Genomic DNA, 57,671 nt, shown 5'->3' with positions numbered 1-57,671 from the left:
TAGACTCACAATTCAGTTTGTTGAAGTTTTCGGGAGTTGATCGCCAAAGAAGTAGTGTACCAATGTAATAATCAGCAAATATTGATTGTAACAATGCTTGTATATCCCAAGGTCCCCATTCAAATTCTCTTTGAAAGTCTGGAATTACATAAAATCCAGAATCAATTGCAGTTAGTATTTTACTAAGATTGTCTTTTGACGGAGTCTCTAGGTCTCGCATTGTAATTCCTCGCTAAAATTACTTTTATAAGGATATCAGAAATGGCTGTATTTGAACAGAAATACTACTGACTCTAAACGGGACTAGCACTCCTATTTGAGGTTTGCTAAAATAATTAATAACTTTTCAATTTACATTTATGTCTAAAACACAATCACACATAAGAGCCCAGTCTAAGGCTGCAGGTAAAGAGGGAAAACAGGAGGTCTCCTTATCTCGAAATAGACGACTAGATGCTGTTACAAAGTCTGGATCTCGAGCAACAGAAATTGAGAGAAGTGGAAATCCAAAACTTCTTGAGAAAGCGGCTCAGAGATTAGGAGATAGACGCTCAAGTCAGAAGGTCTTGCAAGTTCCTCAGTCGGATATGGGATTAGCAGCCGCAGCCATGCGTAAAAAAGAAGTTCACGGAACAGTTAAAAATATGTCGGGCTCAAAGAGAAGATCTGTATAAAGTTGGAGTCCTCTCTTCCTTCTAAGTGTTAGAGCTTATAATCGAGCTTTACATAAGGCTTGGACTTATTTTCAGCTATGATCAAATTCATCTCTTCCTGAACCTTTTTAACTTGCTGGAATAGCGGTATTAGTATCTCTTCAACAAATTGGAGAAGTTTGAAATCTTCCACCCCAACTTGGATTTTCCTATAGAGCAATCGCTCATATACTATCTAAATCCTTAGGAAATTAGATCAGTAAATTCATTAATCTCAACCCAATTAATGAGTTTTGTATTAGAAATCTTATCATTCTCACCATTGTAAACGATATGACTTAAACTCTTTTCTTGGTGTAAACTATCCCATACCTTTATCCCCTTGAGGTAGTCGCTGTTAAATGAGCTCCCAGCTTTTATCTCAATTGGATATAATATATCTGCATTTTTGATCAATAAATCTATTTCGTTTTTTTCACTATCTCTCCAAAAATATAGTTTTGAACTAGAGCGTGTATTGAAAAGCTGTTTTTTGAAATCTGTAACTATTAAGTTCTCATAAATTGCACCAATAGCTGAATGAGTGCTTAACTCTTTCACACTATCAATCCCCAATAAATAGCAAAGTAACCCAGTATCATAAAAGTAAACCTTTGGAGACTTAATAATCCTTTTTCCAAAGTTCTTATAGTATGGTTGCAATCGGAATGCAATATATGTTGCTTCTAAAAGTGAAATCCATGACTCAATAGTTTTGTATGTAACCCCTACATCACTTGCAAGGCTTGATAGATTTAATAGTTGCCCTGTCCTTCCGGCTAATAGTTGAAGGAATCTTTGGAAGTTTGTTAGGTCACCAATATTTTTGACTTGCCTTACGTCACGCTCAATATATGTTGTCACATAATCTGGATATAAATCACTTGGCTGAAGATTCTGAGAATAAATACGAGGATAAAATCCAAAAAGAATTTGTTCAAGATAATTCTCTTTAAGGTAATTTGAGTTTATTAATTCATTTATACTTAATGGTAGTAATTGAAAGATGGATGTCCTTCCAGCAAGACTCTGGGATATTTTCTCTGAGAGAAGTAGGTTTTCAGATCCTGTTAGAATAAAACGAGCAGGCATGAAGTCTTCATCAATTTTTATCTGAATATATGATAATAAACCAGGATATTTTTGTACCTCATCAAGGATAATACCCGATTCATGGTTATCTAGAAATTGTTTTGGATCTTGTGATATTCTATCTCGTAGTCGAATGTCTTCCAAATTATAGTACTTATGGTCTGGAAATAATTCCTTAGCAATTGTTGTTTTACCGGACTGTCTTGGCCCTACTATTGTAATCACACCAATCTTTTTAGAAGCTTTTTTTATTTGACTTTCGATGTCTCTTTTTATATTCATGTTTTGATTATACACTACTAGTCCACAATATAGTAGTGCGAATCCTAATTTACAGGAATTGCTCTTCTAATCTAATCCCTCAAACCTCATCGTTGGATTAGACAACCAATTCCAAGTGGTTTTAAAATCATCGATATACTTGAAGATTTGTTCAATTACGGTTTTACTACCTACCCCAAGTCTCGAATTATCCTCTCTTGGTAGTATTTATCCGTATAGAGGGTGTTTAGACACTATCCCACAAAATCCAAATTTATTGAGTCGACGCGAATACCCCAAGTCTTTTAAGAATGGGGATGAAGCGAACTGATCCACAACAAGGCGTAGCATTGTTGTGGGCGTCTGAGCGAAGTGTCATAATTAGGATGTGAAGAAATATTGGAGCGGAGCTCACACAAAACACAGACTTCGGTATCATGTAGTCTGGATACCCAAAAGGAGAAAGAACATCCTTCGTAAGGATATATCAACACGCATAACAGAGATATTGTATGAAGGTTGTAAACTAAATAAATGGTGGATAGAGGAATTAGCAATCAAGACTGATCATGTTCATATGTTAATCCAAATTAAACCACGAGAGAGTTTATCATCGGTAATGCATAAGATTAAAGGTGTGAGTAGTCGATTATTAAAACAAGAGTATCCAGACCTAGATGAGTTTCTATGGGGGGATAGCTTTTGGTGTGACGGCTATTTTGCAGTAACAGTAGGTGAGATAGAAGAGGGGGTGGTAAAAAGGTACATTTCTTCACAATCCTAAAATGACACCCCTAGCCGGAATCCCCGGCATTCATGCCGAGGGAGTCGGCTCAATTAACGTCATCCCTCTCAACGCGTTTCCAGCGGAAGACCCCTCAACAATTACACCTCCAAAGTTATGCCTCTACCCAAATACTCTACCTGGTTATCTCATATGTATCATTGTTAAGAAACATTCAATAAAATATAATTCCCTATATATTGCTGACTTATTTCACTTTATGAGCAATCTACAAAGAAATATCCTTACTTATAAGATCGATTCTGTGTTCAATTGGTTCTTTCTTCCAATTGGGACATACGTTCTTATCTGGAATACCGATCTTAAGCTTGATTTCGCCCAAATAAACAGTGCAATTGCTGCAGGGTTGCTCTTGAGTGTTATCTTGGAGCTTCCATCAGGTGCATTAGCGGATATTATTGGCAGGAAAAGAACAGTTGTTATTGGGCGTATAGCACTCTTTTGTGCTTATCTGTTTTTCTATATACAACATAATTTCCTTGGAGTAATAGTATTCCAGTTACTCTATTATGTAGACAACTCATTTACTTCTGGAGCTCAATCGGCTTTGTTATATGATTCGCTAAAAGAAGAGGGGTTAGAGAAAAAGCTTTATAAAAAAATAGAAGCTGATACATTTTTGTTTTGTACATTGGGGATGGCAATAGCGAGTATATCAAGTGGATATCTATACAAAATAGATCCGTTTTTACCTTTTGGAGTGATGATTCCCATAACATTTATCGGTCTTCTGGCGAGCCTTTTCTATATTGAACCGAAAATTGATTCGGAGAAATACCACATTAAAGATTATCTGAAGCAAAATATCGATGGAGTACGGCACATTTTCAGAAATAGTAAGGTCCGTTGGGTTTCGTTGTTCTCCATTATCACTATGATCATTACTTATGTTTCGGTGTGGTATCTATATGAGCCTCGGATCACTAAACCTTTTGACGACCCCACTCTGATCGCATGGTTGATAGGTGGAACATATCTGATGCGGGCAATAGGTACTCGATTTGTTGATAGGTTTGAAAGGATCTTCAGGTCAAAGTATTCTTCGATCGCTTTAATCCTCAGTATGAGCGTTGGTTCGTTATTCTCATTTGTCAGAGGTGGGTTTGGTGCTGTTTCCTCAGTATATTTACGGAAGTTTGTGGATGGCTATCGGTTGCCGATAATTAATAACATGCAGAATGAGCATATAGAATCAAAGTATCGAGCAACATCTCTTTCTGCAGTAAGTCTTCTCGTGAATTTGGTACTTGTTCCGCTAGGTCTTCTAGTAGGAAATTCGATAGATAAATTAGGAGTTGAGAATACTCTTGGCTTGGTTGGGATTTTTGGTTTGTTAATCGGTGTTCCTGTTAGTATAAATATGTCTAGAGTTTTACAAGAGGATTCTTGATGATCCAAATTATGACATCAGCATTGTTGATCTGTAAATTACACCCAGTTTTGGGAAATATTTAGAATTAGAAGATTATTGGAAAAATATTCAACGTATCAAATCACAGGATAATTGTTTGTACTTCGTGCAAAGTTCTAGCAAAGCGACATCCTTGAAGAAGTATCTTGGAGAGTGTATTTGGATGGCCATCTCTCTTTATCCCCTGTCATTCTTTGCTGTTGTGTAATGGGGTCACCACTTTTCAGGATGAATCCTGAAAATGCTTCATCCACAACCTTGTATGTGAATTGTTCTCTGTAAGCTTAACAATTACAATTGATATTAGGTATTTTCTTGTTTTTTCTCCGAATATAACTGATTAAATAATTCGCGGAGTGCATCAATTATAGGCCTGTGCTGGTCTACTAATCTTAGGAATTGAGGGTCATTAAGAATATCCGACTGGTTTAATGCATCAGGATGAAGTGCAGCAGTTAGTGTTCTAAAACGTTGCTTCATCTTCGATACTTGTGCTAATGTCATTTCTGATAGACCTCCCTCAGAAATCTGGAGTCCCAATGCAGGTGCTGCTTTTGCAATCTCGCTGAGTGTGATGGACATTCGTTCAAGAAGTTTTCTCGACAATCCATCTTGTCCCAAGTCTCTCAATCTTATAATAGGTGCGTAATTTAAAGCATTTACCCAGTTTTCATTCACTGCATTATTGAGTTGTTGGATTATGCTAGTGACAGCTTCATTATCAACTTCACCTTCCTGATCTATTGTCTCGGGTATAAGGCTTACAGTATCTAGTTCCGATAAAACAGTTGCTAATTCAACTATACCTTCAGGTTTTGTAAGGAGATCATTTGCACCCTGAAAAATTTGCAATGCTGTACTTAATTCAACTGAGCTAGTAGGTCGTGCTGTATCGACACCGGTTGGATTTTCAGCAGATCTACCTCCCTCGATAAAAGTAGTCCACTTTCTTAAAGCATTCAGAGCAGCCTCTACACGTTGTAGTCGTTCCAGATCTTTTGGATCAGTTGAATTTTTAAACTCATGAGAAAGCTTAAGGAGTTCTGCTCCTAGAGTTTGATCTGGAGCTAATTGTAGGTTTTCGTAATTGTACGTGCTCGGATTGGCTCCGCGATCTTGAATGACTTCAAGAACTTTGGGCTTAAGATAGCGCCATAACACCTGCATAAGCCCATGGGTAGACTCATTGAGCATGTAATTTTTCTTATCTGTTGGGTCTGTAATATATTCTGGTGGTGGAGTGATTAGATTGTGTTCAAAAAAGTGATCAATCATCCTTCCTTCTGATAGTGCAACCATCAGGGCGTAAATGATATCACTATACCATTCAACACCGCTTATAAAACCATCCTCAGGTCCCTCTGGATAAAAATATCTTATTTGATCCCATTTGTCAGAGACTTGCGTGCTGCCTGTGAGTCTAGACTGTAAACGCGTTATTTTAGGTTGTTGTACTCCAGCAACTATTGTACGACCAACCATTATATCTGATGGTTTTAATCCTTTCCTTCTTGCTCCTTGTATAATATCTTCTGCTCTGAGTTGTCTATCGTGATAGCGTTGTTCATCCTCACTTATACCATCAGCATTCCAAACACTATTTCCACATTCTATGAGTGTTGCACAAATACGGCGATATCTTTCAGATAATATGCCTAATATGGGGTCGTTCTCATGGAGTATGTGAAGAATTTGCCAGCTCATGCCACCATCAATATTGACATTTAGTCCTTGTAAAAGTGCGGTAATCGTAGGTTCATTTCGAAGATTATTGATGACTTGAGCTTCAGTAGGGACCATGTTCATTACCTCCTCGTAACTGTCAGAGTAAGCGGCTTGTTCTAATCTATTTGCAAGGTCTGGGTCTTGAAAAGATGCGGTACCATCTGCACCAATTACTATAAAATAATCGAAAGGCTTCATGTTTTCTGGCGATGTATGCTTATCAAGCTTCTGTTGAATATCGGGAGGTAATGTTTTGCGAATACGTACTGGTCTTGTATCTACTCTAAATTCTGGATTTGTGATGACGTCGGACATTGATAGATGATTTGAAATGTTAATAATTCATTATATGACAAAATTTGAGAATTTGGTAGAAATTTTCACTCCGATCGTCTGAATGTTGTGATGTCTGATTGTGGTTCTATTCTAAACGCTTCATCAACAAATGCATTACACATTAACTGCTCTTGTACAGTAGACTTGGAGTTATCTATGGTTGTGAAAATAAATATATCCATCAACTTGGCTTAGAAGATTGCTGCAAATGCTCAGAATTGTTTTACCAGCATTAGGTAGAGCATAAATATCATTTGTATACTCGGTGATAATATGCATTTCTCAATGGAAATACAGAACCCTTAATGTTTGAGATAAGTCTAAATATGAAGCGGAATTATCAACTTATAGTATATACATAGAAAATTTAGAACTTCGCAAAAGAAATACATAAAACATATATTTCTCAGAGTAAAAAATCTGTAGTACTAAACCCCTCTGTGATAACTGATCGTTCTACTAGCCCGAGTTTCAAAAATTAGATATATTGAAATGTAGGGAAATAATAAACTATAACGAACATTCATTATGCCAATAAATCTAAAAAATACGAGTCCCCTACTACTTCTTGCATGGATCATGGCACTTTTCGCTACTCTTGCTAGTATCTACTTTATCGAGATCGTAGGAAATACAGCTGCACCACTATGCTGGTTTGAGAGAATGTTGATATTTTCGGTACTTTTGACATTATCTGTAGGGATAGTTCGGAATGATAGAAATGTAAGATACTATGCGCTACCCGCTGTGATCCTCGGTTCATTATCAGCATCATATCAACAGCTTGTTCATTGGGGCATTTTCAGCTCTGGTTCAGGAACCTGCTCAACGAGTTTTGTTTGTTCAACGAAATTTTTCGAGGTATTCGGATTTGTGACGCAAGCTACACTGTGCCTAACAGCATTTATTGTCGTAGCGGTCTGTTTGTTCAGGTTGAGGGAGAGGTCAGCCTGATGGAGTGGATATTTAGATACTAGAATTTTTCAATGACACTAAACACTATCGCTACTGATGCTAGATCTGAGTTGGTTGAAAGGCCTACGGCTCTTTCCAGGCTTATTGAATTAGGAATAGAAAAAGAGCTAGACATTCCTGATGCTGCAGTAGTAGAAAGACCAGACGGTCGATACGTGTCCTTGAGAGAGATAGTTGGGATGATGCTATCTGCAGAAGGGGGCAGACATAAGGATGTCGTAAGGAGTGCAAAGGAAACCCTAAGAATGACTCATGGACTCTCAGAGACCGCTGCCAGAGGGACCGTTAATTTGAGTCTAGCTATTCTTGTTGATTTAGATCTGTTGGGAGAATGTCAGCCTATCGGTTTGGATCAGGCGAGGATGAAGCGGAAGGAGATGATCCTAGAGGATATCGAGCTATTACAGAAGTTGGATGAGATCGCTGGATCGGATAGCTTCGAGGCGGTCAGACCAGTTCTCTCTTCTATAAATGTCTCCATCAGCAGAGGGGATACTTCAGCAAATCATCTTGGTCTGCTTGAGTTCATATCTCTGGCGTATGGTTGGAGAACCCCTAAGTTCTCATCTCAGAAACTAGGAGAGATGATCAACAGGGATCCACGTAGGGTAGCTGCATTGGCCAAAGCCTCTCTATGGCTAATGGATGATATATTGGGCACGGATCTTATCTCCAATGAGAACAGATCAGGTGAGGCAGGACGTTTCCATCCTGCGTTGTCATCTGAGTTCGACAGGACCTCTCAGGCGTATTTCTATCTGATAGACCATGAGTACGAGCTATTGGAGGTGGAGAAAAAGGTGTTAGGCATGGCGATATTCGGATTGAGAGAGGATGAGATCCATAAGGAGCTTGAGCAGATGCAAAGAGATGCTCCTCCAGGACTACTTGTAGCTACACCAGGATCGGCGAGACGATTCCTTAGTATGGTATATGGTAAGAACATTCCAACCAACCCATTCATGAGGGTAAGAGCAGCTAAGATCGCAGATGATCTGTTAGAAAAAACCTCAGACCTCACTGCGATAGAACGTGAGATCCTCCAGTACGTCCGTGCCGGTGCCAGCTTGAAGGAGATCGCTAGGAAACTAAGTCCCCCGGGTACTACATACACAGTAGCCCAGATCCAGGAGGTTACTAAGAAATTGGGGATAGATTACCTTCCAGTGAATTATAACGACAGAGAACAGGTCGCGAGAGAGAGAAGAGAGTTATTCGATGAGATGAGAGGTCTTCAGGTTGTGTATCCACAAAGAGAGCAAGATATACAGATCCTAAGTCAACTAGCAAGTAACCCCCACATAACCTATGAGATGGTAGCTGATCTTATGGGTTTATCTTACGCTCAAGTTAAATATGCAGTCTCTAGATCCAAAGCTATCGTTTTGAGCCAGAAGTATCGAGGGAGAAGTAGGCACGTAGGGTGAGGCATTATTATCTATATTATCGCTATGATAAGATGGTGCTAAGATCCTCTGGCATCGCTTGAGCAGTAATATGCCATTTGATAATTTATTTGATCAGTAGAATACTTGTAATGTTTCATACAGGTAACCAGGAACCTTTTGTACCACAAACGCCCGTGGGCGATGCCCCAAAAACTGTTGTGGCTACAGATACCCAATAAAATCAGGAAACTGATACAGAGACCGCAGAATTACACTACAAAACGAGAAAAATCCCGCCTAATCACTTTATCGGAACATTGATCGATGAAGAAGCTACAGCTTTAGCAGTTGACCCTAGAGCACGATTTATTCAATGGATGGGTTTGCTTGGTTTCTTCAACAGATCGTACGCAGGAAACAAGCCACCATATGACGAGATGAGAGAGGAATATGCTAGGCGTGGCGAAACAGAACGTATTGCATGTTTGGATTTCTTACGTACATATGGATGTGAGCATCAGATATTTGCATCTAACCAAAACATGGGTGACGGTGTGTATGCACCAAATATCCCTTCCTAATGAACTCAAAGAGGATATGCAATTGGTCCAGTATGCGAGGGCGATACAGGCTTGGAGAGCCGTTGAAGCTATCAAGGAGGGAAATGATCGTGGACCTTTTCTCACATATCTAAAAGGACGGCTAGCTGATATCGAATATGTAGAGAAAGCAAGGGGATCAGTTATTGATGAGGTTAGAAGGATTCTTGGAGAGGAAGATGGACAGATGGTCATACCTAGCATTTATCGCAACAATGTTAGCGGGGATAATACAGATCTGAAAATGAGAGGTATGTCAGATATGGAAATAGGCGATCATCTGTTACAGGAGTTGATGCGTGTGAATGTTGAAAGATCTGAGAACAAGTATATTTCTGGTAGCAGTTGGTTGGAGAATCTACTGGTCATTAGGCAACGTATGATGGAGTTCAAGGTACAAGTAGAGAATTTGCTCAAACGATATGGAGGGCTTGAAAACGCTGTTGAAGAGGAAGTATTTCTTTAGCGTGAAAGGTGTACGTTCATATTATTCAGATATGGATATGTTATATGTTGCTCTCAATAAACTGTTGCCAGTTAGCTTCTTTTGATGTAAGGAATACCTTCTGAGACTTGATCAAGTACTGGACTACAACTGTACTTATTGAAGAGTACTTCTGTTCAGTATCATTTTCGAGGATGCGAATATAATATGCAGCCGCTTGATTTGGATCATACTGTCTCAGATTCTTGTAGGACAGTTTTGGATTCCTAATGAAGCTGAACTTTAACTCTACTTTATTAGACTATATGTCTTGCAAAATAATGTACTCATTATTGGTCTGTATATGAATCTTTAAACACCACACTATATATCTATAAGGATGTAGTTTCTGTTTGGAATCCTGTATTAGCTCAGCAGTAAAACAAAATATCCGCAACTCAGAAAACCCAAGAAATAAATTCTAATACTGTATCAACTTTTTTAGGAGTGGAAATGTTTTATATGGTTGATCCAATTTGATCGAACCAAAATGTCCCTGATCGTGCATTATGATTTGTGTCCCTCCTAATTTTTGAAAGATCTCACGTCCTTTGTTTTGATCTGCACCTATTTCGTCAGTATCCGAGTTGATGATATACAGCTCCCTAATATTTCTACGGATCTTATCCCAATTATAATCATCTTTTAATACTGGATGTGTATTCTCTTCTCTAAGTGGGGAGATAAACCCAGCTACAAGTATTACTTTATCAACGAAATGATTGAGAGATTCAACCACCTCCAATATAGCTGCGCATGATGATGATACTCCGATCAATATTGAATCTTCCTGAAAATCGAATGTCCTCTTGATGAATGGAACCCAAATCTCTCTATCTGCAGATCTGTATTCTGGAAGAAGTGGTACTGAGGTTTGATACCCGAGCTTTTCCAATTCATTCCGAATATACGGATACCAAAACATCTCTGGTGTACAATTTCTCCCATGAAGTACCAACGCGTTTTTCATATAAAAAAGCAATAACAACTGATGTTGAGTAGAGTATAGTAAAATAACTGTTGGTTTACTAATAGGCTGTAGCACATAGTATCATGAAAACGAGTTATTTCCATGTTTCCGATTTGCATTAGCTTCATGAGAGATCTTGTTTCACTATGCATCCAACTGCAAACAAACATAACGTTTATGATATATTGAACATATTTATTTATCACTTAACTAATGAAAAACGTAATACTATTCGATCTTGATGATACTCTGATCGATACCCATGCTGTATTTAGAAAGTACATAGATGCTCTGAAAATATTTTTGGCTAAGGAAACACAGAGAGAATTTGATGAAATAACAAAAGTATTTATCACCATTCACAATGAGAAATTCGATGAATTTCATGTTGATTTTGATAGATTGTGGCCTTCTATTAGTAAGAAATTAATTGAAGAATTAGGTCTTAATGACCATCTCTCCGTTGAGATCCAAAGTTATTTAGACAGTATCCTACATGAGGTGCCAAAGCTAAAAGATGGAGTTGTAGAAACCCTTGAAGAATTGCGGATCAGAGAATATTCACTAGGATTAGTCACTCACGCTCTTAAAGATTGGACCGATTTTAAACTGGATTCGTTAGCACTCAGAAACTACTTTACTCACATCGAAATTGCAGATGCGAGTGGAGTTAAAAGTAGTAGTTGCTGGTTACATGCACTATCACAATTTAATATCAAACCAGAGGATGGGATCGTCGTAGGAGATAACATTAACGGTGATATAATTGCTGCTCATAGTATAGGTGTAAGACGTCTGTTTTGGGTAGATCAGAAAAATGGTTGGAGTGTATATAGAACTGGAGAACTCCCAGAGTCTACTATAACCCTGAGAGAAATATCAGAGCTGATTGATTACCTTGAGTAGTTATGAGATAGTATCTGCTAGATCTGACAGATCAGACCTGCTTCTTTTGAAGTCTACTCATTAATGTCCCATACTTTATTTAATGCACTGGATCGTGAAATCGATACGTTCTCGATCGAGCTAGAGTCATAGAAAGCATAACTACTATCCATTAGATCCATACGTAGTTCTTTTGCCACAATGATACTTGCGCCAGCGTTATCATATCCCTCATACGTTATAGACGACTCGTAGCTTGAATTAAGACCATCATACCCAACAACAAGCTCACTACTATCATAACCTTTTGCTGTGACACTGGCATAATCCCCTGCAAGATGTAAATCACTGCTTCCAATTAGATCAACATTTAGGTTTCCTACTGAGATCGCAAGGAAGTTCAATGGAGTGATGGATCTACTATTGATCAATAGATCTAGGTCCTGGTAGTTTTGCGCTATCACTTCTAATGGTTGAGGTGTCGTAGAAAATAACGGATTAATAGGTTTAAGTACATATTTGATAGTTACTCTTACTTCGTCTGAAGTGAAAATGTAAAGTTCAATATTTCCTGAAAAGCAATTCACTCTACATCTTTTTCGGATATCTATCATGTTGAGGTTGAAGTTAAGATTCTCACCATCTATAAATAGGATATTTTCTTCTTCTCCGTTGAACAAGGGTGGAGATGTAAAGTATGCTCCGCGTTTATCCATTGAATGTATCAAATAGATCGAAGGAATATCAGAAGAACGATCTACCCTGATCTGTAGATTCACCTCTGAAATAGTGTCATCGATAGATACATCAGTTAGACCGAAGTAATTGCTCTCTGTAGCATCTTTTATCAATTGCGTGTAAACGATAGGGATTGTTTTGATCGTTTCTGCCTCGAAAATAAGCAGATAAACTGATGAAACCATAGCTAATAGTAGTATCAGCAGATTTACCCCATTTTGGGGGATGATACTTCTTATGAATTGAATTACTGTAAGGGATACCATAGCTATGAACGAGATCAGATAAATGACCAGTATTCTAGCGTAATGAGAATCATACATGATCTGTGAAGCATAATATCTCAAGTCCTCCTTATTGATCGCGATAATCTTCATGTATAGATACAATGTGAATATTACAAATAGCATTGTTATGATCCTAGAAAAGAGGGTTAGAAGATATGTGTCTTTATTGAGAAAGGAACGTATCAGGAGATATATCTTTAGTAATGGTCTTGTGTTGAGTATATTGGTGATGTTTGTTTCTATTGATCCGACTATCTCTTCAGGCCTCCCTATCTTCTTTAGGATAAGATCCATTTCTTTTGGTGTTAGTTTCTTCAACACCTCATTCTCATAGGTAGAGAACTTATCTATAAGTAATTGTGTAATATCGTGATAAATTGAGTCTCCATCCTCAACTAGAGAAGTATACAAACGTAACTCTTTTAGATAACTTTTAACCACTCTACCAGTGTCTAACTGTAATACAAACCTTTTATCGCCAATCAAAAATGAATGCCTGAAAATGTTACGATCCTTTGACATAATTTGTTTGGATATAACTTATATTCTGAATCATCGAATCCCAAGCCTTTTTATATGCTTTTAGGAATTCATGACCATATTGAGATAAAGTGTAGTACTTTCGAGGGGGCCCATTAGGTGACTCTTCCCATCTGTACTCAACTTTTCCTTCTCGTGTTAATTTGCTCAATAACGGATAAACTGTACCCTCAACGGTTATAAGACTTGCCTCGTTCAAAATGTTGATAATGTCTGAAGCATACACATCTCCTGATGATATGATCAGAAGCACAATATACTCCAGCACCCCTTTTTTAATTTTTGTGTCTATTAGTTGTTCCATACTGTTGCTAGGTATATTGTATTACAATGTAGTGTATATATGCAAGTATGTTCAACTCATCAAACTTGTATCTATGTGAAAAGCCCTATCTAATAGGATCTATGAATTACGAAGATCATGAATTCAACTGTCAAAGTTAACAAGTATTAGGTGTTTTGATGTACTCTGTCTCTCTCAGTCGAAAAGGAGTCCCTTATAGTATCTAAGCTCTGCAATCGAGATACGAATATCATCGAGAGCTCTGTGAGAAACATCAGGTTTTATATACTTCTTATCTGGCTTATAAAAATTCGTTAATTGCTTGAACGAAGATACATCTATAGTCCTATGATGGAAGAAGGAATTTAATGTTCTTGCTTGGGTCAAGAGAAAGGCTCTGTCTGTGGTTACACCATCTCCACACAACGGTGATTTGCCGTCTTCTACATAATTTGAAAGATAGTTGACGGCTTGCTCTTGTACTTGGTCCAAACTCTCGGTTGACCTTAACGACTCTTCAAGAAGACCATTTTGAGTGTGCATCTCAATAACTTTGGTTTCCATCCTGGGGATATACTCCTTATCTACGGTTATGACCTTTTCAAAGCCTTTCTCATCAATGATGTTCAGGTCAAGATCGGTTACTAACAAAGCGATCTCAATGATTCGATCAACCAATGGATCAACTCCAGTCATCTCTAGATCTAACCAGATTAATCTCAGATCATTATCCACTATTTTCTACTTACTAAGATTATCTCATAAGATTCTATTTAATTATCAGAATGATGTAAATAAAAGTAAAAACGAACAGCCAACTTCCTCATAACTGTTCCCTAAGTGTCTGCTGTAAGATTGTGGAAAATTTTATCGAGTAAACTTAAGCTGAGAAAGAATATCATCTTTCTTTAACGTGTTCACTATAAATTTTGGCTCTGAACACCAAAGATGTATAATGACAGAGTTTACTCTAATAACCAAAAGAGCCTACAAATATTTTTATACATAGGAAATTGTCATGAAAAAGCTTTTTCAGAACCCCTTTATCCCTCTCCTACTTACGATATTCATAGATCTGCTTGGTGTTGGGATCGTGATACCAATACTTGCTCCCTTATTTCTCTCACCAGGAAGTAGTATTTTACCCATGGAATATACATATGAGCAGAGAACTCTTCTCATAGGTTTGATATCCGCAACCTACCCTATCATGCAGTTCTTCGGAGCACCTCTGCTAGGTTCCCTATCGGATAGATATGGTAGAAAACCTACTCTGATACTTTCTCTTTTTGGTACATTTTTCGGATATATACTATTCGGTATAGGAATAATCCAACATTCTTTACCACTTATGTTTATTGGTAGAGCGATTGATGGTTTTACTGGGGGTAATATCTCGATCGCACAATCAGCTATAGCAGACATGACAAAACCTGAAGAGAGGGCTAGAAACTTCGGGTTTATAGGAATGGCCTTCGGATTAGGTTTTATACTTGGTCCATATATTGGCGGTAAGTTGGTAGATCCTACGATAGTCAGCTGGTTTAGTAATTCGACACCGTATTTTTTCACAGCTGGTCTTACACTGATCAACATACTCAGCTTATTCTTACTTTTCCCTGAGACTCTTAAAGAAAAGATAAAAAGTCCGATTGGTGTGATGACAGGGTTCCGAAATCTAAGGAAAGCTATTTCGATGACCACCTTGAGAAAGCTCTTTTTAGTAAGCTTTTTGTTGACATTTGGTTTCAATTTCTTCACACAGTTCTTTAATCCTTTTCTGATCCAGAAATTTGAAGTGACACCATCACAGGCAGGAGATATATTCGCTTATATGGGGCTATTCGTAGCACTGTTTCAGGGCGGATTACTGCCTTTTCTAAATAAACGATTCAATAGTTCTCAAATCCTTAATGTTTCGATATTCGGCATATCATTAGCATTCTTACTCTTATTGCTACCAAATAAATTACTTGGTATCTACTTGATACTTCCGATATTGGCGTTATTTCAAGGTTTAACTCAACCAAATGTCACTGCTCTGATATCCAACAACGCTAAAGAGAATTCCCAGGGCGATATACTTGGAGTAAATCAATCCATCAATTCATTAGCACAAGCAATTCCTCCAATAATCTCAGGTTTTATTTTCTCGATAAATATCAGCCTACCAATTCTTGTAGGTGCAGGTGCAACTTTATTGGCATGGATGATCTTTTTGGTAAAGAAGAGTGTTAAAGAGGAGCTGTTCGAAGAAGAATGATCTGAATAGATATAGGTAGAGGTAGAGGTGTGGAAATTATATAAATCAGAAGTTTGTTAAATCGGTTTGTTATTAACTTTGTTCCGTAACTTTTCTAACAAGGCAAAAATATCTCTTCGATTCAGTCGTTCAAGAAAATGATCATATTTAAATCCTGGGTTTGGAAGGACAACTGTCTCAAATGGGGTTTGTAGTAAGCTACTCTTCCATGATCGCCCTAGTAAATGAGTATGATTTTTTGGAAATACGTCATTTAAGAGCTCATCTCTTGTGTAATTGTTGCTTTTACAATTCTTGGTAATATCCTTATGTTTACGGAGGAAAGTCCAATTCCCATTTTGCTGGTGATTCACTACATAAAGATCAAATACATCTCTCATAACAGACTTCGTTGTTTCAAGTATGTGCCCATACTCTGAACAAGCATCTGCGTTAAGGTTAACATCTACTTTCGAAGCTGATAAATCATACCCCATCCCCATATGCTTTTTCCAAGCTAACAGTAGATGTCCTCCATCTTGTCGGCATAAATGAGGTTTCTCTGGGTTATACAATACAAAGTTTTCACTCTCCCAAAATACCGCACTTAGATCAGTTGGTTGAATAACGATGAAGTCCTTCTTAGAGAGTTTCTTCAACCAATGATAAGCATCAAAAATTAGGTCTGGATATGCTATCAATCCTACGTTTCCATCTAAAAGAAGTTCAAGATAAATTTTCATAGTATCCTTTAGTGACAGGGACTTATCAGTATTTATTCCAATCACTTGCGTGGAAAGTGAACTTATTCTATCTTGAATTCTTTTAGCAATAGATGCTGATGTGATGATGCATTTAGGTTTTAATTGCACCGCAATATTCAAAGTTTCCTGAATTAGTAGATCTTTCCCAACTGGTGGAAGTTCATACGACTGATAATAATTCTCTACCGTTGCTGTGAAAGATGCATTTTGAACGTTTTGTATGATAGTTTCCTTGAGACATCTTTTCTCAAGTATTGAAAAACAATCAAGATTCATAAGGTAATCTATAGTCTTAGACACAATCTCTTTAATCGGAAAAGTTGCTACATTGTATTTATCTTCCTTTATGGATGGTCCGTAGCCAAAGTCCAACACAATCAAATTATCAAGTGAATTAATATCTGATACATTCTGATAATTCACCCATGTTTTTCTTAAGCTTTGTATTTCAGATGGATTTTGAAAAAGAGAGAGAAAAAACTCCTCTTCAAAGACTCTCTCTGGATATTCACTCTGTAAATATGTCAGATAATTAAGTGTCTTCGATTTCATAAAAAAAACTTAAAACTTAGATATATAAACAAGATTTATTAGATAATTCGAAAAGTATTTATTCATACAATTATACCAACAAACCTTAGCTAACCGATAATATCTTGTAAATGCCAAAATTTCCATGAGTTGAAAGTGGTCGATACAATTATGTTATAGAATGAAAACCTTAACGAACTTGATACTAATTACTGAAGTATCTACTCCTAAGTCATCATCTCGTGTTCTTCTCATATACTTCTCTAAGATACTTTCTAACAGGATGATAGTAATTAGAAGTGAATAATTTCTCAGGTTCTACTAGACCAACCCATTTAACATCTGCGTTTTCTGAAGTGTCTACATTGTATATCTTGCCTTCTATGTATTCACATAACCAGTATTGAATTATGACATTTGTATCAGGATGAATTCTTCTGCCTAATCGTTTGATCGCGCGACAGTGTATAGAAGTCTCCTCTAGACATTCGATCTCTGCTCTAGTGGAAGGTTTTTCTTTGAATCTAACTCTCCCCGCTGGATATTGCCAATTTAGCTTTCCTTCTTTGAACTTTCTTTTTACAAGCAAGACTTTATCTTGATTGATAACTATAGCAACTGAGATCCTAAGTGGTTGTAGATTCGAATTTGTTAGATATTTCTCGAGATTCTCACCCGTGACGATGAACATTCGTCCAATTTTGTGGGCAATCAGATTTCCTCTACTAATTTCCCTCAGGACAGTACGATAATCCACTTTCAAATGTTGTGCTAGTTCCTTTGCTGTATATATATTGTCCAATATAAATACATATAATGTACGATAATGAACACATTATATCACATTAGGACAGCCTATAGGAATAATTTGTCACATGTGATATAATAAATTCGTATTCTTCAGAAGGTCTTTATACGAATTTCGTATAATTAGCTCAGAAATGAAATGCCTGTACAGAGTGATCTATACAGGATGTAAATCATAGAGCGTCTGAAGTTATTGAACACAGTAATTGTGTTTGGTAACTTTGGGCGCTTTTTTATTACCCAAAGTAATACGATATGTAAATTACTTTGAGGTAAGTCATGAAAAAAGATGACAAACTAGAACGATACCTAGGTGCTACTATAGTACTTACAAAAGGTGTAAAAGAGTATCGACAAACTATAGATCGATTCGTAAATATGCAGGATTCTGTTCTAGAGATAGGATTTGCATGGGGTACTACAACGGATTTGTTGTCTAAAGTAGCTTCAAAAGTGGTAGGAATTGATAAGGGATTATCATATCGTACTGCTATAAAAGATCATCCACAACTTGAGCTTTATCAGTTAGATGCCTTTGAGATAAAAAAGGTTATAGATCTCGGTTATTCATTTAGTGTCATCTACATAGATGTTTCAGGGTGTAGATCCATGTTTGATATCATTACTCTGATCAAAATGTATGAGAATGCCTTTAGACCCGGTGTTATTGTAGTCAAAGCTACAAAATTAAAAGGGTTTGTCAGGAGATGTATAGTCTGGGATAGCAGTAGCAATAGATAATGATGATCCTAGAAATGCCTAATCGTGTGAGTGCTTCCATGAACCATTGCTGTACAGGATCATAATTTAAATGACATTATTGCAAGCTTGAGGCGATGTTGTCTGATGTTCGAGTCGTGCAACATATATATATCTGGCTGAATATGATCAGAAAACTTAATAGATCGATCAGATGGTATTCAGCAAATATTGCTAATATGTAAGTGATTTCGTACAATGTGGTATGAAAGAGCATGGCCTTTGTGTGGGATGCAATTCACAATTCGTGGTAGTAGATCAAGAAAAAAGTTTCTATAAGAGATACCATCTACCTGATCCTCAATTATGCCCCTTATGCAGAAAGAAACTTCGTGATAGATACACCTTGACGCCTTTTTATACTGAAACTGTATGCTCTTCATGTGGGATCGAGATTTTAATACCCTACAACACTTCGGACCATGAATTCAAACATTCTTTTTTATGTCCAAAATGTGCATCTTCTAAAAAGTCAGAAGTATACTCAATGGAGTATTCCCAAGGACATTTTCTTGAACAGTACAAGGAAATGTTGTCTAGAAAGTATTTGAAAGGATATGTCTATGATGAAGATACAGATGTTAGTGAATTAAGTCATAGGTCGATCGATATTTCGTACTCGAAATATAGTGTCGAATCTTTCGATCTCTCGAAATGCCTAAATACAATAAATTCTCAACACTGTATCAGTACTACAGATTGTGTCGATGTGACTTTCACAAGTGGTGGATCGGGTACCTGCCTCGAATTGCTCAATTGTCACAACTGCACTCATTGTGCTTATCTATATAACTGCTACTCTTGCTCAGAGGTTTACTACTCTACAGATCTGATGAATTGTGATCATTGTTTTGGTTGCTCTGGATTGCGTAGTAAAAGTTACTATATCTTTAATCAGGAGGTTTCCAAAGAGAAATACACTGAAGAGGTATCTATGTTATTGCAAATGGACGAGCTCTCGTTGAAGGAACTCGTAGATAGCAAACTTAAGGATATTCCTACACCTAGGATCTTTATGCTTGGTGATATTAGTGATTCATACTATTGCAACAATATAATCGATTGTGAACGTGTCTATTATGCATTTGAAACCTCTCGTGCGAAAAATTGTGGATATCTATGGCACACTGAAAGTATCGAAGATTCATGGGATCTCTCATATAGTAGAAAGGTAACTGATTCATACATGTGTGCTGATTGTACATACTCCTCCAATATATTTTTTGGGATCGATATATTTGAATGTGCGAATTGTCTCTACTGTGTATCTTGTGTCAAATGTACAGATTGTATTGGCTGTGTGGGATTAATGGAGCATCAGTACTGTATATTCAATAAGCAATATGAGAAAGAAGAGTATATGCGATTGAAGGATAAGATAGTAGCAGATGAGGGTATCTTTATATGATCGCGCTTATTAAATTATTTTGAGTAAATCCAAGATGCTTTGTGTAGTATGTAAAAATGTGATCTCAGTTGATACAAAGGAATCGGAGATCCGATCTAGTCTTGGATTCCCAACAACCCCTAATAGATGCTATAGGTGCAGGCTTCACGAAAGATACTCTTTATCTTCAACCTATAAATTTCAAAAGGTAAAATGCTATTGTTGCAAGAAAGAAATTGTAACAGGATCTGCCTTGGTAGGGCTAAGACCGATTGCCTGCGAAGAATGTTACGCAAGTAAGGTTCTTGATGTATATAATTAAGAAAATATAGTGGTACTCCTCCTTTTATACTGGCGAATCAAAAGTGTTGATATCCCTCAAGTCTATTGTCCCTAGATTATCGATGGCCTTATTCACCTCACTTTCTAGGAAACTATATTTGCTCTTTGCAACAGATTTGATCTCACGAACGTAATTTACGGTTGGAAATTCGAGGGTGTTTGAGATACCCCTAAATGGCTGACTGGTTGTACCATCAACTGACAATTTCGCCCAGAAGTTTCGAGAGTTCAACTGCACAAAATCCTCAGGAGATAAATATGGCTTAAATTCCTTAGAAATGTAGTTAGCATCTCGTTGACCTAGTCTAAATGAAATTATTGACCCTATATTTCCCATGATGGCATTCATTATAGGAGTAGAGATCTGACCAATATATTGATGAGCTATGGTAAGTGATAGTCGATATTTTCGTGCCTCAGAAAAGATCCGGATGAAACTTTCTGTGGAAAAGTGTTGAAATTCGTCTACATAAAGATTTATAGGTACTCGTTTATCTTCTTTTAGATCATTATTGCTCATCGCGATCTGTTGTATTGAAGAGATCAGCATTGAGCCTAAAAATGAAGATCCGGTTTCACCTAGCTCGGCGATAGAAAGATTCACTATAAGGATCTGTTGTTCCTGTAATATTTTCCTAAGATCAAAACTCGAGCTACCGATAGAAAGGATCTTTTCAAGTATCGGATTTGTTAATATCTGATTTATCTTATTTAGAAGTGGTGATACTGCATTACTAAAATACTGTTCTGAGAACTTAGGATATTCCAGTTTCCAAAAATTCTCTACAGACCTATCATTAACCTTTTCGACCAAGGATGATCGATATTGAGAATTTGTGAGGATCATTGGAATATGTGAGAGGTGTATGATACCGGATTCTCTCATTAGTCCGAGTAAGTTTCTGAGTAAAAATTCGATCTTTGGATTCCAATCTACTGAGAAGAATTTCTTGAATATCTCAATAAAATTGTCGATCACGACAGGTGAACTTCGTTCAAGTTCAGATAATGGATTGAATGTATGAATAAAACTACGATTAGGAAAATCAATATATACAGTGTCAGAAACTCTGGATTTTGGAATTAGCGCGAGGATATCTTTTGCTGTATCTCCATGCGGGTCGATCAGTATCATCCCCCTACCCTTCTCGATGTCATCTTTCATCAACAGTTCTAGTAGTTTGGTTTTACCTGAACCTGTCTTTCCTATGATATAGGTATGATGAGTTCTGTCTTTGGGTAGTATACCTATAGGTTCTTTCTCTGCACTGCCTGAACCATGTCCAAATAGTGTCACATCATCATTCTTTGAGACTTCGATGACCTCCCGAGGAACTGGGAGTATTTTTTCAGTGCAAATAGCGATTTTACGGTTGGCGTCTATCTCACGGGGTAAATGGATAAGTGAAAGAACTTCATTCAAACCTAAGAGATTGTCTAACTTAGGTATGTTTGTATCAGCCATTTTGATTTGATCATCAAGATCCAACGAATTTCCATACTTTAGGGAAAACTGCTTAAGGAAGATCAGACAAGAATTTGTGACCTGCTCCGGATCTTTCTCTTCTACTACTTCTGAATGTATGAATCTAATAGAACAATGATAAAGTTTCTGTTTCTTTTTATTCTCTACAAATACTCGGGTTTCAGGTCGCGCAAAAGATGCTGGGAAATTGTTTATTAAGATAGTTAACTGCTCAGGTCGTTTATCAGAAACAGGCTTTAACCACACTTCAAATTTGATCATGTCTATATGAGTCGATAGCTGTGCGAAGTTTTCGAGTAGTATGTTTATCGGATCCGGTTGGTCAAGATCATCATAGATCTTTAGAGGAATTATCGAATTATCCTTGAATATAACTGCTCTTTCTTTCAATACATCTGTACGACTGTGATCGTTTGAGATCATAAGTTCGCTATTTGGAAAAACTGTCCTAAAAGCAACCTCTGTGGCAGTTGAATATTTTTCGTGTACCGCAAAGGAATTATACGAATAACCTTCGTAATTTGTAAAACCAAGCATGAAAGGATCAGCTTTCGAGATCTCCGACAGCTGTCTTATGAATGAACTATATAGCTCAAGTGTGTATTTATCGTGTTTTGAGAGTAAGGTTTGATAGGTCAGGTACATCGTATATTATACTATAAAACAGTGTTAAACATGGTTGTTACGACGATCATGAATGTTGTAGTTTAGATCGATCAGACGGATCGAAATGATCTCAACTATTCAATAAACATTCCCCTAGTCTGATTCTATACTTTTCACAACCTTTCATACTTGGATATCCTAAGTAATGTTGCTGGATATCCGAAGTAATGTTGGCAGAGGATAATTTAAGTCGAATATTCATGTTGCCTAAGTAACGGTTTCGCTACGAATAAACTGATAAGCTGTATCATTACGACTATGGGTACGATATATCTCAATGCCACATCAGCAGGAAAAACCACCCAGAGTATACCAAGTATCAGAGCACCTGCTATTCTACCGAGGTTTATGAAAAGCTCGTTATCGGCTATATATGCATATCGCAATTCATAGTGATCTTTTACTTCATTATCTACTAAATTCATAATCATTGACCAAGTAACAATAAATTTGATCTCACTTCCAATATTCAGGATAATTAACATCAAGATCAATGTCGCAGATTGAAAGTAGATAAAAGGTAGAAATGCCCCTATGATCATCAATATCCATGATAATATTAGGATCTTGTAATAACTCTGCTCTTTGAATTTCCTCCCAACCAGATAGATGATACATGCTGTCGCAAGTGCTCCTACTGATTGTACAGATCCTAGAATATTTTCTTCACCGGCATATTTTAAGATGAAGATTGTTGGAATAAACATAAATATCCCATTGAAGATTTCACTAAAGAACAAGTACACGCGATTGTAATTATGAAATTTTGAGGAATTTCGCAATAGTACTACTGGATCATTAAGATCATCAATATTGGATAGGTATATTATTAGGCCTGATATCGATACCAAAATAAGATTTAGCCCCATAGAGATCTGATAAGCAAGTTCTAAAGAATAGTTTCCAGTAGATGGGCCAAGGGTGATAAAGAAACCTACAATGACAGGTACAGTGATAGTGAGTACACTGTAACTAACACTTTCAAGACTTACTGAGTAGAGTCTTGTCGATCTTTCCGTGAATATCAATGAGAGATAGTTACGATTTGACCAAAATAGGGCTGAACCAAAACCCGCGCTCATGCCGTAGATCGCAATATTCAAATAGTTGAAGTTTTCAAAGAACACTAGGGAGATCACTGTTGTTGCCTGTATTATAAGTCCTGACAAATATAAGCTTTTAATGTTAAAAGTCTTTAAAAGGAAACCGTTGATGAAAAAACCTATTGGCAAACCAACAAACGAAAATATGTTATACACAAGTAAAAGCTCTATACCCTCGGTTTGACGCCATAAATACGCATTAACGAAGATCTCATGAAATGGATAAGAGATCAAGAAAAATATGTATGACAGAAGGAGTCTTCGGTTATTCAACGATAATCTCAAGAAATTGTTGTATTCGTTAATAAGCCTTTGATAGAGGAATTTGCGCATGGAGCGATTATATCTAAAAAGGGATGAAAGTTATACAGGCAAGACAAAACCGCTGATCCCCATTCAAGGCGTCCAGACAAGAGCTTTTTCATCATTACGGATAAAGTAAGCAGTTCGTGCAGTGATCGGGAAATCAAAGCCGTAAACCTGATCGACCCCGTTACTATCTAGGCTTTTTTGTAATCCCTCATACCTCGCTTTGCTTGCTGTCCATCTGGTGACATTATTAACGGATGGCTTTTCAGCATTTATCGAATCTATAAGACTCTCTGCAGTATAACTTCTAGCAGTGCCAGATATACCGACAAGATTCCATCCTACCTGCATTGAGATAGGAACAGCGGAAGATACTGCTCTACCATATATTGAAAAGCTCACTGGCAGTTTTGTTTTTATCAGGTATCCTCTACCTGGTGTTATCGGAAAATTATCTTGTCCGATTATTGTATCCCCTCTTACACCAACGACCACCCATTTACCATTTTGGAAAGTTGCTATGGATAATATGCCTTGATCTGTGGATCTGTTGATCTCTGCAAGGAAGGAGTGTGCATCTGATAGCTCTTGATTGTATATGTCGAAAGAAATAAATGAGAATCCTTTGTCTAATGCATATTCATTTGTATCAGATTCTTTTTTAAAAGATATTTCTGTCACGTCTGATGCTAAATTCACATCTCCCTCAGTATATGTACCACTAGCATCAACATCAATGTAGATGATCTTTTCATCATTATCATTAACATCGAAACAGTACTCTTGATCTAGGTAGTTCGTACAGTAAAGACCAGACTCTTCAAAAATAATTACCCCTTCGGATGGCGAATAGTATGTAGGGTTTTCTTGTGCGAAAACTTTGTACGAAGTATTCACATGCTGAAATGCTAAATTCTCTTCGGTACATTCAGCATTCATACTGATCTTACTGAAGATATTTTCTGAACCATCTGAGGTTTCTAGACTGCAATAACAACCATATTGATTGTTACAGGTAGCGTTTTTCGTTATTGTTGGTAAAGCTATAGATTCTGCTTTACTAATAACTTCCCAGTAATAACCTTTTACTGTTGTGTAAAAACAACGCATTGTATAACCATTTTGGGTTATTTCTTGGCCAACCGGACAGTATGCACAACCTGTAGTACTTGAATTACCGTCTTCTTGATAGCAATTCTGTGGGGATTCCGTGTTATCACAGATGTTGTTTGAGTTCAGATCTATACAAGTCGTATCATTTTTTTGATACGGTTCTTCTTGATCATTTATTGGGCAACCGTAGGCATTTATCCTTTTCCCGGAAGGTGTATTTTCACACCGATCTTGAAAGTCAGATATTCCATCACCATCTGTATCAGGCTCTTCATATTCTTGGCGATCTTGACTCGTATTTCTTTCTTCACTTGTCCATCGCTTCTGCTCTGATTCTGTCTTATAATCCTCGCTTGATGTGTTTAGTTCGGGTTCTTGATGATCTTGATCATCATTCCTGTTATTATCTTCCTCAAGTGCTTCTGGAGATGAATTTGTGTCTGATCCATCAGAACTACTACTATTATCTGGGTCACTGCCTGAGTATTCATCATCAATCGTACACCCGGATGAATCAACAGTGTCTGTAGGATCTGTATCATCACAATCATCATATTGATTAATTATTCCATCGCCGTCAGAGTCAGCATATGGATTGTAATTTGGTTCGTTATCATCCTCTTGGCGTGATAGAACACAGCTACCATAACAACATTGAGCTGTTCCACCCCCAACGCATTCTCGAAGGTAATTACCCGAATTACAATTTGTACACATCTCGTCTACACTTGCAGAGATTTCGATCGGAAGATCTTTTAGAATCGAAGATATTTTTTCAATAACAGAATTGTTAGATGTAATGCTATCTGATCCTAGACTGATCGTACTTAGATCTGCTAAACGAATATTTCTTACTGGTGCGTCTAATGTTCCAGGTATAGTGATATCAATAGTCCGACCGTAGTTATGGTTAAGAAATGAGAGGTTTATTGAATAGCTATCTGTTAGAGATAATTTTGTGAGATCATCTCTATTGGTTAGATTAGAAATATCGATGTACCATGAACCATCTTCCCTTGTTACTGCTGAAAGTTGAGTTGAGTATCTATCGGAGTCGCGTACTGTTAAGTAGACAATTGTATCTGTTGCCGGAAAGGTTTCCTTTTCAAAAAGCAAACCGTATGAGGGCTTAGGAGTATTGAGAGTTTCTATCTCTTGTTGAGTTCGAACAGGAGTCTCATGAGGTTTATGAATAATCTTGTTACCTAATGAAAATTCGTAAGAGGTTTCAGGATCAAGGTTTGTTACCGTGACATGATGAGTATAATATTCTTTGAGATCTTCTACTTTCACACTGTCTACATCTCCTGTTTCCTTGAATGTTTGGAGTTCCGCTCTTGAGAGATCTCGATCATCATAAAATATTAGCGTATCAGCATTCAATAAAGGAAAGGTGCCTCCCTTACCAATTGAAACCAGACCTACTTGGCGATCTTCACTTTGCCAACTGACAGTAAATGAATGTGCGGTGATGTTTGAGATCTCTACGTTAAGTGGCACGAATGAAACTGATCTGTATATCAAGAAACCAACAGCCAAAAACAATAAGCAGAGCAGAAATACTGAAATCCCCAAAAATATTTGTCTTTTTTTCATATTTATAAGATATCTGATGCAATTCTGATTGGCAATATTTTTGCTCGAAAAGATCAGCTATAAATTAATTTGATTATATAGAAGAAAAACATAATTGTTCTTTGTTATAATTGAAAATATAAAATCTATTTCTTATCACATGTTTCATAAAAGTAGCTATTTTGGAAGCATTCTTAACAAAGTGACTCCTTCACAAAGCTTAGTGGACAAGGCACCTGTCATTAGTCGTAGTGATAGACAGATGATAGCAGTGATCGGAGCCCAATTAGGAGATGAAGGTAAAGGAAGGATAATTGACAATAAACTAAATAATTTGAGCTCTGAACATGATGAGTTCTACGTGATCAGATCTCAGGGAGGTAGTAACGCTGGTCATACAGTACAGATAGGTGATCGGCGAATTGGTTTACATCAGATCCCTTCTGCAGTATTTCATCAAGAAGCAAAATTGATACTTGATTTTGGGATGGTGATCCATCCTGAGGATCTATTAGTTGAGATAGATCTGGTCGAACAGATGGGTACGTCACTTGCGGATAGGATATTTTTAAGTCAAGACGCAATGCTATGTACTGATGTAGAACGAGCAAAAGAAGTCTTAAATAGGGTAATTAATGGTAAAGCAAAGGGTGGAACTGGTAGAGGAATGAGTCCAACTACAGCAATGAGATATGAGAAATTGGGGTTAGTAATTCAGGATCTGGTAAGTGAAAATTGGCGCGAGATACTGACAAAGCACTATCAGAGATTTGATAAGTTATTTACAGTATATGGAGAAGAACTAAGTGAAACTGAAGTCCCTGATTTCAAAAGAACTAAGGCAACTGGAAAATCACATGATAGAAAGGTTGGAAGATTAGAAGATTATCTTGACCGATTAGAAAATGTCCGTGAAAACCTGACTTCAAAAAAGATTGTTGTAGATACTTTCGCTCTTGATCGTGCTATCTATATGGAAACAACCCCCGTATTATTTGAAATGGCACAAGCGGTTGGTTTAAGTCCTGCATTCGGTACTCGTCCAGATACGACTAGTACAGAAACTTCGTCAATTGGAATAACATTAGGTACAAGGGTGTTTCCCGTCTCAGAGATATCTGAAAGGATCGGTGTAATGAAGGCTACTTATATGAGTAGTGTAGGAGCTAGAGTAATGCCAACCAATCTAGAAGATGATTGGGCAGAATGGGTTCGTGAATTTGCTCACGAATATGGAACTACCACAGGTAGACCACGAGATATTTGTGCTATAGACCTACCTTTCTTGGATTACAATGTTCATGTAGGTGGTATCAACCAACTTGCTATGACACACCTGGATGTTTCAAGGAAAAACGATAAGATCAGAGTTTGTATAGGATATAAACGTGATGGTGAAGAGGTTTATTATAAGCCTGATCTGGATTACCTAAAAGGGTTAGAACCTATCTATGTAGAACTGCAGGGATGGGATTCTGATGAATGTTCGTCAGCAAAGGATTTTGAAAGTCTACCTAATGAAGCTAAGAAGTACGTTAATTTTATTGAATCCGCTATCGGTGTACCTGTAACTATGTTAACAACCGGTCCTGATAGGCATTCACTTATCGAACGGTAGTTTGAAGATGTTTTAATTGATAATCAAAAAATCAAATGTCAGCGACATATTCCACTATGCTCCCTTTAGGTACGATAGCTCCAGATATCAATTTAGGGTCTTGCATAGATAACTAAGAGAATATCTCTTAAAATCTATGTATGATAAGTAATATCGGAATCACAAAACGTGCACATATTTCTAGAAGGAAATTTGATACGATTTTTGATTGTTTTGTTGCAGATATAACCTCACTACAAACTTCTAAAATCGCTCATGTGAATAGAAATACCTCAGATAGGTACTTTAGACTTATGCAAAGACAAAGTGTTTCATCTTCAAATATTTTATCCATTGGTTACGATGAGAAATCCAATACTCTAGAAATTGAATTTCATAGCGGTGGAATTTATCAGTACTTTAACGTCCCTAAAAATGTTTTTGAGGGATTGATGTCAGCATCCTCGCATGGACAATATTTTGATCAAAATATTAAGAAAGCAGGTTATTCATATCAACAGGTAGCATGAGAATAAATAGTATTGAAATACACAACTGGAGATCTATTGAGAGTATCAAGATTAATTTTGAAAATCTGATGATTTTTATCGGACAAAATAACCACGGTAAATCAAACGTCCTCTCTGCAATCCTATTTTTTCTTGGTGAATTTGGTGTGAGTGAAACAGACTACCGCAAAGGTAGCGATGAACTTTGGGTTGAGATTGAGTTTATTGACTTAGATTCACATGATAAAAGTCAATTTAGGAAATATGTTACGAGTGATAACAAGATAAAAGTTCGTAGAAGTGCGAACTCAAATACAGGAGTCTCATACAACGGATATACCCAAATACCTAAGGACGATTTATTAAAAGAAACTGCACTTTCAGATTACACCTCTAGAGATAAAGCTAAAGAACTACCCTTTTTTTATCTTTTGCCAGATTCTGGGCGAATTACAAAAGCATTATTACAGGAAGCCTTAGAAAAATACATTTCAGAAAATGCCGATTCAATTGAATTTGAATATAATCTTGAAGAAACAAACTTTTTAGGAGCAAAAAACATTGCTCAGGGGATATTTGGTACAGTAATTTTTGTACCTGCTTTAAAAAACGCATCAGACGAATTAAGCACTAAAGGCTCATCCACTTTTAACAAGTTACTTTCTAAAGTAATAAATGAAATGTCAGAAAGTAACGAAAAGTATAAAGAAGCAAGAGAGAAAATTAAGGAGTTAACACAGATTCTAAACAAACAAACTGCTGATGGGAATGATAATGAAGAAAGACCAACTGAACTATCTGAGCTTGAGAGTCAAATTGAAAATCTGTTAAGCAGATGGAACACTACAATAGACATTGAGATAACTCCACCTAACATTGATGATGTTTTTCGACTAGGAACACAAGTATGGGTGGATGATGGTGTAAAAACGGATATTGCACAAAAAGGACATGGCTTACAACGATCTATGTTATTTGCACTTATAAGATCATGGATTGCGACATCAAAAGAAGCTAAAAAGGAAGATACAGAAGATGCTGATTCGGGTAGAAAGACATCAGATTCAACATACTTTATCCTTGAAGAACCTGAGTTATATTTACATCCTCAAGCTCAAAGAGAATTTTTTCAAACACTAAAAGACATATCTGAACAGGAAAAGGGACAGGTGATTATGAGTACTCATTCTAGTTATTTTCTTGATCTTGATATGTATAGATCAATTTGTATTATAAAAAAAGAGAACTCTAGCTCAAATACTGACTGCTTCCAATGCACAACTGATTTATTTAGTGAGATAGATGATAAAAAACACTTTAATCTCTCCTACTGGATCAACCCAGATCGTGGAGAACTATTCTTTTCAGAAAAAACTATTTTAGTTGAAGGTCCTTCTGATAAGACAATAATTCCGTATTTGGCAAAATCAATTGAGGCTTTTAAACACGGATATACAATAATTGACTGTGGAGGTAAAAGTAGTATTCCACTATATATTCACCTATTAAATAGCTTTAAAATCCCTTATGTAGCGGTTTATGATAAAGATCATCAAAGCAATAAGAAAGATTCTGATAAGAGTAAAGCTGATGCTGATTCAAAGAGAATTGAAGATTCTGTAGATAGTAGCTTAGGATGCACAGTTATTCTTGAAAATGATATTGAAGAAGAAATTGGTATCACGGATGGAAATAAAAAGAATAAACCTTTTATTGCTCTAACAGAGGTAAGTAATGAGAACTATAGACTAACCGATTCATTCAAAGAGAAAATTAAATTAATTTACAAATAACATGGCAAATCTAGTATCACTTGATCAAAAACTAAAAAAACTGAAAATAAATAAAGCAGAAATTGATAATGAGATTGTCTTCAATTACTTTGATTCATTACCAAGTGAACAAAGAGATGACAAATTCTTTCAAGCACTATATATCGGAGTACTTGCTCAAATGGAGGATAGGTTATCAGCGTTTCTTGCTAAGACTCAAAACGAGTTAGGAACAGAGCTAGAGAGCCTCAAAATGATCTTTGAAATGAAAAAGGAGATATTCTATAAAACAACAGTTAAGGGAATGATGGCAGAGGAAGATATTACTGAGTTTTTAAATAACTATTTCAAAGAAAAGAAACTAGGTGATAAAGCTGAAACTACTGGTACTATGCAAGGAGAGATCGACAAGAACAAGACTGGTGATATTCTTTGCTATGTTGATGGTAATGAAGATAAAAGGATTGCAATTGAGGCTAAGTTTGATAAGTCAATAAAGCTTGGCGACATTGCTGATAAAGATATTTTTACAAAGAAATTCGATACAGCTTGGAGTCAAGTAATTGAAGCCAAAGCTAATAGAAATGCAAAGGTCGGAATTATAGTTTTAGATATATCGTTGGTTGATAACAGTATTTTGAAGCTGACAGATTCTGTTGCATATATTCAAGGAGTAGGATTTATTGTGATAGTAGATTCTCAAAAGGGAGATTATTCTAACCTAACAATTGCCTATAATTTAGCTCGAGACATTGTTCTCAACTCTAAGGAAGTTGATTTTGATGATAAAACTCTTACAATTATATTAAAGAGAATAATAAAGGATATTGATACTCTTTTCTCAATAAAGACACTCGTTGAAACAAATATTAGGAATAACAATGAAATTTTAAACCAACTTGAAAAATCATTATTATTGATGCAGTTTAATCAAGAATATCTAGAGAAATTTTTATCCGATGGGAAGTTATCTGATAAGGATCTGCTGGACTTTTATAGTGGTGAAGAGGTTAAGGAAAAATATAAGGCTATTGAATCAGAAATTTTAGATAAATAAATTATTAACAAAAAACATTATGGAGTTAAAAAATAAAGTTGTACTAATTACAGGATCTTCTAGCGGGATTGGACAAGCTACAGCTAAAAGATTTGCACAAGAAGGTTCAAAGATTGTCATTCACTATCATGAAAATGAAGATGGAGCAAAAGAAACTCAGCAAGAAATTAAAAAATACAATGTGGAGTCGATAATCGTAAAAGCAGATTTATCGGTTGAAGAAGATATAAAAAAGTTGTTTGAAACTGTAGTAAAGGAATTTGGCACAGTTGATATTTTAATCAACAACGGTGCATCCCCAACTGAGTTAGTTCCATACTTTGAAGCGAAACAAAAGGATATATTAGATTTATTCAACCTAAATATCGTCAATGCAATGTTATGCTCTAAATATGCTATTGATGTTATGAAGAAACAAAAATCAGGAAAGATTATAAACACATCTTCAATAAAGGGTTGGGAGTATGGAGGTGGATCAGTTGGCTATGCAGTATCAAAAGCTGCAATTAATAGTTTTACACGGACATTAGCTAAGTCCGTTGCACCCGAAATTCAAGTAAATGCAGTTGCACCTGGTTATGTAAAGACTCGTGTATATGATAATCAACCAGAAGAAAAAATTGAAAAGTGGTTAAACGGAACATATCTTAAAAGATGGGTTACATTGGAAGAAACTGCCGATGCTTTCGTTTTTCTAGCTAAAAATGATGCAATGACAGGGCAGATTATCTATGTAGATGGGGGTTATACTTTAAAATGAACACAAAACCAAACCTAAAAAGAATACTTTGCTACGGTGACTCCTACACATGGGGATACATACCCTCATCTGGGCATGAGCGATTCCCTGCTGATACTAGAAGGACAGGTATATTACAGCAAAAATTAGGAGACAACTATGAAGTTATTGAAGAAGGCTTAAATAGCAGAACTCTTAATAGTGATGACCAGAGGGAAAGGAAGGAAAAGAAGGAAGGAATGGCTCAACCTACTTAATACCTTGCTTAGATACACATGATCCAGTAGATTTAGTAATTCTTATGCTTGGTACAAATGAATTGAAGGACTCTTTTCAAACGACCTATGAGCAATTTGCCTCAGTAGTTGAAAACCATTATGTTAAAATTATTCTGAATAGAGAATCCCAATTTTCAGATAAAACTCCAAGTCTGCTGTTAATATCTCCACCAATATTGGATCTTACAAAGGAATATGCTCAAAAGAGATATAGCAGATCGTAAGAACTAAACGAGTACTTACCTGTAATGTACAAGGATATTGCAAAAAGAAACAGTTGTGAATTTTTATCTTCTTCCGATTTTGTTACAGTTGGATCTGATGGTGTTCATATAGATGCTGATAATCATGGATTATTGGGTAAAGCAATTTTTAATAAAGTTGTGGGAATTATTTAAATTTATTTATAAATAATATGAAAGTTATATTAGTTGATGCTATAAATGCTTTTGTTTTAAAGGATGAAGGTATTTTTACAGAGATGCACAATCTGCTCGAATCATACCCAAATAGAAAAATTATTCTTACGGGGGCAAACGATGAACAAATGAAAATGTTTGGATTGGATAAAATGCCATATGAAGTGTTTACATTGAAACATGATCCTGAGAAGACTGATCCAGAATACTATAAACTAATGTTAAAACAGTACGATCTCAGAGCAGAAGATGTTGTCTACTTTGAACATAATGCAGAAGCAGTTGAAAGTGCAAAATCTGTTGGGATTACAACGCTATATTATGATAAAGACAAAAAAGACTTAGCTGAACTTAAATCTTTTATGGATGAGAATTGAGGTGACCCCCATATACTAGACAGTAGGAGTTTTAGTAAATCGGCATTAGAATGTCGACTACAGGTTCCTGCGATCTAAGTTTAGTATACAGGGAAAATGGCAACCATAGCAAAAGAGGTAAAAGAGGAGATACTGAGCAAGGAGAAATCGGGAGCCAGAGTACAGGAGGTTGCAGATCAGTACGGAGTGACAATCCAAACCATCTACAGTTGGCTCAAGGAAAAGGTAAGTGATGTGAGCAAGTCAGAGCACAACCGTCTCAAACGTGAGAACCAGCAGCTCAAGGAACTGGTAGGAGTACTCACAATGGAACTAAGCAAGCATAAAAAAAAGTAGTCTTGCCCACCAAGTTTCCCCGAAGATGGAGAGTAAGACCCAGTTAGCAAGAGATCTGGGTGTGTCCAGATCATCTCTGTACTACAAGAGAAAGAAGGAAGTTCAGGATGGAGCCCTGAGAGAGCAGATTGTGGATGTCATGTCCTCCAATCCAGCGTACGGATACAGACGGGTAGCCCTGGCACTTGGGATCAACAAGAAGAAAGCACAGCGGGTGATGAAGAAGTACGGTCTCAAAGCCTACAAGCGTAAAGCCAGATGGAGAAAACGCAGAGACGAGAGACGTAAAGAGATGCCATACCCCAACCTTACCAAGGACAGGTGTCCTGTAATGCCGGGTCATACTTACGTATCAGATTTTACCTACGTGAGATACAACAGTAAGTTCTACTACCTGGCCACCTTCATGGATCGGTATACGAGGGAGATTGTAGGCTGGAATGTATCAAACAGGCATACCAAAGATCTGGTGATCGGGGCTTTTCTGGATACATTTCTTAACACAGGGTTTCAGGTACCACATATTGTACATTCGGATCAGGGAGCAGAGTACTGTAGTCAGGAGTATTTGGGTCGAGTTGAGGGACTCGGGATCAAGGTGTCAATGGCTAAGAAGGCATCACCTTGGGAGAATGGGTATCAGGAAAGTTTCTATGGAAACTTCAAGACTGATCTGGGGTTAGAGTTTGAAAGGTATCCTACTAGTGGAGCCTTTGTCGAGGGTATAGATCACACGATCAACTACTACAACAGGGAGCGGATACATTCCTCTCTGAAAACCTCCCCTTATGGGTTTAGGAAACAGTTCCAAAAACTAAATTTAGGACTGTCTAAAAAATGGGGGTCTTGTTACCCCGATTTGTGTATACAGAAGGAGCAGATGTATAATAAATATCAATGGATATAGAAGATTTCAAAGATCAGAACGAATTAGTGCTACAAACGCTTAAGGATTTTTCAAATATCACAACCAATTTACCCAATATACTCATACTCGGATCGGTTGGATTGACATCTCACACCCAGAATGTGAATTACTATAGAAAGATCAAGGATATCGATACCATTGCAGATATGGCATATAGATCCGAGATTGAGGATCAGTTGATCGAAAGAGGTTATAGCAGATCAACATTTATAGGTAGAAGCATGCCTTTCTCCAATATCTTAATTAGGTATTCGTCAAACAGATATACTCGTTTCTTCAAGCAAGATTCATGTGATCTAGAAATTTTATTTACTCCATTCATATATGATAAAGGTCGTTTAAGGATAGAGCTCTTCCCGAAGTTTTATGCATCAATTCCCGAAAAAGAGTTGATCGAAACAGAGCTTTTAGGTATCAAATTCAATAGCCTATCAGCAGAATCTTTATATGCAGTAAAACAATTAACTCATAATTCATTTGGTCGAATATATAAAGATGATATACAAAAACGTACATTGGATCATCAAGCATTAATGAACTGTATAAATATTGAAGCCTACAAGGTTATCGTTAAAGAATTCAAGATCACAATCGGTTTTATACCTATTCCGATCAAGTCACTACTTTATTTGACTGATAAGTGACTACTATGAAATTGTCCTCTGATTGGCATGCAAATACTTATTCATACAATGCATTTTCTATATCAGATCGTGATAACCAAATATTTGATGGTCAGAATTTTGTCATCAACGGTCATAATAAAGTAACTCATTTACTTTCAATCCATAACTGCGAGAATTTTCATATAAGAAATTTACATTTCATTGGTGGTAATACTGGGTCTTTGAGATTTCTTAGACGAACAGATATTTCTTATCATTATAAGAAAGGTACCGTATATGAAATAGTTGATGGAGGTGCAGTTGTTATTTCTGGTAGATCCTCAGTTATATTTGAGAATTGTCGTTTTACGAACAATACATCTGTCTTCTGTGGCGGAGCAGTTTCAAATCAATCCACAGAAGTAGTTATATTCGATAAATGCTATTTTGAAAATAATACTGCAGGACATACAGGTTCTGCTATTGATAATTTAGTTCCTGATTCCAAAATAGAAGTATCTGACTCACAATTTGTTGGTAATAAGAGTAACTTGTGGAATATGTCAGGATATCCTCGTGGACAGATCTCGATATTTCCAAATACACAAGCGCTTATAAGAAGATCAAAGTTTATTTCGGGTTCAATACCTTTCGATCACGACATAACTTCAAAGGTCGAAGTAATTGATAACAATTACACAGATCATCTGGATTGGAACGAAAAGCTACCTGTCGATAGAAAGTACTCAATCTTCTTTGACAACTTTAGGTTGACAAGAAAACATTGGTGGGTTCCACTAAAAACGCTAGGGAACGTCAAATATCACATCAACTGATCTTTAAGTTGCTTAGACACTTTCTCGCATGGTTGTGTTCTTTTTGAAGATGACACTTCGGATCTTTGGGAAGAAGAAAAGCGTACTACCCAAGATCAACATTATTGAACCGATCACAAACCGTTTCTGCGCTGATGATAATGCAGTAGTTGGCAGATTTGAGGTTTGATAATATTGGTATGTTGTAGGATCTACATAGTAAGTATTATTATTTGTTGTATCTTGATATGGGTAATCTGTCACACTCGGGTCACCAGTAGGATCATCAGCAGGACTCCCTGTAGGGTCATCTACGACAACTGGAGGGTCGATTGGAACATCCGGTGGTTCGATAGGATCATCAGGAGGATCATCTACCGGTGGGTCAACAGGATCGTCCCGGGATTCACAGGCTATAGGGAGTTCATCTGTCACACAAACAATGTTATCAGGGTCGTCTTTAGCATATACTGAAACCCATGCCCTATATATCGTGTCTGGGAGTATATTATAGTTCCAATCAGCGTCTCTAAAGTCTTTTCCTGTATTTGCAAACTCTTGATAGTTTGATGCCCACCAATAATCACTTCCCTCTGTAAACCAACCATCCTCAATGTTATTGATTCTTACAACGATCTTACCTGAGTTTTGTTCAGATCCGAACTCAATATTATCATTGGTGATCTTCCATGCGACATTTAAAGCTGGTGGATCATCTAATTCATAATTACATTCAAGTTGTGCAGTGATATTACACTCAGCAGGACCTGTTCCTCCACCAGGAGTTGCAAACGTGGATTCGGGTAGTGAGAGATTTAGTGCATCAGGAACTGAATCAAGATACATATGCATTCGATCTATCCTAAATCCATTTGCCCTACCGGAGAAATACACTACATGTCTACCTGCACTCAACTGATCGGAAGCAGGAACTTTATTATCCTCACTGAATTCATAACTAGTATTCCAGGTCCACTCATCTTTTGCAGATGAAAATGTTTTCACCCATCTACCTTCATCTATCTTTATCCACACATCATTTTCCTCAGAAGCATCCGGGTGATCATGAAAATTCCTTAGTCTGAGATTATATGTGCCAGCTTCTTCTATCCATATAGGGATCTCTATTATCCCATTACCGGGTGTACTGAAGAAATCCCCACCAACCCAATGCAAATAACCCTGACCAGTATATCCAGGTATGAGAGTTTCTTCATTCCAACCGTCAGTATAGTTCAACTTCTCTACCTCGATCACAATAAGACCGTTATTTGCAATATATGCAGGATCACCTCCTGGTTCTGGTGTCGGTACAGGATCAATACCCTGTCCAGGTGTATAACTACCATCTGTGACCAAAAGAACCCAGTCATTACCAAAATCTGAAGGGGCTGGGGGGATAGTTTGTTTAGAACCTCCTGTCATACTTGACTCAGTACCTTCGAAGTTTCCGGTACGAGGGTTATACCATTTCAACGTAAAGTTGCCTGATGCATTAGAGAGATCAAGAAAACCATTTGTTCTATCATCTGCATCGTTACTACTAGGAAAATACACAGCATAGATCGAACCTGGTTTTGCTAGAACTTGAGCACTACCGACACTATTATTCTCACCATCAACCAATCCATCGATAGGTCCCATCTCCCAAAAAGGGAGATTATCCTGCATAAACTTGCGTGCATACCACATATAATTATACATTTCTTCTCTAGTACGAAAATCTTCAGTACGCATGTCACCGCCTAAAGGAAGGTCATGATATCCAAAATACCACTCAAGATTTCCTCCTGAAAAATATATGTCATACAAAGCTCTCTTCCTCAGCTCAGATGCATTCTGATTTGTTAGTCCAACACCTGCGGGATTATTTTCATCCATATCAATGACCCAAACTTGACCTGATTCGAGGGATTTCTGTCGCCATGACTCAACATGACTTGATGCTTGGTTCACATCGTATTGTATAGATGTTGCAGTGAAGTTAGGGTTCCCCTTTAGCTGTTCGTATTGCGTAAAATCGTTTGGGTGAGTATGTGCAGCTATGGGATGATCATACTCGTCTAGATCATTTATATATTGAGCGAATTGTATCGTTGTATTAGTGTCAAATCGATTTTCTTCGGAAATATTCCACTTGAGTGCTAAGTTATGTCCAAATCGAGCGATCAGCTCTCGATAGTACAGCTTTCTTTCAATCCCTAAAGTTCCTCCGTCTAACCAATTCCTATTACCCTCCTCTTGCTCATTTAACACAAAATGTAGTGCTATCTCCTTGCTTGTAGCATGTTCGAATACTGTGTACCACTGATCTAGTTTACTAATATCGTAATGAGTCTTATCATTGGGCGAAACAAAGGGGTAAGTTTCTTGTCCATCTCCTCCTAGGTTCATAGGCAGGAAATATATAGAGTTCACATGTTTCGAAGATAGATAGTTCAGGGCTCCAATGATACCTTTTGAATCATATCCTGTATCTGCACTCGTAAATAAAGGGTCTCCTTGTTGAAAATCAGCTACATGGGTGGAGTACTCATGGACGAAATTAGGAATGATACCTCCTTGATCGACTGTATTGTCAAATCCCTTATACCCAAGGAAATTCTCTGGACTATCAATACCTCCTTTTAGCCAATATGGACCATCTGCAAATTTCAAATAATATAAACCGACATATTCCAATCTGCCCATCGATCTGAATCCTTTGGCATTTGTATCAAGGGGAGCGATATTAAAGGAACCTGTCTGTCCATCAAAACTGTCAGATACTCCTGCAGTAGGAGAGAGATCAATTGCTACTTGAGGACCCGATCGAAATGATGCTGTATACTCCCAATTCCCTGATTCGCCCGGAGTAAATCTGGCCCTCCAGACCTTTCCGCTTCCTCCTCCATTTCCATCACCTGCAAAAAATCCAGGTATATTGTAAGTTTTACCTGAAGGGGCTTTGAATTGTACATTTAGTCGAAAATCAAGGAATGGGTTTGGATCACTCTGGACTTCAGACAGATTAGGCCCTTGAAAATCAATAGTGACGGTATGCCATTTAACCAGATCTCCGGAAACTGCTCCTCCTGATGCCTTTGAATCACCTAAACCCACAAAGTCGTAATTCAATAATACATTGATGATGATCACACCGCCTAAGAGAAGAACTAAACCAAAAATTGCTTTTGGTAGACTTCGCATGATCTTTCTGCGTCCAAGACTGCCACCTGAGAGATCCAATGATGCGATTGGTGATCGACTAGCTGAATTAGAATGATCAGATCTAATATCCTTGAACTTATTCTTGCTTCTTTTTGAGAACATGTGTGTAGAGAAGAAGTAATTATTAAGCTAAGACATCATATCTAGGATATCTTCAGATTCCTTGATCGCATTCCTTATAACGTCAGGATGTAGACCCGCTTTGGACATCTCGCGATACATTTCTGGAACATTTCTCACCATCACCACTCCATTCTCGATCAGCCGAACTGATTGAGCTCTAGTAAGGCAGGTGAGACTAGAAACTGGATGTAGACCATATCTATCAATAACTTGAGGAAGTGGATCCTCCTCAGGTTGCTCCCAACTTAACAGTTTTAGACCCTTACATCGACTGTATTGAACAGCATCGGTAGTAAATTTTGTATTTGTAGCAATGAAGAAATGGAACTTGGTGCCATCTGGCTCGACATTCTTCTGATATTCTATGAGATCTTCAGCCCTTGCCTGTACATATAAAGGGATTTTTACGTTACTTTTTGCTGATTGACTTTGATGATATTTACATTCTACATATAAGAGATCTGACGCAGTGCGTGCAATAACATCCATCTCGTGAGTAACACATGAGCCTTGAAGCGTGATATTTACTTTCGTTTGATATCCCATGTAGTGATAGATAGAGGCTATGTATTTCTCAAATGGGTAACCTGTAGGACCTAGACTGTGTAGCGCCTTTTTGAGGCTGTAACGTGCTGCTGCTGAGGGTTTACTTTTGACAAGTGCCTGATAGACCTTCGAATGAATATCTTTTGTGGAGTGGATCTTCTTATCTTTGGAAATCTCACGAGCAATCCCGTCAACAAGTTCTTCTGGTGCACCAGCCTTTCTTATAGATCTTTTAAGTTTTGAGATGTTGAAGTCCTCAACAACGCCATCTATCTTTTGTATCTTTTTGATCATTTGATAGCTCCCTTACCTATTGCTTCTGATAGGGTAGCATACCCGTCGCGCTTGAGGAAGGATACTAGACCACGATTGATCTCTCCGATAGTCTGCGGACCTCCAAAGATCATACCGGTGATCATCTGTAACAAAGAAGCTCCTGCGAGTATCTTTTCATAGGCATCTTCTGCTGTGAATATTCCCCCTACTCCGATTATTGTAAGATCATTCCCATAATTCATATATGTTTTACGTATAAGTTCTGTTGAAAGCTGACGCGTAGGTACTCCACTGATCCCTCCCTTTATATGTTCAGGTATCTCGTCTTTTATCAGCTCAGAACTCCTGTCTTTATTCAGATTACCAATAACCACGCCATTGATACGATGTTTAACTACTACTTGAAGCAACTTATCAAACTCCTCCCATTTGTGGTTTATAGGCATTTTTATATATACAGGTTTTTGTATATCGAGCTCATCGATAGTAGCTAGGAGCGGATCGAGTCGTTCTGGTGTTGTAAATGGCTCTCCACCGTAGGTATTTGGACATGATATGTTAATTGTGTAGTAGTCTCCGACATTTGCCTTCTCAAGGATCTTCAAAGAGCCGACATAATCATCTATACCGCCAACGTCTGTGCTGCAATCCTTCGAATTTGTCTTGGCTACCGAGATCCCTAAGATGAAGTTTGGATCTAATCTCACTTTCACTCTCTCTACGATCTTGTCGACTCCAATATTCTTCAAACCATAATAAACAACTAATCCCTTACTATTGAATAATCTATACAGACGTGGTTTTGGATTTCCTTCATATGGTCGTAGTGTTACCGATCCAACCTCTTCGAAACCAAACCCTACTTTTGGCATGATGTTATGCAAATTAGCATCTTTATCGAACCCTGCGGATAGTCCTATTGGGTTCAGATATTTTAGGCCATCCACATTACTCTCTAAAATATGATGATGATAGTTGAATAACAATGCTGTAAACGCTCTCGTGATCCTATGTGATGACAGAAATGCACCGATCCTTATGAAATTATCATGAACCTCCTCAGGATCTTTCTTAAATAGAAATGGTTTAAGAAAGTTTTGATATATAGGTGAAATAAACAAATGAAACATAGTAACTTGGTGAAATATTATTTTTCAATGTCCATTGTACACCTCCCATGACACTATTTGAATTGACCATCCGATACATCTTTTGTATTCTGAACTATGCCCACAAATATTAAAGATATCTTCTATCCTAGATCAGTAGCTGTTGTTGGAGTTTCATCTGATCCAAAAAAGCTAGGATCAGTCATTTTCAATAATATCCTCAAGAATGGCTACCAAGGTCTTGTATATCCTGTCAATCCCAAATATTCAGAGCTTTATGGATACCAAGCCTATTCTGACATCAAAAGCATACCTCATCCACCTGATCTTGTCGTTATTGTTATCCCAACTGAGTTTGTTATTGCTTCAGTTAAAGATTGTGTAAGGGCTGGAGTCAAGAATCTAGTTATAATCACAGCTGGTTTCAAGGAAGTTGGTCCATCTGGTGCAGAATTGGAGGATCAGTTGATTGAAATAGTTGAGAAGAACGATATGCGACTGATAGGACCAAACTGTCTGGGAATAATATGTACAGCAAATGACTTAAATGCATCCTTTGCAGCTCAGCATCCTGACAAAGGTAACATCGGTTTCCTTTCACAATCCGGAGCATTCAATACTGCCATGCTTGATCTGGCGGAGAACAAAATGCTGGGTTTTAACTACTTTGTTTCTCTCGGAAACAAAGCAAATATCAATGAGATCGACCTTTTCGAAGAATGGTACAAGGACGATGAGATCAAAGTAATCGGTGCATATATTGAGGAATTTGATGATGGAAGGAAATTGGCTGAACTCGCCACCAAGAATCGCAACAAACCAGCGATCGTTCTAAATTCCGGAATAAGCGAGGCAGGGAAAAGGGCGGTTCAATCACATACTGGTTCATTAGCCGGAAGTGCCAGAGCTGTCAAAACGGCATTAAGACAAGCAGGTATCATCCAGGTGGATAGTATAGAAAAGATGTATAGTAATCTGATGATGTTCTCGTGGTGTCCGTATCCACAGGGTGACCGCGTTGCTGTAATCACCAATGCTGGTGGACCCGGAATAATTATCACGGATATACTCTCTTCTGCTGGTTTGAAACTCGCGACTCTATCCGAAGAAAGTAAAAAATTTTTGGAGGAATTTCTACCTAATACAGCAAGTACAAACAATCCGGTAGACCTACTGGGTGATGCTTTAGCGGATAGATATGATAAAGCTATCAAGATCATATCTAAAGATCCTGGAGTTGACTCGATATTAGTCATACTTACTCCACAGTTAGTCACTCAGATCGAAGAAACAGCAAAAGTCATAATCGATTTCTATAAAGAGAGCGATTTTCCTTTGATCCCTATCTTTATTGGAGAAAAGTATGTTGAACCTGGATTACAACGATTATGGGAAAATCATATTCCAGCTTTTCAATATGATGAAGAGGCAATTGGCGCTCTAAAGAACCTTGTTGATTTCTCAACTCGTATCAGGACAAAAAAAGCTGTCCGACAGCCCAGATCAAATGAGGGTAAATTCAAGGGTCGGGTAGTCAGAGCACATAAAGACGGACAGTTAGGCCTTCCCGGAGATCTCACCAAATCTCTCATCGAGGAAGCAGGGATCGACACGCCATTAGAAGTAGTTTCAGATTCATTTGACGGTTTGCTTGAATACTTCAAGAAAGGTAAATACCCGGTAGTTATTAAGGCAACAGCAGAGGATATACCACATAAGACCGAAAAGAGTATGATCTATCTCAATATTTTCAAGGAAAAAGATCTTGAGAGAAACTATCGTAGTCTTGTAGAAACGATCAAACAGGTTTCAGGAAACAAAAAACCAAATGTCTTGATACAAGAGCAGGTTTTTGCAAAAGAAGAGGTCATACTGGGTATCAATTATGATGAGAATTTCGGTCACATCATCCTTTTTGGTAAAGGAGGGATCTATACAGAAGTTTACAATGACACATCTACAAGATTAGTATATGCCGGTCACGAAGAGCTTGAGGAGATGATCGATGAAACAAGGGTGTCCAGGGTGTTACATGGTGCCAGAGGTTTAGAGAAACTCCCGACCGACAAGATCGTCAAAACACTTGAGGGATTACAAAGAATGATCCTAAGGTATCCGGAGATAAAATCCATCGATATCAATCCTGCCATGGTGACGATAAATAGATGTGTTGCCGTAGATGTGAAGATTTATGTGAATTAGATAAATCTTCGATATAGATCATCTACAGGGTAGCTATTAACCTCCTCTACCAGTTCAGTTGTACGATCTTTCCTGTTCAACTGTTTTGAATAGAAATCCATTGATTCTCTCTGATAGATGACACCGGTTGCTATCTTGTCAGTAATATCTTTTGAAACTCTTTGTGCATTTCCGATGTCACTCGTATCATAATTCATTATCTTGTTCACATCATAAACTCTCTCTCTGTACCATTCGTGTGGAGTTGCCTTATTGTATGTCGGGCAGTGTTGCAATATTTCAATAACACTAAAACCCTTGTGTTTCATACCAGCTTTGATCACTCTGGTCATCTGTTTGATATCACCTGAAAATGTTCTGGCTACAAAGGTGGGTTTCAAGCTAAAGACGAGATCTAAGACATGGATCGGAGTGGCAGAAACACCATCAGGAGATGAGTTCATCGGGACCCCTTCTGTTGTAGTTGGTGATGCCTGTCCTGTAGTGAGTCCGTAATTTGAATTATTATGAAGGAGAAATGTAATATCATAGTCTGACCTGATCGCATGGATAAAATGATTTATACCCTCTCCTAGTGTAGCTCCATCACCACCAGACGCAACTACCTTTAGCTTTCTGTTTGCCAGTTGTATACCTACAGCGAAGGGTATTACCCTTCCATGTAAACCATGTACTGTATTAGCATGGATCTTATCAGCGCCGTTCCCATGACAACCGATATCAAAACATAATACGACTTCGTGTGGCAAAAGATCCTGTTCTGCAAGTGCAGTTTTTAATGACCCATGTATCCCGTAATTACCACAATTAGTACACCATGTGTATAAATTATCCGAGTTATATCCAGTATGTAAAAGCGAACAGTCACTCATCGGTATTTACTCAAAAAGTTATACATCTCATCGAAAAAAATTGGTTTACCATCATATTTACGGAAACTATCAAGTATCTCGAAATTTGGTTCTGTATTTAATTTCGTATGTACCAATCTCTCAAACTGTCCGGTAGCATTCTGCTCAACAAAGATCACCTTCACACCACTTTTACAAATCTCGTGAAGTTTTTCTGTACGCAATGGGTAAAGATATTCATATTGAAGTAATGCAATGTCTCTATTTCCATTTTTTTTATTGATCTTATCAATAACTTCTCTAACAACAGTCACGGGACTTCCATAACTGATGACCAGATACTTAGATGATCCATCTCCTGTGAATATCGGTTCTGGTAACGCATCCAATACTGCCTCGATCTTTAGAAGTCGTTTATCATACATAGCCTTAGCTACTTCCATATCCTCAGTACTGCTACCATCCATTGTGTGTTCATCACTATTTGTGACATACACCTGCTCGGATGTACCTGGTAACCATCTAGGTGATATACCGTCTTTGGTAAAGACATACCGGTAAGAATTCTCTGGAACGTCTACTTCTAAACCTCTTTCAATTTCACTATCGGCATGAAGTTCATCAGTTAGATAAAGAGATTCGGCAAGGTGTTTGTCAGTAAGAATAATGACCGGCAACTGGTACTTTTCAGCTATATCAAAAGCCTTTCTTGTCAGATGAAAAGAATCTTTCGTGTCCGAGAGTGTTAAAACGACTCTGGGAAATTCTCCATGCCCAGAATAAATCGCTAGATCGAGGTCTGAAGCCGATGTCCATGTAGGAAGTCCTGTAGCAGGTCCAGGGCGTTGTGCGAGCAGAAATACAGCAGGTATCTCCGCCATTCCCGCTAATGAGAGAGACTCGGTCATCAAATCGAATCCTCCACCACTAGTTCCTGTCATTGCTCTCGTACCGACATACATCGAACCCAACATCATTTGTGCAGCTGTGATCTCATCCTCTGCTTGTTTTATCAGCATACCTGTCTCATGTGACATTTCTGCTAATGTTGTAAGAACTGATGAGGCTGGTGTCATAGGATAAGCATAAAATGCTCTACACCCTGCTGAATATGCACCTAAAGCGACAGATTGATTACCTGTCATGACAGCGTATTTATCAGTACTTTCGGAGGAAGGTGTCAATTGATATCTTCCTGTTTCTTTTTCTGTAGAATATCCCGAGTTTAGAACAGAAATATTTGCCTCCATCAATTCAGGTTTTTTTGCATAATGAATCATTACTTGCTCGGTAAGTTTCTCCAATTCTTGTCCTAAAAGATCCCATATGTATCCCATGATGTAGACATTTACCATCAACTTTGTACCTCCTGCAAGGATCGTTTGTTCTTCAGCATTCAATTCATAAACCTTAGGCTCTATACTTTTAATATCCGCGCTGACTTCCTTAGGCCACATATTTCTTGAAAATGTATGGAATATATGCGATCCGGGTTTTAGTGTCCTTGCATAATGGTGCATAGAATACCTACTGAGGGAGAACATCAGATCTGCATATGTTGTAGTTGAATTCACAGGCTCATCAGATATTTCGAGTTGATACATTGCAATCCCTCCTTTGATCAATGAGGGATATTCACGATAACCAAAAGTATAGTAACCTGAGTTCTTTAGTGCCTTAGTCAGTATCTCTCCAATAGAATTTATCCCTTGCCCAGATTCACCTGTTATTCGTAACGTATACCTCATTATGCCTCCAGTACTGTCAAAAGTTTATCTACCCATTTACTTACTGTACTATCTGCATTTGGTCTTGGATCACCATCAAGGCGTAGTGGGGATAATATCTCATCTGCTCCGCGTGATAGAACTTCTTTTCTTAAGATCTCCATACCACCGCAAAAAAGGATCGGTTCATATCGTCTATCTCCAGTACCTATGAAGGCTACTTTTCGACCTTGTAGATCAATTTGATCCAATCTTTTAATCGTATTGTGGAAGAAAGGATGTATCTCACCGTGTTCCCATGTAGATGTTGCAAATAGAACATTATCCATCTTGTTTAGATCCATAGGGTCGAAAATATCTGCATTTATCAGGTCTGTTGTAAAACCCTGCTCATCTAGTTTACCTGCAACAAATTCAGAAACGAAAAGAGTGTTCCCAGAAGATGATGCGTAGATTATCGAGATAGTATTTGTGATCATAAGTTTGTTCTTTTAAATAATAGACAGCTGACAGATAAAGGTCAAACACCTATAACCAGAATTGGTATACCTTTACATTCTGTATGAGATTTCGTTAAATGGAACAGTAAGATATTACTCTATTAAAATATGTATGAATTACCAAAGTTAGACTACTCCTATGAATCGTTAGAGCCGTACTTCTCAAGACAAGTAATGGAATTACACCATTCCAAACATCACCAGGCATATGTAGATGGTGCCAACTCTGCTCTAAAAAAGATCGAGTCATTGAGAAGTTCCGAAGATCGCTCATCATACAAAGCTGTTTTACGAGATCTTAGTTTCAATGTTTCAGGACACCAACTTCATTCAATATTCTGGAAAAATCTTTCACCAAGTTCAGATCGACCAGCCCAAGAAGAGGTAGAAAAATTGATCCAACCTACCTACCCTTCTCTGAAGATATTTATGAGTGAGTTCACCTCTATAGCTACTTCTGTAGAGGGCTCTGGGTGGGCTATCCTTTCAAAAATTGACGGAAACCTTGTGATCTATCAGGCCGAAAAACAGAATCTCAATCACCCTCCGACAGGAACACCTATTCTGGTGCTGGATATGTGGGAGCACTCATACTATCTTGATTATCAGAACAGAAGAGCAGATTACATTGAAGCATTTTGGAATATCGTTAATTGGAGTGACGTTGCGCTAAGATTGAAAAGTACCTGATCAAACTGAAAGATCTGTGATCGTATAATAACAACGGTATTGGTGAACCTAGTTATCCCATGAAAAATATTTCACTGTCAATCCGTAGACCAATATCCCCCAGATGATAAGTGCAATGATGGCATTGGTTTGAGAGAAGATAGATTCTCCGTCAAATGCCACAGATCGTAGAGCTTCATTGAGATAGGTGAGAGGAAGTATCTTACTAATAGGCTGGAGCCAGTCTGGAAAGAGTGTTATTGGGAAGAAAGTCCCAGCTAATAGGAATTGTGGTAATGTGACAATATTTGCTATAGGAGATACAGAATTCTGATCCTTTGCGATACTAGATATCACAAGCCCAAATCCTAGGAACACAAATAACGCAAACGTTGAAAGAACCATGATCTCAAAGAATGTAGAGAGACCATTTACCAAGGTAAAGCCGAAAATGAACTTTCCAGCTAAGATCAGAACTGTTGCCTGAAGTAGACCGAACACAAGTTTGCTCAAAGCTAATCCTAGCACTATCGATCGTTTTCTCATCGGAGTTGCAAAGAATCGCTTTAAAACTAGTGTTTCTTTTAGTGATACTATCAAGAACGAAGTGCCGAAAACTCCAGAACTCAACAAAGCAAACGACAACTGTCCTGGTAATATGAAGTCTATCTGCTTAAACTCACGACCCTGTATTTCTTTATAATTCAATGATAAGGGTGGTGATTCTACTCCTGAAATAGCAAGATTCAATTTATCTATTATGCCTGTCACAACCGATTTGATTATCGCACCCTCTTCAATATCCACAGCACTCGTACTTAGGGTTATGTTGTATGAAGGGATCTGATTTACTGTCGTATTTTCAATATATAAGGATCCCTCTAATTCTCCTCTTTCTAGCTTCTTTGTAATTTCTTCGTTAGAAAGAGTATCGTCTAGTTCGAATGATTTAACCTCTGAAATTGCCTGATACAGGGGATTATTTGTATCGGAACCGTCCTGTACCGCGATATTATATGTCGCACTACCCTGACCTAATGATCCAAATACAAATATAAATATCATAGGGAAAAGTAATCCAAAAAAGACTGTCTCACCCCGACGGAAAGTGGCTCTAAGATCTATCATTGTTATAGCGAGTATTTGTCGTATAGTTTTCATGAGGTCAATCTCTCAATTTAGTACCTGTCAGATCGAGGAAAACATCCTCTAAACTTGCTTGTTTTGTGACTTTCTCCTTCTTAAAGCCTCGAGATAGTAGCTCGTTGATCAAACCGTCGGGAGAATTGATAGCTGAGATCTGACCATTATTCATGATCGCTACTCTATCACAGAGGTACTCGGCCTCATCCATGTAGTGCGTAGTTAATACGACTGTAGTACCACTTTTGCGGATATCTAGGATCAGATCCCACAGATTCCTTCGAGCTTGTGGATCAAGTCCTGTGGTTGGTTCATCCAGAAAAATGATCTCTGGTTGATTTATCAGTGTAGTAGCGATAGAGAATCTTTGTCGCTGACCTCCAGAGAGATCTTTTACCTTTGAATCTTTCTTATCAAGAAGGTCTACTTTTTTTAATAGTTCTTCTGCATCTGCTGTTGTATCGTATAGTTCTGCGAAAAGTCTGATTATCTCCCATACTTTCGTGTTTGGATAAAAACCCGCTTGTTGCAACTGTACACCTATCCTTTCTTTAATGTACTGCGGATCCTTATTCACTGATTTACCTAATACTTCAATATCTCCTGATGTTTCATCTCTCAGAGTTTCAATTATCTCTAGTGTAGTAGTCTTACCTGCTCCATTTGGACCTAAAAGTCCAAAGATCTCCCCTCTATAGACATCAAATGAGATGCCATTAACGGCGATAAAATCTCCATATTTCTTGAACAGATTCTTAACTGTAATTACCTTTTCCTTACTCATACCTTTGCATTTAATGAATAAACTACATTCTTGTTGCTCAGATCTGGCCACTTCATTTTCTTCCAATCACTTACTGAGGCGGTCTTTATGATACTACACTCAGTAAATAATTCAACTGAGATAGAAAGGTCTGTAGCTTCATCAAGAACGCTAATTAGATCTCTCCAGAGATGTTTGTTCCTATAAGGAGTTTCAATAAATGTTTGGGTATAACCGTTTTTCTTTGATATTCGTTCGTAGAGTCTTATTGTATCTTGACGTGAGCTTTGCTCTTTTGGAAGATATCCGTGAAAAGTGAAGGATTGACCGTTTAAACCTGAACACGCAATTGCAGCAGTGACAGAGGATGAAAAGAGGAGTGGCTTTATAATGTAGTTTTTTCGATGTGATTCTCTGATCAGCGCTGTTCCTGGGTCAGCGATACCTGGAGCACCCGCATCAGGCATTAGAACAGACTTCTTATCATTCATCGCAATGAGTAGTTCTTTCATATCCTCAGGTCGGGAATGCTCATTCAGCTCGATCCTGTTAACATTTCTTATATCTTTTTTAGGATAGAGAAGTCTTAGATGGGTACGTGCGATCTTCTCTGTCTCGATTATGTGTATATCAAAATCTAGCTTTCCGATACTGCTATAGGTGTCAGAAAGAACAGTGTCGATATCTCCCATTGGTGTTGGAAGTAGATAAAGTGTCGTCAATCTAATATGTCCTTTCAAAGTTAGAATCTATCTGTTCTAAGGTACTTTTCCATATAATTGGTCGTCCATGTGGGCAGCTATACGGGTTCGTGCATTTGAATAATTGCGCTAATATTGAGAGGATCTCTTCTTTATGAAGGGATTGATCAGTACGTATACTATTATGACACGCAACTGTAGCAATGATAGAATCTGATCTCTCTCTTACGGTTATATCATCAATATCATCCGATAATTGTTCATCAATTAGCTCATTGACCAATCCCTTTAGGTCTGTTGTTGCTAGTTCAGCAGGAACTGCACTAATTTGTATAGAATCATCCTTTAGCTCGAATGTAAACCCCATACCCAGCAACTGTTCGGATATTCCACGAAGATATTCGATCTCACTCTTGCTCAGTTTGATCTCTTCAGGAAGCAGAAGCTCCTGCACTTCTTTAGTACTTTCTTCCAGATTAGCCTTTAACCGCTCAAAAGTGATCCTCTCTGCGGCAGCATGCTGGTCAAGTAACCATAATTCATTTTCGAATTCATACACTAAATATTTCTTAAATATTTGAAAAACATTTACAGGTTGTTCGTGCAGTGCTCCTGAAACATGATCCATCTCAACCATAGCGGTATTTTGATGGGATATGTGAACGTCTGTTGGATTACCAAACAATGATGACCGATCAGTTCCATTAACGCCATTTAATGATCCAGATGTGAATGATGCTTGATACTCTTGATGTTCTAAACCATCTGAACTGATAGTAGAACGATCGGGTGTTTCAGTATCACGGAATCTTACAAGGGCTGCGTCTTGAGCATCCATTACATTGTCGATATATCGAGAAGTTCCTAATTCACGCTCATATGCTTTGTTGACAGCGTTTTCGATAGCAGAATATACTCTATACGGATTTAGGAAACGCACCTCTTCCTTTCGTGGATGGACATTTACATCTACAGAACTTGGTGATATGTCAATATTGATCACAAAAGGAACTTTTTCGCTTCTTGGTATAAATGAACCGCACCCTTGAATTATAGATCTTATCACCCCTCTATCCGTTACAGGTCTACCATTCACAAATATGTATGTATGGGTTGTTCTTGATACATGGTACTTGGGGTGTGCGATAAATCCAGAAATGTTAATTCCGGCACCATCATAGAATAACTCGATCATTTCTTGGGAGAAATCACTTTGTAATACATCATCTATCCTCTTATCTGAAAATCTACCCTCTGATTCAGAGGGATGTAGGTCATAAATCAGCTTATCTTCATTAAATAGCTTGAAACGTATAGATGGATTGATTAGAAAATACTGCATTAATATAGCTAAAATATATTTGTATTCGGTTTGAGCTTTTCTCAGGAATTTTGACCTTGCAGGAATATTTTTAAAAAGATCTCGTACACGGATAGTAGTCCCTACCTCTCTAGGATTCGGTTTAATCTCTGTTACACTTCCATTAGAGATATGGGCTATATACCCATGCTTCTCATCTTGAACCTTACTGATCACCTCAATCTGGCTAACGGATGCAATAGTTGATAATGCTTCCCCACGGAAACCCAGCGTTAGCAATGTATTTAGATCTTCAAAATCCCGGATCTTACTAGTAGCATGGGGAATAAAGGCATTAGAGATCTGATCCTCGGGAATACCAATCCCATCATCGATAACTTCGATCAGTTTCTGTCCTCCATCTTTGATCGAGATCTGTATGCTCGTCGATCCGGCATCGATACTGTTATCAACCAACTCCTTAACCACAGAAGCTGGTCGTTCTACTACCTCTCCTGCAGCTATTTTATTTATGATCTCCTGTGGTAATTGAATAATTTCTCGATTCATATGTATGTGATTTTACCACATAAGTTGTGCTATTTACGGATGAAAAGCTGAACGATAACTGGTAGAATCACAATGTGATAGATAGGGCTTCAAAAAAGCTAAAACTCGTAAGTAACTATACACCTAGCGATGATCAACGTATCGCAATTGATTCGATCTCAACAAATATTGAGAGTGGTATCGAAAAGCAGGTACTCCTTGGGGTTACGGGTTCTGGCAAGACATATGTTATGGCAAATATCATTGAGAAGCTAGATCGACCTACCCTAATTCTTTCTCATAATAAAACTTTAGCAGCCCAATTATATGAGGAGTTTAAGGAGTTCTTCCCTGAAAACGCTGTTAGATATTTTGTGTCTTACTACGATTACTATCAACCAGAGGCATATATTCCTGGGAAAGATATGTATATAGAGAAAGAGGCTGATATCAACAAAGAGATCGAAAGATTTAGACTATCATCCATGAACGCTATACGCACACGAAATGATGTGATCATCGTTGCTTCAGTTTCTTGTATCTATAATATTGGTAGTCCAGATGATTATGAGAAGCGTGCATTTGAGTTAAGGGTTGGTGACACCATTAGGATCTCAGAACTCTCGCGAGAATTGGTGTTCATGCAATACCAAAGGGATCTTACTGACCTTGTACCAGGATCGTTTCGCATAAATGGCGATGTTATTGATATATTTGTTCCCTATAATGATTTTCCGTATCGTCTGATCTTGTGGGGTGAAGAACTTGAGGAGATCCACATGATAGATCCCCTTACCAAACAAAAGTTAAGATCTGTGTCTGAGGTGGAGATCTTTCCTGCAAAGAACTTCATTTTTGATAAGGACATCATCCAGAAAGCTACAGATCAGATGGAAATTGATCTCAAGGATAGACTTGATTACTTCAGGAGATTTGGCAGGGAGTTGGAAGCACAGAGACTTGAACAGCGAACGATCTATGATATCGAAATGCTACGTGAGGTCGGCTACTGCAAAGGGATGGAGAATTATTCTGCATACTTCGAGGGGAGACCTCCTGGTTCTCCTCCATACTCACTACTAGATTATTTCCCCTCAAATTACCTAATGTTCATTGACGAATCTCATATCACTATCCCTCAGGTTGGAGGGATGTACAATGGCGATCGTATCAGAAAACAAACACTCATAGATTATGGATTCCGACTACATTCTGCTTTAGACAATCGTCCCCTAAATTTCGAAGAATTTAGAGCAAAGCAAGGATACACCACCTATGTTTCCGCAACACCAAATGAATGGGAGATGAATGATAGTCAGAAAAAAGTAACCGAACTTCTTACACGTCCCACAGGACTACTAGATCCGATTGTTGAGATCAGACCAACAGAGGATCAGATAGATGACGTTATCGATGAGGTTCGAAAAACTCTATCTAAAAAGCAGAGAGTTCTTATCACCACACTAACTAAGCGAATGGCAGAGGATCTATCTACATTTCTCAAGGATCATGGGGTCAAAGTTCATTATTTACATTCTGATCAAGATACAGTTGAAAGAGTAGAAGTTCTTAGAGATCTGAGACTTGGTGTATATGACGTTGTAGTAGGGATAAATCTACTCCGAGAAGGTTTGGATCTTCCTGAGGTATCACTTGTGATAATCCTAGATGCAGACAAGGAAGGATTTCTAAGAAGTAAAACCAGTTTGGTACAAACGATCGGACGAGCTTCAAGGCATGTAGAAGGTAGAGTTATTATGTATGCAAGTAAACAGACAGATAGTATGAAATACGCCATCAGCGAGACGGCTAGGAGGCGGGATTATCAGGCGGAGTACAATACTAAGCATGGGATCGAACCAACTACTATCATAAAGGAGATCAGGGAAAAGCTAGTTGACAAGCCAGAAACAACCAATAATTACACAGAATGGGTTGAGAAGAATCATCCTCCGGAGAAAGATATTAGAAGATTGATCAAAGATCTTGAAGAAAAGATGCTTGTTGCTGCGGGTAACCTACAGTTTGAAAAGGCAGCTGAACTACGAGACCAGATAGACGATCTAAAGGAACTGATCTAACGGTTGTGCTTTTGAAGCGGTTTTTGGTATGAATACAATAGATTACTCGAAAATATCAGAAATTTGATACCGCAATTTGTTACGACGCTTAAGTTCTTTTAATTTAAATTAAATTTAGTATCAGACACATGAATGAGGCTCAAAAATATCTCGTAGATAAAGCAAGAAATGAATCGAAGTTAGATCAAGACCTGATCATACTCACCGTTGTCGCAAGCCTACTCGCGGTTTTTGGGATCAAGATGAATAATGATTTCATCATTATCGGTTCAATGCTTGTCTCACCCCTATTTGATCCTTTGATATCAACTATTGTGTATATCACTTCTAAAGACCTTGTAGGGTTTAGGAAAGCGTTTAGATCACTTTTTATTGCGATATCGATATCTTTTTTGGTTAGTTTTGGATTTTGGACATTTTTGAGGATTGCTGGACAGCTGAAGGATTATGTGATCATTAAACCAGATCCAAATATTTTTGACGTGCTAGGAGTTGCCATACTGATGGGAATCGTTGGTGCGCTTCTTTGGTTATGGCACAGGACCTCTAATACAAGTGCAGGAGTAGCTATAGCTATATCTCTGGTTCCGCCGATAGCATATTTTACTGCTGGAATGACAACAGATAATTATACTCTCGCATTGCAGTACATAATTATCTTTGTATTAAATCTTCTTGGTATATTTATTGGTTCTTCTTTAACCCTTTTTCTTTATACTCGTAGGAAGTGAGGAATGGAGGGACATAATTGTGGCATTGGAATATTCGGATTTGTAGTGTCTTATATCATAAGATCGTACAGAACAATAAATCATAGATGATTAAAAAATTCATTTTTCCAGAAGTAATTCCTTGATTATATCGACAGTTTTTCCCCAATCAAGATATCTATGAATTTCATCGATACTAACCCATCTAACCTCATCAATATCTCCATTATCTGGGTCTTCCACAAACTTTCTTTCCTTTTTCACAACAGCTTTATATCTTAACTGCGCAGAATGATATTCCCATCTACCAGACGGTTTCTTAACATATGTCAATTGATAATACAACGGCTCTACAGTTGACAGGTCAATATCACAATTTGTTTCTTCTCTCACTTCTCGCACAATCGTATCGATGTGTGATTCTCCTCTCTCAACTCCCCCTCCCGGTAATATCCATATACCTTGAGTATTATGTACTAGCATAATTTTATCCTTATCTTTACTTAACATGAGGGTATATACTTGTCTGATATTTTTTATCTTCTTAAAATTTGATGATGTGATTACATCGAAAAGATACTCTTTATCCTTAAACTTCCAAACAATTGAATGATATGACCAGATCGAATCCCTATATTTTCTGAAGAAGCTTGTGATCAGTTTATACGCTTCTGAATATTGAGCTTTATCCAACATCGAGTGATTCGCTCCAGGAATTTTATGTAGTTCTTTTTTTTCATGAACTGTTGCTAAATTTGAGAAGATCTCTGACGAGTTACTTATCGGAATAGTACTGTCATTTTCTCCATGTACAATACACACAGGGGCAGTAATGTTACGGAGTACATCTAGTGGGATATTAATATCTTCAATACTAGCTATATTCTTATATTCTTTTGAGCTGATAGGTCCTAAATTTCCACGCTCTGAGAAAAAAACAGCTGGTGAAAGTAAACCTATTAGGCCATACTCTCTGTTGAGACAAAATGCTTTGACTGCTCCGAAACTCTTAGCTAGTATGCTGAGATTTTGAGTATTGTATCCTTCATGTTCGAGTAGTTCGATCACCTCTTTCATATCTTTGAGTTCGTCATTAAGTGAGTACTCATCTATTGTTCTACCTTCCTCATGCCCACGAAAATTGAATCGTACAAATGTGAATCTTTCGTTTATAAGCATTTCTGATAGTCCATCAAATCTGTCAGATAGTGAATTCCCACTGGTACCAGCGATAAACAAGATTACAGGATATGATCTATCGTACGTTTCAACACATACTGTGATGTTTGTACCTTCAACATTGACTTTGTAGATCTCTTTCATATTGTTCATCAGAGGTTTCGCCAAATATTTTAGGTATTACTATTTTCTTTGATATAACCTTGAACCTGTGTACTGATTAACATTTTCATCTCCATTCGTTAACAAGTATACGTATACCAAGGGTAACATTCAACTGGACTACTTATTTTAATCGGAAATTATTCCTATCTAAATCATAATTAAATGCTTATTTATCAAGGGCTTAAAGCTATGTGTGAGTATAAAAGTGCTGAAAAGCATTTATATTTGCGTAACAGATATTTTTAAAATGGAATTTTATTCTATTTTCATTTAAGGGGAGTTGGCATTGCTCGAACCTATGTTATAGATGGTCAACCATTATGCTTGTACAGGACACCCTGGTTTCGGGATCGCCGCGACGCTTCGCCTTGTGGGATCCACGAGTGTCTGCCAATCGCTACGCTCTTGGGACACTTGCGGGACAGGGACTCCCCGCCATCCTTCGGATGTGCGGGACTGGCTCACCTTGCTCGAGCTTCGCTCGAGGGTTTTCGTTCTATGTATGCAAGTTGCTTATCATGTCCATAGGACATGATATCAACTTGCGGGACAGGGACTCGAACCCCGATTCTCGGCTTCAAAGGCCGGTGTCCTACCATTAGACGATCCCGCAATGTTAAGTGGTATTTTTAATAAAAATCAGAAACACTCCACAAAGACGATGATATTCTATAATATGTTCTTATATCATGCAATTATTCAAATTAGAAAAAAAACAACAAAGAAAAGGTGATGATCGAGACCGAAGTGTTATGTTTTCCAAAAAACAGTCAAATGGAAGCTATAAAACTAGACGTCGATCGATCCTAACTAGGTCAAATAAAACGAGGGGTAAGAAAAAGATCTATAGAGGAGGTATATTTCGTCAATATTTTAGAAGCATACTGAAAATTTTCTTATACCTATCGTTGGTTCTAGGATTATTAGTTTCTTCATACACTGCTATCAACTGGGTAATTAGTTTGCGAGCATCAAAAGGGGTAGTCGAACAGGATCTTACGTCAGTTATAGGTTTTGACTCAGTACCTGTATTCCCGACTAGTGAATATGTATTCTCGAATAGTTCTGATGAGGCCATAGTAGAAACGTTTGTTTCATCTGGCCGATCGATCTATAGGATACCTCTAGGTACAGATATACAATCAGTATACGATTATTACAAGATTGAATTACCAGAACGAGGATGGAACCACATCAAATTTGTTCCCAGAACACAAAAGGATGAGATGTATGGAGATTATTGGGAAAATCCAAGTAAAGATCTCGGTTTGAGGATATATGAAAGGGTTAACGATATCTGGTATGAGCGATTATCAATATCAGATGCTAAACAAGGGCTAAGTCGTCTTGCAAAACAGGAGATAGAAAGAGAATTGGTTCTGGCATCATCTGAAGGTACAGATTTATTGCCAGATTTTCCTTGGACTTTGAAAGTTCCTGTAGAGTATGTGACATCATACTATGCCACTGATGAGGGAGAATTACAGGCATTGAAAATATCTTCGATCACAGATAGTCGTGAGTATATCCTTGAACCGATAGCCCCTTTGGAAAATAGTTATCCTGACAAGGCACTAGAGCTGTTTGTCGACATCCTAAATAGTAGAAGTGAGAATGGTGGGAAGTACGCCATCCTCAACAGTGTATATAATGAGAACGGAGAGTTGGAGGCAACAGTTGTAAACGGTGGAAAGATTTCTTCCATAGCAATACTCGCAAATGAGCGTTCTTCCTACTATTATGGACTTTATTATGATAGTGAGAACGATACTTTCTTTGATTTCCTTAGGAATAATCTAAGGCAGAAAGATAATAGCATAGGAGCTCTGGAATGATAATGTTGAGGTTACTTTGTCTTGCTTTGCTTCTTTGTATTTGTT

Annotated in this window: 52 protein-coding genes and 1 tRNA gene (2 of these 53 only partly in view); 27 read left to right on the top strand and 26 right to left on the bottom strand. The window is 37.6% G+C overall.

The annotated features are described in order from the left end of the window. On the bottom strand, window positions 1-220 hold the beginning of the coding sequence (locus H6763_01115; protein ID MCB9803409.1) for a DUF262 domain-containing protein. The gene continues 1,457 nt to the left of window position 1, outside the view; the window shows 220 of its 1,677 coding nt (coding positions 1-220); its start codon is at window positions 218-220; its stop codon lies beyond the left edge, outside the window. A 139-nt stretch (window positions 221-359) separates the two neighbouring features. On the opposite strand from H6763_01115, the gene H6763_01110 reads away from it, so the two are divergent. Beyond that, on the top strand, window positions 360-674 hold the full coding sequence (locus H6763_01110; GenBank protein ID MCB9803408.1) for a hypothetical protein: 315 nt from the start codon (window positions 360-362) through the stop codon (window positions 672-674). 222 nt (window positions 675-896) lie between these two features. Here H6763_01110 and H6763_01105 read toward each other — a convergent pair whose 3' ends face one another. Then, window positions 897-2,066, bottom strand: coding sequence for an ATP-binding protein (locus H6763_01105; protein MCB9803407.1), 1,170 nt, complete (start codon window positions 2,064-2,066; stop codon window positions 897-899). A 367-nt stretch (window positions 2,067-2,433) separates the two neighbouring features. Between H6763_01105 and tnpA the strand changes: the two genes are divergently transcribed. Next, window positions 2,434-2,829: an IS200/IS605 family transposase gene (gene tnpA, locus H6763_01100; GenBank protein ID MCB9803406.1), complete on the top strand. Its 396-nt coding sequence runs from the start codon at window positions 2,434-2,436 to the stop codon at window positions 2,827-2,829. A 220-nt stretch (window positions 2,830-3,049) separates the two neighbouring features. Next, on the top strand, window positions 3,050-4,240 hold the full coding sequence (locus H6763_01095; GenBank protein MCB9803405.1) for an MFS transporter: 1,191 nt from the start codon (window positions 3,050-3,052) through the stop codon (window positions 4,238-4,240). A 324-nt stretch (window positions 4,241-4,564) separates the two neighbouring features. On the opposite strand, the gene H6763_01090 is transcribed toward H6763_01095, so the two are convergent. After that, a complete protein-coding gene (locus tag H6763_01090; GenBank protein MCB9803404.1) occupies window positions 4,565-6,301 on the bottom strand; it encodes a hypothetical protein in 1,737 nt (578 codons plus the stop codon). 65 nt (window positions 6,302-6,366) lie between these two features. Then, a complete protein-coding gene (locus H6763_01085; GenBank protein ID MCB9803403.1) occupies window positions 6,367-6,504 on the bottom strand; it encodes a hypothetical protein in 138 nt (45 codons plus the stop codon). A 346-nt stretch (window positions 6,505-6,850) separates the two neighbouring features. Here H6763_01085 and H6763_01080 point away from each other — a divergent pair, with 346 nt between their 5' ends. The 4 genes from H6763_01080 to H6763_01065 all read left to right on the top strand — a co-directional run bounded on the left by H6763_01080 (window position 6,851) and on the right by H6763_01065 (window position 9,750). Beyond that, window positions 6,851-7,276 (top strand): disulfide bond formation protein B, encoded by a 426-nt coding sequence (locus H6763_01080; protein ID MCB9803402.1) that lies wholly within the window; start codon window positions 6,851-6,853, stop codon window positions 7,274-7,276. A 32-nt stretch (window positions 7,277-7,308) separates the two neighbouring features. Beyond that, complete coding sequence (locus H6763_01075) at window positions 7,309-8,724, top strand: hypothetical protein (protein MCB9803401.1); 1,416 nt, start codon at window positions 7,309-7,311, stop codon at window positions 8,722-8,724. A gap of 278 nt (window positions 8,725-9,002) precedes the next feature. Further along, window positions 9,003-9,266 (top strand): hypothetical protein, encoded by a 264-nt coding sequence (locus H6763_01070; protein MCB9803400.1) that lies wholly within the window; start codon window positions 9,003-9,005, stop codon window positions 9,264-9,266. Next, entirely contained in the window at window positions 9,244-9,750 is a 507-nt protein-coding gene (locus H6763_01065; GenBank protein ID MCB9803399.1) for a hypothetical protein, read from the top strand. The genes H6763_01070 and H6763_01065 overlap by 23 nt, the downstream gene beginning before the upstream one ends. Window positions 9,751-10,189: 439 nt before the next feature. On the opposite strand, the gene H6763_01060 is transcribed toward H6763_01065, so the two are convergent. Next, window positions 10,190-10,738, bottom strand: a complete 549-nt coding sequence (locus tag H6763_01060) for an alpha/beta hydrolase (protein MCB9803398.1) — start codon at window positions 10,736-10,738, stop codon at window positions 10,190-10,192. Between the two features lie 213 nt (window positions 10,739-10,951). On the opposite strand from H6763_01060, the gene H6763_01055 reads away from it, so the two are divergent. Further along, window positions 10,952-11,644 (top strand): HAD-IA family hydrolase, encoded by a 693-nt coding sequence (locus H6763_01055; GenBank protein MCB9803397.1) that lies wholly within the window; start codon window positions 10,952-10,954, stop codon window positions 11,642-11,644. 53 nt (window positions 11,645-11,697) lie between these two features. Here H6763_01055 and H6763_01050 read toward each other — a convergent pair whose 3' ends face one another. The 3 genes from H6763_01050 to orn all read right to left on the bottom strand — a co-directional run bounded on the left by H6763_01050 (window position 11,698) and on the right by orn (window position 14,167). Beyond that, the gene (locus tag H6763_01050; GenBank protein ID MCB9803396.1) at window positions 11,698-13,170 is read right to left on the bottom strand and encodes a hypothetical protein; all 1,473 of its coding nucleotides are present in this window, start codon (window positions 13,168-13,170) and stop codon (window positions 11,698-11,700) included. Further along, a complete protein-coding gene (locus H6763_01045; GenBank protein ID MCB9803395.1) occupies window positions 13,154-13,492 on the bottom strand; it encodes a PadR family transcriptional regulator in 339 nt (112 codons plus the stop codon). The genes H6763_01050 and H6763_01045 overlap by 17 nt, the downstream gene beginning before the upstream one ends. Window positions 13,493-13,666: 174 nt before the next feature. Then, on the bottom strand, window positions 13,667-14,167 hold the full coding sequence (orn, locus tag H6763_01040; protein ID MCB9803394.1) for an oligoribonuclease: 501 nt from the start codon (window positions 14,165-14,167) through the stop codon (window positions 13,667-13,669). Window positions 14,168-14,489: 322 nt separating this feature from the next. On the opposite strand from orn, the gene H6763_01035 reads away from it, so the two are divergent. Beyond that, entirely contained in the window at window positions 14,490-15,734 is a 1,245-nt protein-coding gene (locus H6763_01035) for an MFS transporter (GenBank protein MCB9803393.1), read from the top strand. A gap of 56 nt (window positions 15,735-15,790) precedes the next feature. Here the strand turns inward: H6763_01035 and H6763_01030 are convergent, their stop codons facing one another. Both H6763_01030 and H6763_01025 read right to left on the bottom strand, forming a co-directional pair. Beyond that, window positions 15,791-17,029 (bottom strand): hypothetical protein, encoded by a 1,239-nt coding sequence (locus tag H6763_01030; protein MCB9803392.1) that lies wholly within the window; start codon window positions 17,027-17,029, stop codon window positions 15,791-15,793. Window positions 17,030-17,243: 214 nt separating this feature from the next. Beyond that, window positions 17,244-17,810 carry an NUDIX domain-containing protein gene (locus H6763_01025; protein ID MCB9803391.1) on the bottom strand — a complete coding sequence of 189 codons (567 nt, stop codon included), beginning with the start codon at window positions 17,808-17,810 and terminating at the stop codon, window positions 17,244-17,246. A 284-nt stretch (window positions 17,811-18,094) separates the two neighbouring features. Between H6763_01025 and H6763_01020 the strand changes: the two genes are divergently transcribed. Both H6763_01020 and H6763_01015 read left to right on the top strand, forming a co-directional pair. Continuing rightward, a complete protein-coding gene (locus tag H6763_01020; protein ID MCB9803390.1) occupies window positions 18,095-18,556 on the top strand; it encodes a hypothetical protein in 462 nt (153 codons plus the stop codon). Between the two features lie 505 nt (window positions 18,557-19,061). Next, window positions 19,062-19,982: a hypothetical protein gene (locus H6763_01015; protein MCB9803389.1), complete on the top strand. Its 921-nt coding sequence runs from the start codon at window positions 19,062-19,064 to the stop codon at window positions 19,980-19,982. A 325-nt stretch (window positions 19,983-20,307) separates the two neighbouring features. On the opposite strand, the gene H6763_01010 is transcribed toward H6763_01015, so the two are convergent. From H6763_01010 to H6763_01000, 3 genes are all read right to left on the bottom strand, one after another. Next, on the bottom strand, window positions 20,308-22,434 hold the full coding sequence (locus tag H6763_01010; GenBank protein MCB9803388.1) for a type IV secretion system DNA-binding domain-containing protein: 2,127 nt from the start codon (window positions 22,432-22,434) through the stop codon (window positions 20,308-20,310). Between the two features lie 206 nt (window positions 22,435-22,640). Further along, complete coding sequence (locus H6763_01005) at window positions 22,641-23,891, bottom strand: MFS transporter (GenBank protein MCB9803387.1); 1,251 nt, start codon at window positions 23,889-23,891, stop codon at window positions 22,641-22,643. A 63-nt stretch (window positions 23,892-23,954) separates the two neighbouring features. Beyond that, window positions 23,955-26,576, bottom strand: a complete 2,622-nt coding sequence (locus H6763_01000; GenBank protein ID MCB9803386.1) for a fibronectin type III domain-containing protein — start codon at window positions 26,574-26,576, stop codon at window positions 23,955-23,957. A 139-nt stretch (window positions 26,577-26,715) separates the two neighbouring features. Here H6763_01000 and H6763_00995 point away from each other — a divergent pair, with 139 nt between their 5' ends. The 11 genes from H6763_00995 (at window position 26,716) to H6763_00945 (ending at window position 36,008) form a co-directional block, all read left to right on the top strand. Continuing rightward, a complete protein-coding gene (locus tag H6763_00995) occupies window positions 26,716-28,173 on the top strand; it encodes an adenylosuccinate synthetase (GenBank protein MCB9803385.1) in 1,458 nt (485 codons plus the stop codon). Between the two features lie 293 nt (window positions 28,174-28,466). Then, a complete protein-coding gene (locus H6763_00990) occupies window positions 28,467-28,682 on the top strand; it encodes a KTSC domain-containing protein (protein ID MCB9803384.1) in 216 nt (71 codons plus the stop codon). Then, window positions 28,679-30,454, top strand: coding sequence for an ATP-dependent endonuclease (locus H6763_00985; GenBank protein ID MCB9803383.1), 1,776 nt, complete (start codon window positions 28,679-28,681; stop codon window positions 30,452-30,454). Before H6763_00990 ends, H6763_00985 begins: the two co-directional genes overlap by 4 nt. 1 nt (window position 30,455) lies before the next feature. Then, window positions 30,456-31,490 carry a hypothetical protein gene (locus H6763_00980; protein ID MCB9803382.1) on the top strand — a complete coding sequence of 345 codons (1,035 nt, stop codon included), beginning with the start codon at window positions 30,456-30,458 and terminating at the stop codon, window positions 31,488-31,490. 19 nt (window positions 31,491-31,509) lie between these two features. Next, a complete protein-coding gene (locus H6763_00975; protein ID MCB9803381.1) occupies window positions 31,510-32,250 on the top strand; it encodes an SDR family oxidoreductase in 741 nt (246 codons plus the stop codon). Next, window positions 32,247-32,486 carry a hypothetical protein gene (locus tag H6763_00970; protein ID MCB9803380.1) on the top strand — a complete coding sequence of 80 codons (240 nt, stop codon included), beginning with the start codon at window positions 32,247-32,249 and terminating at the stop codon, window positions 32,484-32,486. The genes H6763_00975 and H6763_00970 overlap by 4 nt, the downstream gene beginning before the upstream one ends. A gap of 436 nt (window positions 32,487-32,922) precedes the next feature. Further along, window positions 32,923-33,303, top strand: a complete 381-nt coding sequence (locus H6763_00965; protein MCB9803379.1) for an HAD-IA family hydrolase — start codon at window positions 32,923-32,925, stop codon at window positions 33,301-33,303. Between the two features lie 96 nt (window positions 33,304-33,399). Beyond that, on the top strand, window positions 33,400-33,639 hold the full coding sequence (locus H6763_00960) for a transposase (GenBank protein MCB9803378.1): 240 nt from the start codon (window positions 33,400-33,402) through the stop codon (window positions 33,637-33,639). Between the two features lie 25 nt (window positions 33,640-33,664). Continuing rightward, complete coding sequence (locus tag H6763_00955) at window positions 33,665-34,546, top strand: IS3 family transposase (GenBank protein ID MCB9803377.1); 882 nt, start codon at window positions 33,665-33,667, stop codon at window positions 34,544-34,546. Continuing rightward, complete coding sequence (locus H6763_00950) at window positions 34,537-35,211, top strand: hypothetical protein (GenBank protein ID MCB9803376.1); 675 nt, start codon at window positions 34,537-34,539, stop codon at window positions 35,209-35,211. The genes H6763_00955 and H6763_00950 overlap by 10 nt, the downstream gene beginning before the upstream one ends. 5 nt (window positions 35,212-35,216) lie before the next feature. Next, window positions 35,217-36,008: a hypothetical protein gene (locus H6763_00945; protein ID MCB9803375.1), complete on the top strand. Its 792-nt coding sequence runs from the start codon at window positions 35,217-35,219 to the stop codon at window positions 36,006-36,008. Between the two features lie 12 nt (window positions 36,009-36,020). On the opposite strand, the gene H6763_00940 is transcribed toward H6763_00945, so the two are convergent. The 3 genes from H6763_00940 to H6763_00930 are packed head-to-tail and all read right to left on the bottom strand — an operon-like array spanning window position 36,021 to window position 41,272. Further along, entirely contained in the window at window positions 36,021-39,299 is a 3,279-nt protein-coding gene (locus tag H6763_00940; protein MCB9803374.1) for a DUF5060 domain-containing protein, read from the bottom strand. Window positions 39,300-39,326: 27 nt separating this feature from the next. Next, a complete protein-coding gene (locus H6763_00935) occupies window positions 39,327-40,160 on the bottom strand; it encodes a restriction endonuclease (protein MCB9803373.1) in 834 nt (277 codons plus the stop codon). Further along, window positions 40,157-41,272 carry a quinone-dependent dihydroorotate dehydrogenase gene (locus H6763_00930; protein ID MCB9803372.1) on the bottom strand — a complete coding sequence of 372 codons (1,116 nt, stop codon included), beginning with the start codon at window positions 41,270-41,272 and terminating at the stop codon, window positions 40,157-40,159. Before H6763_00930 ends, H6763_00935 begins: the two co-directional genes overlap by 4 nt. Before the next feature lie 96 nt (window positions 41,273-41,368). Here H6763_00930 and H6763_00925 point away from each other — a divergent pair, with 96 nt between their 5' ends. Continuing rightward, a complete protein-coding gene (locus H6763_00925; GenBank protein MCB9803371.1) occupies window positions 41,369-43,453 on the top strand; it encodes an acetate--CoA ligase family protein in 2,085 nt (694 codons plus the stop codon). Here H6763_00925 and H6763_00920 read toward each other — a convergent pair. The 3 genes from H6763_00920 to H6763_00910 are packed head-to-tail and all read right to left on the bottom strand — an operon-like array spanning window position 43,450 to window position 46,510. Next, window positions 43,450-44,325, bottom strand: coding sequence for a 2-oxoacid ferredoxin oxidoreductase (locus H6763_00920; GenBank protein ID MCB9803370.1), 876 nt, complete (start codon window positions 44,323-44,325; stop codon window positions 43,450-43,452). The two genes, H6763_00925 and H6763_00920, sit on opposite strands and share 4 nt — an antisense overlap. Next, complete coding sequence (locus H6763_00915; protein MCB9803369.1) at window positions 44,322-46,052, bottom strand: 2-oxoacid:acceptor oxidoreductase subunit alpha; 1,731 nt, start codon at window positions 46,050-46,052, stop codon at window positions 44,322-44,324. Before H6763_00915 ends, H6763_00920 begins: the two co-directional genes overlap by 4 nt. Then, on the bottom strand, window positions 46,052-46,510 hold the full coding sequence (locus H6763_00910; GenBank protein MCB9803368.1) for a flavodoxin family protein: 459 nt from the start codon (window positions 46,508-46,510) through the stop codon (window positions 46,052-46,054). Before H6763_00910 ends, H6763_00915 begins: the two co-directional genes overlap by 1 nt. Before the next feature lie 129 nt (window positions 46,511-46,639). Here H6763_00910 and H6763_00905 point away from each other — a divergent pair, with 129 nt between their 5' ends. Beyond that, window positions 46,640-47,221 (top strand): superoxide dismutase, encoded by a 582-nt coding sequence (locus tag H6763_00905; GenBank protein MCB9803367.1) that lies wholly within the window; start codon window positions 46,640-46,642, stop codon window positions 47,219-47,221. Window positions 47,222-47,269: 48 nt separating this feature from the next. Here the strand turns inward: H6763_00905 and H6763_00900 are convergent, their stop codons facing one another. From H6763_00900 to mutL, 4 genes are read right to left on the bottom strand one after another with little or no spacing between them, the layout of a single operon-like run. After that, on the bottom strand, window positions 47,270-48,361 hold the full coding sequence (locus tag H6763_00900; GenBank protein ID MCB9803366.1) for an ABC transporter permease: 1,092 nt from the start codon (window positions 48,359-48,361) through the stop codon (window positions 47,270-47,272). Between the two features lie 4 nt (window positions 48,362-48,365). After that, on the bottom strand, window positions 48,366-49,127 hold the full coding sequence (locus tag H6763_00895) for an ABC transporter ATP-binding protein (protein ID MCB9803365.1): 762 nt from the start codon (window positions 49,125-49,127) through the stop codon (window positions 48,366-48,368). Beyond that, entirely contained in the window at window positions 49,124-49,828 is a 705-nt protein-coding gene (locus tag H6763_00890) for an SAM-dependent methyltransferase (protein ID MCB9803364.1), read from the bottom strand. The genes H6763_00895 and H6763_00890 overlap by 4 nt, the downstream gene beginning before the upstream one ends. Before the next feature lies 1 nt (window position 49,829). After that, entirely contained in the window at window positions 49,830-51,677 is a 1,848-nt protein-coding gene (gene mutL, locus H6763_00885; GenBank protein MCB9803363.1) for a DNA mismatch repair endonuclease MutL, read from the bottom strand. 77 nt (window positions 51,678-51,754) lie between these two features. Between mutL and uvrB the strand changes: the two genes are divergently transcribed. Both uvrB and H6763_00875 read left to right on the top strand, forming a co-directional pair. Next, entirely contained in the window at window positions 51,755-53,737 is a 1,983-nt protein-coding gene (uvrB, locus tag H6763_00880; protein ID MCB9803362.1) for an excinuclease ABC subunit UvrB, read from the top strand. 128 nt (window positions 53,738-53,865) lie between these two features. After that, window positions 53,866-54,468 (top strand): DUF389 domain-containing protein, encoded by a 603-nt coding sequence (locus H6763_00875; GenBank protein MCB9803361.1) that lies wholly within the window; start codon window positions 53,866-53,868, stop codon window positions 54,466-54,468. A gap of 99 nt (window positions 54,469-54,567) precedes the next feature. On the opposite strand, the gene H6763_00870 is transcribed toward H6763_00875, so the two are convergent. Together H6763_00870 and H6763_00865 are read right to left on the bottom strand one after the other, a co-directional pair. Beyond that, window positions 54,568-55,779 (bottom strand): NUDIX domain-containing protein, encoded by a 1,212-nt coding sequence (locus tag H6763_00870; GenBank protein MCB9803360.1) that lies wholly within the window; start codon window positions 55,777-55,779, stop codon window positions 54,568-54,570. A 554-nt stretch (window positions 55,780-56,333) separates the two neighbouring features. Then, window positions 56,334-56,404 (bottom strand) — tRNA-Gln (locus H6763_00865). A gap of 76 nt (window positions 56,405-56,480) precedes the next feature. On the opposite strand from H6763_00865, the gene H6763_00860 reads away from it, so the two are divergent. Then, a complete protein-coding gene (locus H6763_00860; protein ID MCB9803359.1) occupies window positions 56,481-57,626 on the top strand; it encodes a hypothetical protein in 1,146 nt (381 codons plus the stop codon). 11 nt (window positions 57,627-57,637) lie between these two features. On the opposite strand, the gene H6763_00855 is transcribed toward H6763_00860, so the two are convergent. Beyond that, a protein-coding gene (locus H6763_00855; protein MCB9803358.1) for a GIY-YIG nuclease family protein crosses the window boundary here: on the bottom strand, window positions 57,638-57,671 show its end. It continues 1,472 nt past the right edge of the window; only the last 34 of its 1,506 coding nucleotides appear in the window; the start codon falls outside the window, past its right edge — the gene reads right to left on this strand; it ends in the stop codon at window positions 57,638-57,640.

The sequence above is a fragment of the Candidatus Nomurabacteria bacterium genome (genome assembly GCA_020632395.1).
Taxonomy (GTDB): Bacteria; Patescibacteriota; Dojkabacteria; order SC72; family JAHDCA01; genus JACKFQ01.
Note: the sequence above shows the minus strand (reverse complement) of the source record. Positions and strands in the feature narration are given on the sequence as shown.

Coding starts and splice junctions, on each gene's coding strand:
- H6763_00960 (MCB9803378.1), top strand. CDS start 33,400: ATGGCAACCATAGCAAAAGAGGTAAAAGAGGAGATACTGAGCAAGGAG.
- H6763_00980 (MCB9803382.1), top strand. CDS start 30,456: ATGGCAAATCTAGTATCACTTGATCAAAAACTAAAAAAACTGAAAATA.
- H6763_00905 (MCB9803367.1), top strand. CDS start 46,640: ATGTATGAATTACCAAAGTTAGACTACTCCTATGAATCGTTAGAGCCG.
- H6763_00915 (MCB9803369.1), bottom strand. CDS start 46,052: ATGAGGTATACGTTACGAATAACAGGTGAATCTGGGCAAGGGATAAAT.
- orn (MCB9803394.1), bottom strand. CDS start 14,167: ATGACTGGAGTTGATCCATTGGTTGATCGAATCATTGAGATCGCTTTG.
- mutL (MCB9803363.1), bottom strand. CDS start 51,677: ATGAATCGAGAAATTATTCAATTACCACAGGAGATCATAAATAAAATA.
- H6763_00965 (MCB9803379.1), top strand. CDS start 32,923: ATGAAAGTTATATTAGTTGATGCTATAAATGCTTTTGTTTTAAAGGAT.
- H6763_01080 (MCB9803402.1), top strand. CDS start 6,851: ATGCCAATAAATCTAAAAAATACGAGTCCCCTACTACTTCTTGCATGG.
- H6763_00950 (MCB9803376.1), top strand. CDS start 34,537: ATGGATATAGAAGATTTCAAAGATCAGAACGAATTAGTGCTACAAACG.
- H6763_01015 (MCB9803389.1), top strand. CDS start 19,062: ATGGAGTATTCCCAAGGACATTTTCTTGAACAGTACAAGGAAATGTTG.
- H6763_01095 (MCB9803405.1), top strand. CDS start 3,050: ATGAGCAATCTACAAAGAAATATCCTTACTTATAAGATCGATTCTGTG.
- H6763_00875 (MCB9803361.1), top strand. CDS start 53,866: ATGAATGAGGCTCAAAAATATCTCGTAGATAAAGCAAGAAATGAATCG.
- H6763_01090 (MCB9803404.1), bottom strand. CDS start 6,301: ATGTCCGACGTCATCACAAATCCAGAATTTAGAGTAGATACAAGACCA.
- H6763_01085 (MCB9803403.1), bottom strand. CDS start 6,504: ATGGATATATTTATTTTCACAACCATAGATAACTCCAAGTCTACTGTA.
- H6763_00920 (MCB9803370.1), bottom strand. CDS start 44,325: ATGAGTGACTGTTCGCTTTTACATACTGGATATAACTCGGATAATTTA.
- H6763_00895 (MCB9803365.1), bottom strand. CDS start 49,127: ATGAGTAAGGAAAAGGTAATTACAGTTAAGAATCTGTTCAAGAAATAT.
- H6763_00985 (MCB9803383.1), top strand. CDS start 28,679: ATGAGAATAAATAGTATTGAAATACACAACTGGAGATCTATTGAGAGT.
- H6763_01060 (MCB9803398.1), bottom strand. CDS start 10,738: ATGAAAAACGCGTTGGTACTTCATGGGAGAAATTGTACACCAGAGATG.
- H6763_01065 (MCB9803399.1), top strand. CDS start 9,244: ATGCACCAAATATCCCTTCCTAATGAACTCAAAGAGGATATGCAATTG.
- H6763_01020 (MCB9803390.1), top strand. CDS start 18,095: ATGAAAAAAGATGACAAACTAGAACGATACCTAGGTGCTACTATAGTA.
- H6763_00860 (MCB9803359.1), top strand. CDS start 56,481: ATGCAATTATTCAAATTAGAAAAAAAACAACAAAGAAAAGGTGATGAT.
- H6763_01105 (MCB9803407.1), bottom strand. CDS start 2,066: ATGAATATAAAAAGAGACATCGAAAGTCAAATAAAAAAAGCTTCTAAA.
- H6763_00990 (MCB9803384.1), top strand. CDS start 28,467: ATGCAAAGACAAAGTGTTTCATCTTCAAATATTTTATCCATTGGTTAC.
- H6763_00975 (MCB9803381.1), top strand. CDS start 31,510: ATGGAGTTAAAAAATAAAGTTGTACTAATTACAGGATCTTCTAGCGGG.
- H6763_01035 (MCB9803393.1), top strand. CDS start 14,490: ATGAAAAAGCTTTTTCAGAACCCCTTTATCCCTCTCCTACTTACGATA.
- H6763_01110 (MCB9803408.1), top strand. CDS start 360: ATGTCTAAAACACAATCACACATAAGAGCCCAGTCTAAGGCTGCAGGT.
- H6763_00910 (MCB9803368.1), bottom strand. CDS start 46,510: ATGATCACAAATACTATCTCGATAATCTACGCATCATCTTCTGGGAAC.
- H6763_01075 (MCB9803401.1), top strand. CDS start 7,309: ATGACACTAAACACTATCGCTACTGATGCTAGATCTGAGTTGGTTGAA.
- H6763_00930 (MCB9803372.1), bottom strand. CDS start 41,272: ATGTTTCATTTGTTTATTTCACCTATATATCAAAACTTTCTTAAACCA.
- H6763_01055 (MCB9803397.1), top strand. CDS start 10,952: ATGAAAAACGTAATACTATTCGATCTTGATGATACTCTGATCGATACC.
- H6763_00925 (MCB9803371.1), top strand. CDS start 41,369: ATGCCCACAAATATTAAAGATATCTTCTATCCTAGATCAGTAGCTGTT.
- H6763_00955 (MCB9803377.1), top strand. CDS start 33,665: ATGGAGAGTAAGACCCAGTTAGCAAGAGATCTGGGTGTGTCCAGATCA.
- H6763_00870 (MCB9803360.1), bottom strand. CDS start 55,779: ATGAACAATATGAAAGAGATCTACAAAGTCAATGTTGAAGGTACAAAC.
- H6763_01005 (MCB9803387.1), bottom strand. CDS start 23,891: ATGCGCAAATTCCTCTATCAAAGGCTTATTAACGAATACAACAATTTC.
- H6763_01010 (MCB9803388.1), bottom strand. CDS start 22,434: ATGTACCTGACCTATCAAACCTTACTCTCAAAACACGATAAATACACA.
- H6763_00935 (MCB9803373.1), bottom strand. CDS start 40,160: ATGATCAAAAAGATACAAAAGATAGATGGCGTTGTTGAGGACTTCAAC.
- H6763_01050 (MCB9803396.1), bottom strand. CDS start 13,170: ATGTCAAAGGATCGTAACATTTTCAGGCATTCATTTTTGATTGGCGAT.
- H6763_00945 (MCB9803375.1), top strand. CDS start 35,217: ATGAAATTGTCCTCTGATTGGCATGCAAATACTTATTCATACAATGCA.
- H6763_01030 (MCB9803392.1), bottom strand. CDS start 17,029: ATGAAATCGAAGACACTTAATTATCTGACATATTTACAGAGTGAATAT.
- H6763_00900 (MCB9803366.1), bottom strand. CDS start 48,361: ATGAAAACTATACGACAAATACTCGCTATAACAATGATAGATCTTAGA.
- H6763_00995 (MCB9803385.1), top strand. CDS start 26,716: ATGTTTCATAAAAGTAGCTATTTTGGAAGCATTCTTAACAAAGTGACT.
- H6763_01045 (MCB9803395.1), bottom strand. CDS start 13,492: ATGGAACAACTAATAGACACAAAAATTAAAAAAGGGGTGCTGGAGTAT.
- H6763_00970 (MCB9803380.1), top strand. CDS start 32,247: ATGAACACAAAACCAAACCTAAAAAGAATACTTTGCTACGGTGACTCC.
- H6763_00940 (MCB9803374.1), bottom strand. CDS start 39,299: ATGTTCTCAAAAAGAAGCAAGAATAAGTTCAAGGATATTAGATCTGAT.
- H6763_01000 (MCB9803386.1), bottom strand. CDS start 26,576: ATGAAAAAAAGACAAATATTTTTGGGGATTTCAGTATTTCTGCTCTGC.